Genomic DNA, 57,671 nt, shown 5'->3' on the forward strand with positions numbered 1-57,671 from the left:
CGACATGACGAGCGCTTCCTTGTTCGCGAGCAGGATGCGCTTGCCGGCGCGCGCGGCCGCGAGGCTCGGCGCGAGGCCGGCCGCACCGACGATGGCCGCGACCACGGTGTCGCAGCCGTCGCTCTTCGACACCTCGACGAGCGCCTCGGCACCGTGCGTCACCTCGGTCTTGCAGCCCGCGTCGCGCAGCTTGGCCGCGACGCGCGCCGCCGTGTCGGCGTCGCCGACTACCGCCACTTCCGGCCGGAAGCGCAGGCATTGCTCGACGAGCTTGTCGCCGTTGCGGTGCGCGGTGAGCGCATAAACCGAAAAGCGCTCCGGATGACGCGCGACGACGTCGAGCGTACTGTCTCCAATCGAGCCCGTGGAACCGAGCAATGTCAGACGTTTTTGCATATCTCTTTCTCTAGCCGAGCAGCAGCATGGCAAGCGGCAGCACCGGCAACAATGCGTCGATGCGGTCGAGCACGCCTCCGTGCCCCGGCAACAGGCCGCTCGAATCTTTCACGCCGGCCTGGCGTTTCATCATGGATTCAAAAAGGTCGCCCACCACGCTGAACGCCACCAGCAGCGTCAGGGCAAGCAGCGCGCGCGGGGCGCCCCAATGCGCCCACAGCTCAGAATACAGGGTCGGCTCGAACGCATGCGAAAGGACCGCCGCCACCGCGACGATCATCACCGCGAGCCAGCCGCCGATCGCGCCCTCCCACGTCTTGCCGGGACTGATGGCGGGCGCGAGCTTGTGCTTGCCGAACGCCTTACCCGAGAAGTATGCGCCGATATCCGCGAGCCATACCAATAGCAGCAGCGACAGCACGAACGGCACGCCTTGCATGCGCGCGGCGACGAGAGCATGCCAGCAGGCGACGAATATCACAATCCCGGCAAGCAGCAGAAAGCTGCGCCAGGCGCCTTGCGCGAGCGTCGGCTTGCGCAGCAGCACGAACGGGCCGGCGATCACCCAGAAAATGGCGGCCGCCTTGTAAAACGGCTGCGCACTGTCCACGCCGATGCCAAGACGCGTGCTGGCCACGAGCGCGACCGCCGCGACGAGCGCGTAGATGACCGGGCCGGCGCCGCCCAGCTTCAGCAGGCGGGCCCATTCCCATGCGGCGAACACGACGACGAAGGCGATCAGCGCGCCGAACGCGCCGACCGGCGCGAACAACGTGACGGGCAGGAACACCGCCAGAAGCACAATCGCCGTGATGACACGGGTTTTTAGCATGGAAGCGAATCGACGTTTTGCGATTGCGGCTCGAGCTGAGCGCTGGTGCGGCCGAAACGGCGCTCACGCTCGCCGTATGAGGCAATCGCGCGGCCGAGCGCGTCGGCGTCGAAATCCGGCCAGAAGGTGTCGGTGAAATAGAACTCGGTGTAGGCGAGTTGCCACAGCAGGAAATTGCTGACGCGCCGCTCGCCGCCCGTGCGGATGAAGAGGTCGGGCTCGGGCGCATAGGCCATGGACAGATGCTCGGCGAACGAATCCTCGTTCACCTCGACCGGCTTGCCGGCCAGCGCGGCCTGTTCCACGAGCTTGCGGGTCGCCTGCATGATGTCCCAGCGGCCGCCGTAATTGGCGGCGATGGTCAGCGTGAGGCGGGAATTGCGCGCGGTCTTGGTTTCCGCCCGTTTGATCAGGTCGCGGATGCGCGCATCGAAACGTTCGAGATCGCCGACCACGCGCAAACGGATGCCGTTTGCGTGCAGCTTGCCGATTTCGCGCTCCAGCGCCGTGACGAAAAGGCGCATCAGGAACGACACTTCGTCGTTCGGACGGCGCCAGTTTTCGGAGCTGAAAGCGAACAGCGTCAGATATTCGACGCCCTGGCGGGCGCACGCCTCGACGGCTGCGCGCACCGCGTCGACGCCGCGCGTATGACCGGCCACGCGCGGCAAGCGGCGCTGGGTGGCCCAACGGCCGTTGCCGTCCATGATGATCGCGATGTGTCGCGGCACCGCGGCGACATCAGGCACGCGCACGGTTGAACTGGTGTAGGTCATGGCCGTCGGGACAATAACTGCAAATGAAGAAGTAAAAATCCTGAAAGTGTGAGTGCTCCCAGACCTGGCGCTTCACGACTCGGACTTCGCGCGAGCTCCGCACAGACAGTAACGCCGAAGCGAGCCGGCGTTCTGTTCGGAGCCTCGCAGCCTCATACCGTCATGATCTCTGCTTCTTTGGTCACAACAAGCTTGTCGATTTCAGCAACGAATTTGTCCGTCAGCTTCTGAACGTCGTCACCGGCGCGGCGTTCGTCGTCTTCCGAAATTTCCTTGTCTTTAACGAGCTTCTTCAGTTGCTCGTTCGCGTCGCGGCGCAGATTGCGCACGGCGACCTTGGCCGTTTCGGCTTCGCTCTTGACGACTTTCGTCAGTTCGCGGCGGCGTTCTTCGGTCAGCGCGGGCATCGGCACGCGGATCACGTCGCCCTGGGTAGCCGGGTTCAGGCCGAGATCCGACTCGCGGATCGCCTTTTCGACGACCGGGACCATCTTCTTTTCCCACGGCTGCACGCCGATCGTGCGCGCGTCGATCAGCGTCAGGTTCGCGACCTGCGAGATAGGCACCGGCGAGCCGTAGTAATCGCACTGGATGTGATCGAGCAGGCCCGTGTGCGCACGGCCCGTACGGATTTTCGACAGATCGTTCTTGAACGCGTCGATGGAACGCTGCATCTTTTGTTCAGCGCCCTTCCTGATATCAGCCACAGACATTTTAAAACCTCCGAACCTTCAAAACGGTGCGAGCCGGCCAGCACGCGCGATATGCGGCGGCCCGGGCTCGCGTCAAAGCCCACGTTATGTGAACGAGAGTTTACACGTGGACGAGGGTGCCCTCGTCCTCGCCGAGCACGATGCGCTTCAATGCGCCCGGCTTGACGATCGAAAAAACGCGGATCGGCAGCTTCTGGTCGCGGCACAGCGCGAACGCCGTGGCGTCCATGACCTGCAGGTTGCGGCCGATTGCCTCGTCGAAGCTGATCGTGGTGTAGCGCGTCGCGCTCGGATCTTTCTTCGGGTCGGCTGAGTAGACGCCGTCCACCTTGGTGGCTTTCAACACGACTTCGGCGCCGATTTCCGAGCCGCGCAGCGCGGCGGCCGTGTCGGTCGTGAAGAACGGGTTGCCGGTGCCGGCCGCGAAAATCACGACTTTGCCTTCTTCGAGCTGGCGAATCGCGCGCGGACGGATGTACGGCTCGACGACCTGGTCCATGCGCAGCGCGGATTGCACACGCGCCTCGATGCCGGCGTGACGCATGGCGTCTTGCAGCGCCAGCGCGTTCATCATGGTGGCCAGCATGCCCATGTAGTCGGCCGTGGCGCGATCCATGCCGGCCGCGCCGCCCGCGACGCCACGGAAGATGTTGCCGCCGCCGATCACTACCGCCAACTGCGTTCCAAGACGGACCACTTCGGCCACGTCCGCCACCATTCGTTCGATGGTCGCGCGATTGATGCCGAAGGCATCGTCGCCCATCAGAGCTTCACCGGAGAGTTTGAGCAGGACGCGTTTGTAGGCAGTGGGCATAGGGGTATCCAGATCGCGCAGAACAGGGCAACAACAAGGGACTAATGTAGGGGTGAAACGCCGATTCGGGCAAGCGCCGCCAAATTGATGAGCCCGGAAGGTCCACCGGCGGCGGCCGCGCGGCGAGGATCAACCCGCGCGCAGCCTTGCGGCGCTGCCGACCGCGGCACAGTCTTGCTGCGCCGCGGGTACAACGGTACTAGCTAAGACTCGCGATGCTTATTGTTGCTTCGCAGCAGCCACTTGAGCGGCAACTTCAGCGGCGAAGTCGTCCTGCTTCTTCTCGATGCCTTCGCCGACCACGAAGAGCGCAAACTTCTGGACGCTCGCGTTGCCCGCCTTCAGCATCTGTTCGATCGTCTGCTTGTCGTTCTTAACGAACGTCTGGTTCAGCAGCGACACTTCCTTCAGGTACTTCTGCACGCTGCCTTCCACCATCTTCGCGACGATTTCAGCCGGCTTGCCCGATTCGGCGGCCTTCTGCTCGGCGATGCTGCGTTCCTTGGCGATCAGGTCCGCCGGCACGTCGTCCGACGACAGCGAGACCGGCTTCATCGCGGCGATGTGCATGGCCACGTCCTTGCCGACCTGCTCGTCGGCGCCGGTGTACTCGACCAGCACGCCGATGCGCGTGCCGTGCAGGTACGCTGCCAGCTTGTTCGACGTCTCGAAGCGCACGAAACGGCGGATCGACAGGTTTTCACCGATCTTGCCGACCAGCGCGAGGCGCACTGCGTCGACGGTCTGGCCGTCGAGCGGCAGAGCGGACAGCGCGGCGACGTCGGCCGGGTTTTGCGTGGCGACCAGTTCGGCGATCTTCTTCGAGAAAGCCAGGAAGTCGTCGTTCTTCGAAACGAAGTCGGTTTCGCAGTTCAGCTCGACCAGCGAACCTGCATTGCCGCCGATGAACGATGCGACCACGCCTTCAGCCGTGACGCGCGATGCCGCCTTGCTGGCCTTGTTGCCCAGCTTCACGCGCAGCAGCTCTTCGGCGCGCGCCATGTCGCCGTCGGCTTCCGTCAGCGCCTTCTTGCATTCCATCATCGGCGCGTCGGTCTTTGCGCGCAGTTCTGCAACCATGCTTGCGGTAATTGCCGCCATCATTTGCTCCTTGAGTTCCGTCTGTGTTCCGTGTCACACGCCGCCCGCACTTCGATACCGGCGGCAAGAATTCGTTTCAGCGTTATGCGAATTTTTTACGGATAACGCCTTGCTACAGCGTCGCGGCTTAAAAAAAGGGGGCCTGTAGAAAGCCCCCTTTTTTGCCGGACACGGGGCAGCTTTACGCTTCCGCGTTGACCTCGACGAACTCGTCGCCGTCGTCGCCGCGTGCAGCCTGCACCACTTCGTTGACCGCGTTGGCACGGCCTTCGAGGATCGCGTCAGCCACGCCGGCCGCGTACAGAGCGACGGCCTTGCTGGCGTCGTCGTTACCCGGGATCACGTAGTCGATGCCTTCCGGCGAGTGGTTCGTATCGACCACTGCGATGACCGGCACGCCGAGCTTGTTCGCTTCGGTGACGGCAATCTTGTGGTAGCCGACGTCGACCACGAAAATCGCGTCCGGAATGCCGCCCATGTCCTTCACGCCGCCGATCGACTTCTGCAGCTTGGCCATTTCGCGTTCGAACAGCAGAGCTTCCTTCTTGCTCATGCGTTCCGTTTCGCCTGCTTCCAGCGCCGCTTCCATGTCCTTCAGGCGCTTGATCGAAACCTTCAGCGTCTTGAAGTTGGTCAGCATGCCGCCGAGCCAGCGTGCGTTGACATAAGGCATGCCGGCGCGCTGCGCTTCCTGGGCGATCGTGTCACGCGACTGACGCTTCGTGCCGACGAACAGGATGGTGCCGCGATTGGCTGCCAGTTGACGCGCGTACTTCAGCGCGTCGTTGTACATCGGCAGCGTCTTTTCGAGGTTGATGATGTGAATCTTGTTGCGATGGCCGAAAATGAAGGGGGCCATCTTCGGGTTCCAGAAGCGCGTTTGGTGACCGAAGTGGACACCGGCTTCCAGCATTTGACGCATGGTAACTGCCATGAAAATCTCCGCGAGGGTTGGGTCTTAAGCCGGCTGCCGTATCCGCCGCGCCGCCATGTCTTGTCTGGCTGAGCGCCGCGAACACCCTGGGTGCGCCGGCTTGCGAGTCTGCCGCCTTGATACTGCTCTCACCCGTGGCTCGGGCGACAAGCGCCACGGGAAGCTTCACCTCTATCTGCCGTTGGTTGATTGGTTGCTGGCCCGCTGCCACCATAATCAGCCTAGAGTCGGTCTGAACGATGACAAGAAGCCACCAGGACAGGAAAAGGATCGACTTAGCCAAACATTATAGCATGCGACTATCGGCCGACTCAACCTGCCGGGTGGCTCCTTCGCGCGGGCTCCGGTTGCACCCGGCGCCTGGCTGGCCGCCTCGCGCGTCGTCTTCCAGCCGTGAACCGCAAAGCCCTCCGCTCTATCGTTACAGGCGCCGAAACCCCGCCAAAAGACTGCGGCACGGGGAATATGGTGCGATAATCCCGGAATAAATCGCATTTCAGGCCCGACTCATGGCTATCACGCTCAAAAACGAACACGACATCGCGCAAATGCGCGTCGCCTGCAAACTTGCGAGCGAAGTGCTCGACTACATCACGCCGTTCGTCACGGCCGGCGTCACGACCGGCGAACTCGACCGCCTGTGTCACGAATACATGCTGAAGGAACAGGGCACCGTGCCCGCGCCGCTGAATTATCAGCCGCCCGGCTATCCGCCCTACCCCAAGGCCACCTGCATCTCGGTGAACGACGTGATCTGCCACGGCATTCCCGGCGACAAGACGCTGAAGAACGGCGACGCGCTGAACATCGACATTACGGTGATCAAGGAAGGTTACTTCGGCGACACGAGCCGCATGTTCATCGTCGGCGAGGGCTCGATTCTCGCGAAGCGGCTGGTTCAGACCACCTTCGAGTGCATGTGGCTCGGCATTGACCAGGTCCGCCCCGGCGCGCATCTGGGCGACATCGGCTATGCGATCCAGAAGCACGCCGAGGCGCAAGGCTACAGCGTGGTGCGCGAATATTGCGGCCACGGCATCGGCACGGTGTTTCACGAAGACCCGCAGATTCTGCACTACGGCCGCCCCGGCACCGGGCTCGAACTGCAAGCCGGCATGATCTTCACGATCGAGCCGATGATCAACGCCGGCCGCCGCGACATCCGCACCATGCCGGACCAGTGGACCGTCAAGACGAAGGACCGCAGTCTGTCGGCGCAATGGGAACACACGGTGCTCGTGACGGAAACCGGCTACGACGTGCTGACCGTGTCCGCCGGCACGCCCGCGCGCCCGCCGGTGATCGCCGCCACGGCCTGATCGATCCCGCCTTTTCACCGCCAGCCGCCCATGAGTAGTGTTCCAGCCGTCGCCCGATCCCACGCCACGTCGCTCAAGGCGGACTACAAAGTGGCCAAAGCCCAGTTGCTGGAACGCTTCAGGACCGCCACCAACGTAGAAGGATTGATGGCGGCGCTCTCGCGCACCACCGACGACTCCCTGCGCGCCGCCTGGAACACCTGCGAACTGCCGGCCGAGCTGGCGCTCGTCGCCGTCGGCGGATTCGGTCGCGGCGAACTGGCTCCGCATTCCGACATCGACATTCTGGTGCTGCTGCCGGACGCGCCGCTCGAACATCTGGAAGCGCGCATCGAGCGCTTCATCAGCCTCGCGTGGGATCTGGGGCTCGAGCTGGGCAGCAGCGTACGCAGCGTCTCGCAGTGTCTGGAAGAAGCCGCTAACGACGTCACCGTGCGCACGTCGCTGCTCGAAGCGCGGCGCATTACCGGCAGCGCGGCCTTGTTCGACGACTTCGCGAAGCGCTATCGCGAGGCGCTCGATCCGAAAGCGTTTTTCCAGGCGAAAGTGCTGGAAATGCGCCAGCGTCACGCCAAGTTCCAGGACACGCCTTACGCGCTCGAGCCGAATATCAAGGAAAGCCCCGGCGGTCTGCGCGATCTTCAACTGATTCTGTGGGTGACCCAGGCGGCCGGCTTCGGCAGTAGCTGGCGCGAACTCGAGGCCCGCGGACTCATCACCGAGCGCGAAGCGCAGGAACTGCGGCGCAACGAGGGCTTCCTCAAGTCGCTGCGGGCGCGGGTCCACGTCACCGCGGGGCGTCGCCAGGACATTCTGGTGTTCGATCTGCAAACGCCGGTGGCCGAGAGTTTCGGCTACAAGCCGACCGCCACCAAGCGCGCGAGCGAACAGCTGATGCGCCGCTATTACTGGGCGGCGAAGGCGGTCACGCAACTCGCGACGATTCTGATCCAGAACATCGAGGCTCAGCTTTTTCCCAGCACGAGCGGCATTACGCGGGTGCTGTCCGATCGTTTCGTCGAAAAACAGGGCATGCTCGAAATCGCCAGCGACGACCTGTTCCAGCGCGAACCGAACGCCATTCTCGAAGCCTTCCTGCTGTACGAGCAGACGCCTGGCGTGAAAGGGCTTTCGGCGCGCACACTGCGCGCCATCTACAACGCGCGCGAAGTGATGGATCAGCATTGGCGCCGCGATCCGGAAAACCGGCGTCTTTTCATGGACATCCTGAAGCAGCCGGCCGGCATCACGCACGCGTTGCGCCTGATGAACCAGACCAGCGTGCTCGGGCGATATCTGCTGAATTTCCGGCGCATCGTCGGACAGATGCAGCACGACCTGTATCACGTCTACACGGTCGATCAGCACATTCTGATGGTGCTGCGCAATCTGCGGCGCTTCGCCGTGGCCGAACACGCGCATGAATATCCGTTCTGCAGCCAGTTGATCGTTAGCTTCGACCGGCCGTGGGTGCTGTACGTCGCGGCGCTGTTTCACGACATTGCGAAAGGCCGCGGCGGCGACCATTCCACGCTCGGCATGGCCGACGCGCGGCGCTTCTGCCGCAATCACGGCATCGAGGGCGACGACGGCGAACTCGTCGTCTGGCTCGTCCAGCAGCATCTGACCATGAGCCAGGTCGCGCAAAAGCAGGACACGAGCGACCCCGAGGTCATCAAGCGATTCGCGGAACTGGTCGGCACCGAGCGCCGCCTGACCGCGCTGTATTTGCTGACGGTGGCCGACATCCGCGGAACCAGCCCGAAGGTCTGGAATACGTGGAAGGGCAAGCTGCTCGAGGACCTGTATCGCGCGACGCTCGCCGTGCTTGGCGGCGCGCGGCCGGACGCGCATTCGGAACTGGAGTCGCGTCAGGAAGAGGCGCTTGCGCTCTTGCGTCTCGAAACGGTGCCCGAAGGCGCGCAGAAGGCGCTGTGGGACAAGCTCGACGTCGGCTATTTCCTGCGTCACGACGCGGCCGACATCGCTTGGCAAACGCGTGTGCTCTACCGTTACGTCGAGACGCCGACGCCGATCGTCCGGGCTCGCCCGTCGCCGATCGGCGAAGCGCTTCAGGTGCTCGTGTACGTGAAGGATCAGCCGGATCTGTTCGCCGGCATTTGCGCGTATTTCGACCGCAATGGCTTGTCGGTGCTGGATGCGCGCGTCAGCACGACGCGTCACGGCTACGCGCTCGATAATTTCCTCGTCGCGCATACCGAAGAAGACGTGCATTATCGCGACATTGCCAATCTCGTCGAACAGGAACTGACCGCGCGCCTCACCGGCGACGGCACCTGGCTTCCGGGCCCGTCGAAGGGCCGCTTGTCGCGGCTGTCGCGGACCTTCCCTGTTACGCCGCGCGTCGATCTTCGGGCCGACGATCGCGGCCAATACTACATCCTGTCCGTGTCGGCGAACGACCGGCCAGGCCTTCTTTATTCGATCGCGCGCGTGCTCGCCGAACATCGTGTCGGCGTCGCGTCGGCACGGATCAATACGCTCGGCGAACGCGTCGAGGACGTATTCCTGCTGGATGGGCACGGTCTGTCGGACAACCGCCTGCAAATTCAGGTCGAGACGGAACTGCTGCGCGCGATCGCAGTGTGAGATTTCATGCGAGTCAAATTAACAGCCAAGCACCCGCGGCCGGCTTCGTCCGAACGCGCCCCTGTCCGTAGCGGCAGCACGTCGGCGCGCAAGCCGACACGGCCGGCGGGACCCAAACCGTCGACGTCCGGCCCGGGCGAAGCGCGCAGGGAAGGCGCGGGCGCGTCGGCGGGCGGAAAACGTTCGGCTGGCGCTCGCGCGCCGCGTGCTCCTCGCGAGGAAGGTGGGTTCGCGCGTGAGCGTGGCGCTGGCGGCGCGCCTGGCGCGCGGCGGGGCGGGTCCGACCGGCCGCCGCGTCGTGAAGGTACGAGCGGTGCGCCTGCACGGCGTTTTGATGGAAGCAGTGAGCGCGGTGGCGAGCGAGCGCCGCGACGGTTTGAGGATCGGGCCGGTGGCGGCGAGCGCGCACCGCGTGCCCCAGCCGGCGACCGCGCTGAGCGTGGGCCGCGACGCTTTGAAGATCGCGCCGGTAGCAGCGAGCGCGCACCGCGACGCTTCGAGGATCGCGCAGGTGGTGGTGAGCGCGGGCCTCGTGCCCCGGCCGGCGAGCGCGCCGAACGCGCACCGCGACGTTTTGAAGACCGCACCGGTAGCAGCGACCGCCCACCGCGGCGCTTTGACGATCGCGCAGGCGGTGGCGACCGCGGGCCTCGTGCCCCGGCCGGCGACCGCGCCGAGCGTGGGCCGCGACGCTTTGAAGACCGCTCAGGTGGCGGCGAGCGAGCACCGCGACGGTTTGAAGACCGCGCCAGTGGCAGCGACCGCGGGCCTCGTGCCCCGGCCGGCGACCGCAGCGAGCGCGCACCGCGACGCTTCGAAGATCGTGCGGGTAGCAGTGACCGCCCACCGCGGCGCTTCGACGATCGCGCAGGCGGCGGCGAGCGCGGACCTCGCGCCCCGGCCGGCGAGCGCGCCGAACGCGCACCGCGACGTTTCGAAGACCGCGCCGGCAGCAGCGACCGCGCACCGCGACGCTTCGAAGACCGCACCGGCAGCAGCGACCGAGCGCCTCGCGGCGCAGGCGCGGAACGCGCCCCCCGTCGTTTCGGAGACAGCACCGAGCGCCCGCCCCGCCGCTTCGACGGCAACGCCGACGGCGGCGCCGCGCGCAAATTCGGTGGAGACCGTGCGCCGCGCGGCGACAGCGGCGAGCGCCGGCCATTTGCTGGACCACGCACCGGAGCAGGCCGTCCTGCGGAAGCCGGTGCGCGCGGCGAGCGCCCGACGGGCCGCGAGCGCGACGCATCCGATCGCCCGCGTTTCGGCAGCGAGCGCGGACCGCGTAGCGACAGCGCCCCGCGTCGCTTCGAAGGCGAGCGCGGAGAGCGTGGAGAACGAAGCTTTGCGAAGCCCGTGAAGAGCGGCTACGGCGACCGCCCGGACCGTGAAGCACGCGCGCCCCGTGACGAACGCGGCGAACGCACACCCGCCCGACGCGATTTCAGCAACGCCTCCGCCCCGCGCACAGAGCGCACGGACCGCGCCCCCCGCAGCTTCGATAAGCCATCCGCCACACGCCGCGGCCCCGACGACCGCCCCGCGCGCGCCGGCAAGCCGCGCGGCGCCGCATCGGCCGACCGTCACGCGCAAGCCGAGCAGGCCCCGCGCACACCGCGTCGCGACATCGAAGACGCGCCAGGCACGCTGCGTCTGTCCAAGCTCATGTCGGAGCTCGGCCTGTGTTCGCGCCGCGAGGCCGACGAATGGATCGAGAAAGGCTGGGTGCTCGTCGACGGCGAACGGATCGACACGCTGGGCACTAAAGTGCGTCCCGATCAGCGGATCGAGATCGACCCCGCCGCCGAAGCCGTGCAAGCGAGCCAGGTCACCGTGCTGATCCATAAGACAGTCGGCTACGTGTCGGGCCAGGCGGAAGACGGCTATCAGCCGGCCATCACGCTCGTGACGCCGGAAAACCGCTGGGAAGGCGACCATTCGGACATCCGTTTTTCCGTCGCGCATTTGCGTCAACTGGCGCCGGCCGGGCGTCTCGACATCGATTCAACGGGCTTGCTGGTGCTGACGCAGGACGGCCGCATCGCCAAGCAACTGATCGGCGGGCATTCGGAGATCGACAAGGAATATCTGGTGCGCGTCGCCTACGGCGAGCATACCGTCGACGTCGAAAGTCACTTCCCGGCGGAAAGCCTCGAATTGCTGCGCCACGGCCTCTCGCTCGACGACGTCCCGCTCAAGCCCGCGCAGGTCAGCTGGCAAAACGGCGAGCAGTTGCGCTTCGTGCTGCGCGAGGGCAAGAAGCGCCAGATTCGCCGGATGTGCGAACTGGTCGGCCTCGAAGTGATCGGCCTGAAGCGCGTGCGGATGGGTCGCGTGGTGCTCGGCGCGCTGCCGCCCGGACAGTGGCGCTACCTGGCCGCCGACGAGTCGTTCTGACAGACGTCCGAAAAAACAGCCCGATCAGCGTAAGCCGATCGGGCTGTCCCAGTCATCCAGCAATCTCATCGAACCCACGCATTTGCGTGGGTTTTTTCTTTCGCCTCGAACTTCCGCCTCAATCGTCGCTATTCGGGTCCAGGTCCGGAAACAGCACTTCCGTAAAGCCGAACTTCGCGAAATCGTTGATTCGCATCGGATACAGCTTGCCGATCAGGTGATCGCATTCGTGCTGCACGACGCGCGCATGGAACCCTTCGGCAACGCGGTCGATCGGTTTGCCGTACTGATCGAAGCCGTGATACTTGATCATCGAAAAACGGCTGACCGCGCCGCGCAAGCCCGGCACCGACAGGCAGCCCTCCCAGCCCTCTTCCATATCGAGCGAGACCGGCGTGATGGTCGGATTGATCAGCACGGTTTCCGGCACGGGCGGCGCGTCCGGATAACGCTCGTTACTGCCGAAACCGAAGATCACCACCTGCAGATTGACGCCGATTTGCGGCGCGGCAAGCCCTGCCCCGTTCGCGTCGTGCATGGTCTCGAACATGTCTTTAATGAGCTCATGCAATTCCGGCGTGTCGAAGTGATCGACCGGATCGGCAATACGCAACAGGCGCGGATCGCCCATCTTGAGAATTTCGCGGATCATGACTGCCCCTCCAGGAGCTTACGCATACCATCTTCGTCGAGTACGGGAATGCCGAGTTCCTCGGCCTTCACCAACTTGCTGCCAGCTTCGGCCCCTGCCACCACATAGTCTGTTTTCTTCGACACCGAGCCGGCCACTTTCGCGCCGGCCGCCTCCAGCATTTCCTTCGCTTCTTCGCGGGCAAGGCTCGGCAACGTGCCGGTCAGCACGACCGTCTTGCCGGCCAGCACGCCTTGCGGCGCCCTCGGCGCGGGCGGGCCCTCGGGCCACGTGACCTTGCCGTGCGCGCGCAGTTGCTCGATCACCGTGCGGTTGTGCTCTTCGGCGAAAAACTGGTGAATGGATTCGGCGACAACCGGCCCAACGTCGTTGACTTCGAGCAGCGACTCCACCGAAGCCTCCATGATCGGGTCCAGCGAGCCGAAGTGCTTCGCCAGATCCTTTGCCGTGGATTCGCCGACATGCCGAATCCCCAGTGCGTAGATGAAACGCGAGAGCGTGGTGTGCCTCGCCTTCTCGAGCGAGTCGAGCAGGTTCTGCGCGGACTTGTCGGCGAAACGGTCGAGTTGCGCGAGCGTCGAGAAGCCGAGGTTAAACAGATCGGCGGGCGTGCGCACCAGGTTCTGTTCGACGAGTTGATCGATAATTTTTTCGCCCAATCCGTCGATGTCCAGTGCGCGCCGCTGCGCGAAATGCCACAGCGCCTGCTTGCGCTGCGCCGGACAAAAAAGGCCGCCCGTGCAGCGCGCAATCGCCTCGTCCGGCAGCCGTTCGATGTTGGAGCCGCACACCGGGCAATGCGTCGGCATCACGAATTCGCGAGCGTCATCCGGACGACGGTCGATGAGCGCGCTCACCACTTCGGGAATCACGTCGCCGGCACGCCGCACGATCACCGTGTCGCCGATACGGATGTCCTTGCGGCGCACTTCGTCTTCGTTATGCAGTGTCGCATTGGTCACCGTGGCTCCGCCGACGAACACCGGCTCGAGCCGCGCAACGGGCGTGATTGCGCCGGTGCGCCCGACCTGCACGTCGATCGCGACGAGCTTCGTAAGGGCCTCTTGCGCCGGGAATTTATGCGCGAGCGCGAAACGCGGCGCGCGCGATACAAAGCCCAGCGCTTCCTGCTCGTCGCGCCGGTTGACCTTGTAGACCACGCCGTCGATGTCGTACGGCAGCTTGTCGCGCTTCCCGCCCACCGCGTGAAAAAACGCGAGCAAACCTTCGGCGCCCTTCACGACCGCGCGCTCCGAATTGACCGGCAGACCGAGCTCCTTGTACCAGTCGAGCAGTTCGCTGTGCGTGGCCGGCATCTCCATGCCGTCGAGCACGCCGATGCCATAGGCAAAGAACGACAGCGGCCGCTGCGCGGTGATCTTCGGATCGAGCTGACGCAAGCTGCCTGCGGCTGCATTGCGCGGATTGGCAAACTCCTTGTGTCCCGCCGCGCGCTGACGCTCGTTCAGACGCTCGAAGTCACGCTTGAACATCAGCACTTCGCCGCGCACGTCGAGTATGTGCGGCACGCGCTTGCCCTTGAGCCTGAGCGGAATCGAACGGACCGTGCGGATGTTTTCGGTGACGTTCTCGCCCGTCGCACCGTCGCCGCGAGTCGCGGCCTGCACGAACACGCCGTCGACGTAACGTAGCGAGATGGCCAGGCCGTCGAACTTGAGCTCCGTTGCGTAGTCGACGGGCACCGGCGGCTCTTTCGCATTGTTGCCGAGCGCGTCGCCGACGCGCTTGTCGAACGCGATGATGTCTTCGTCGGCGAAACCGTTGTTCAGCGACAGCATGGGCTGATCGTGGACGACCGGCTCGAAACCGCTCGCCGCTTCGCCGCCCACGCGCTGGGTGGGCGAATCCGGCACGATCAGATCCGGGTGCTCCGCCTCGATGCTTTCGAGCTCCTTGAACAGCTTGTCGTATTCGGCGTCGGGCAGATCAGGCTGGTCGAGCACGTAGTACGCGTAGTTGGCGCGTTCGAGTTCCGCGCGCAGCCACTCGGCGCGTGCAGCCGGATCGCGCTCGGCCGGAGCGCTCGTGGCTGAATGTGAGGCGGGAGTTCGAGCCATGCTGTGGGACGCTTCTTCAGTGAAATCGGACACTGGATTATCGCAGGAAAGCGTGCCCCTTTACATCGTCCGAATGGCCAGGTTTCGGGCCTCGTGCGATGGCGTTAAAGTGAGCGCAACCTCATTTGCAAACGACAACGGCCGCGCATCGCGCGGCCGTCGGCAACACTGGAAACCTTCGGTGAGTTACTGGCTGAAGAGGCGCCGCGTGGCCGGCGAGCCCGCCGGAATGCCGGCCTGCTCGAGCTTCGCGTAAAGCGTCATGAGCTGCTTTTCGATCGCGAGCAGCGCGGTCTCGGGCAACGGGCGGCGACCATCGTCGACCACTCGCCCGCCGATGCGCTCGGCCAGCGACTTCGCGTAGTCGCACATCAGCCGGAACGGCAGGATGTCTTCGTCGGCGACCGGCACGTCGAGCACCAGCGTGATCATCTGGCCGCCCTTGTACGTGAGGTCGTCGCGCAGGAAATTGGTGTCGCCGAACTGCAGCATGAACACCGGGCTCTGGCGCGCGTCGAGCTTCACGAAGCGCGTGCCGTCGCGCGACAGCAGCAAGCCGTCTTGCGAAGCGACCGCCTGCACATAGTTGGCCGACCACGGCGCGCCGTCCGACAGCACGTTGATCGACAACTGTGCGTCGCATTGTGCGGCGAAAGCGTCGAGCTCGCGCGCCATCGCCACGGTTTCGAGCATGTCGGGAAATTCCGGCGATGCGTCGAGCGCGTCGGCGAACTGCTGCACGCCCGTCACGAACTCGGAGAACTCGAGTTCGTTGAGTGCGCCGCTGCGGTTGGCCAACTGCGCGGCCGCGCGCAACTCTTCGTAACGCGCGCCGTTTTGCAGCAGTTCCCACGCGCCGCCTTCGAGCTTGCCTTCGATATGCACGGGCTTGCTGCCCGCGCGGCGCAAACGCTGCGCAAGCGGGATGACCTTGTCGCCCGCAACCGGTCCGTTCAGACGAATCGGCACAATGCAGTCGATGCGGCGATCGACGATAGCCGGCGGCGCCGACGAAATCGTAGTGGCCGCAGGCAGGATCGGTTCGATGTGCTCGTCGGGCTCGCGCGAAGCCTCGGCGGATTGTGCTGCCGCTGCGTCTTTGTCAGCACCGGCGCTCGCACGGCGTTCAGAATCGTCGTCATTGTCCGCTGGTGTAAAGCCGTTCGGCGTAGTCGTCTCAGCCTGAATATCGGCCGGCGTATCGAGCGGCGCAGCGCCCACCGGCGCGCCGAAAGTCGGCTCTACACGCGCCGACGCCGTATCGGCAGACGTATCCGCGCCGACCACCGGCTCGCGGCGCGTGGTCGGCCGGGCCGGTTCGATGAACGGGCTCTGCTCCTCGTGGTCGTCGCGCGCGAAACTCTCCGCGGCGTCCGCCGGCATCGGCCGCGGCATCTTGCGACGCACCTTGGCGCTCTGCCACGCGTTGTACACGACCACGCCCCCGACCACCACGGCGCCCGCGCCGATCAAACCGAGTGTCAACTCGTCCATGCATGCTCCATCAGCAATTCTTTATATGCGCGGCCCGATGCCCGCTCCACCTGTCGCGCAGCCGCGGCCGCAGCGCTGAACGCGGGCGGCCGCGCTTCCATGATTCAAACGAAATTCGAACCGAATTCGAACCTAAGCTCAAACGATATTCTGGGCGAAACCCGCAGCCGTTTCCATGTCGACGGCAACGATGCGCGACACGCCCTGTTCCTGCATCGTCACGCCGATCAGTTGCTGCGCCATTTCCATCGCGATCTTGTTGTGCGAGATGAAAAGGAACTGGGTCTTGTCGGACATCGCGCGCACGAGGTTCGCGAAACGTTCGGTGTTGGCGTCGTCGAGCGGCGCGTCCACTTCGTCCAGCAGACAGAACGGCGCGGGATTCAACTGGAACATCGCGAACACCAGCGCCGTCGCGGTCAGCGCTTTTTCGCCGCCGGACAGCAGGTGAATGGTCGAGTTCTTCTTGCCCGGCGGTTGCGCCATGACCTGCACGCCGGCGTCGAGAATTTCGTCGCCGGTCATGATCAGCTTCGCCTGGCCGCCGCCGAAAAGACGCGGGAACAGTTCGCCGAAATGACGGTTCACTTCGTCGAACGTGCCTTGCAGCAGCGTGCGCGTTTCCGCGTCGATCTTGCGGATCGCGTCTTCGAGCGTTTCGATCGCGCTCGTCAAATCGGCCGATTGCGCGTCGAGGAACGTCTTGCGCTCGGTCGCCGCCTTCAGTTCGTCGAGCGCGGCCATGTTGACCGGACCGAGCGCGGTGATCGCGTTGTTGATGCGCGTGACTTCGCCCTGCAGGTACGACGGCTTCATGTCCGGCGTGAGCTTGGCCTGCAGTTCCGCCTCGTCCACGCCGGCTGCCGCCAGTTGCTCGACGAACTGCTCGCCGTTCAGCCGCGCGGCCTGTTCCTTCAACTGCAATTCGTTGATGCGATCGCGCAGCGGTTGCAGCGCGCGCTCGGCGGTCAGACGCGTTTCGTCGGCGGCGCGCAGCTTGGCGGTCAGATCGTCCAGTTCGAGGCGAGCGGCGTGCAACGCCTCTTCCTTGACCGCGCGAATGTCGAGCGCGTCCTGCAAGCCGGTGTGCGCGGTCTGCTCGTTGATCGTTTCGAGCTCGGCGCGCGCGTCTTCCAGCGACGCCGCCACGCGCTCGCTTTGCTCATGCGCGACCTGAATGCTGCGCTTCAATTCGTCGATGCGAGCGGCCATGTTGCGCGCGGCGAAGCGCGCGTCGGTGGCGGCGCGGTCGAGATCGCGCGCCTGTCCGCGGGCCGTGGTCAGCTCTTCGTCGAGCGCCTCGAAAGCCAGTTGATGATCTTCGAAACGCGCCTGCAATTCTGCGAGTTCGCCGTCGTAACGCTCGAAGTTCGCTTCCGACTCGGCACGCAGCGCGCGCTGTTCGTCGATCTGCGCGTTGATCTCTTCGAGTTCCTCGCGAATCTGGGTGCTGCGCTGCGTGTAGCGCTCGTGCGCCTGCGTGAGCTTGAGCACGTCGAGCTGCAACGCATGCACACGCTGCGTGGCGCGCTCGGCTTGCTGGCGCACGTCGGTCAGCACCTGCGCGGCTTGCGTGTGCGCGGCTTCAGCGCGGATCGCGGCGGCCTTCGCTTCGTCGGCGAGCAAAGCCTGAGCGCGCACCTGGCGCGCGAGATTTTCGATTTCCTGCTGACGGGCCAGCATGCCGGCCTGCTCGGAATCGGCGGCATACAGCAGCACGCCGACTCGCGTCACCACGTGCCCCGCCTTCACGACGAACGCGCCGCCTTCGGGCAACTGCGCGCGCATGCTGAGCGCCTGCTGCAGATCGTCGGCGACGAAAGCGAGGCCGAGCCAGTCGTTGAGCACGGCGCGGATGCCGGCGTCGTCGATCCGCACCAGCGACAGCAACGGCCGCAGCCCAGCGGGCGCCGCAACCGGCTGCCCGGCGACGGGCGGTGCGTAGAACGCCAGCTTCGCGGGCGGCGCGTCGGTGGCGAACGCCTTGACCCAGTCGAGATTCGACACTTCGAGCGCGGCAAGCCGCTCGCGCAGCACCGATTCGAGCGCGGCTTCCCAGCCGGCTTCGACATGCAGCTTCTTCCACAGACGCGGCAACGCACCCAGTTCGTGCTTTTCGAGCCACGGCTGGATCTTGCCTTCGGTCTGCACGTTTTCCTGCAATTGCTTGAGCGCGGCGAGGCGCGCATCGAGCTGATGAATCTGCGCGCTTTCGGCCTGCACGCGCTCTTGCGCGGCGCGCCGTTCGGCGTCCAGACGCGGCAGCGTTTCCTGTGCATCCGCGAGACGCGCCTGCGCGTCGTGCAAAATTTCTTCGTGCTCGGCGAGCTGCATGCGCAGCTCTTCGAGTTGCGCTTCGTCGGGTGCATCGAGACCGCCGGCTTCCGCTTTCAGCCGCTCGTGACGCTGCTGCAACTGCTGCAATTGCTGGTCGGCGTTGCGCTGGTGCGCGGCTTCGAGCTTGAGCGCCTGTTCGGTCTGCGCGATGCCGCCGCGCTCCGCGTTCAGTTCCGCTTGCGCATCGCGCCAACGCGCTTCGAGCGCAGGCATCGCGTCGTGTTTCGCCGCGGCTTCTTCCTCGGCGACTACCGCTTTTTCTTCGGCGACGGCAAGCTGTTCCTCGGCGTCTTCCAGATCGCCTTGCGCCTTTTCGGCTTGCGCGAGCCATTGCTCGCGCTGCGCGGTGAGCGCGGCGATCTGCGCCTGCACGCGGTTGCGCGATTCGACGATGAACTTGATCTCGGCTTCGAGCTTGCTGACGTCGGCGTTCGCCTCGTAGAGCGCGCCTTGCGCGCCCTGCATCGCGTCGCTCGCCGAGTAGTGCGCGACGCGCAGCGTCTCGAGTTGCGCTTCGACTTCGCGCAGCTTGGCGGTTTGCGCTTCGAGATCGATCTGCGCCTGTTCGATGGCGCGCTGCTGACGTTCCTGCTCGCTGCCCGCCTCGTTCTTGCGCAACAGCCACAACAGACGCTGCTTTTCCTCGCCGTCGGTCTGCAGTTCCTTGTAGCGCGTGGCGACCACCGCCTGCGCTTCGAGCTTCTCCAGATTCGTGCTCAGTTCGCGGACGATGTCCTCGACCCGCGTCAGGTTTTCCCGCGTGTCATGCAGACGATTCTCGGTCTCGCGGCGGCGTTCCTTGTACTTGGAGACGCCCGCGGCTTCTTCGAGAAACACGCGCAATTCTTCGGGCTTCGCCTCGATCAGGCGCGCGATCATGCCCTGCCCGATGATCGCGTACGCACGCGGCCCGAGACCCGTGCCGAGGAAAATATCCTGGATGTCGCGGCGGCGCGCCGGCAGATTGTTGATGTAGTAGCTCGAGGTGCCGTCGCGCGTCAGCACGCGCTTGACGGCAATCTCCGCATATTGGCCCCACTGGCCGGCGGCGCGGCCGTCCGCGTTGTCGAACACGAGTTCGACGCTCGCGCGGCTGCCCGGCTTGCGCGCAGTCGAACCGTTGAAGATCACGTCCTGCATCGACTCGCCGCGCAGCTCGGAGGCGCGCGATTCGCCGAGCACCCAGCGCACGGCGTCGATGATGTTGGACTTGCCGCATCCATTCGGTCCGACCACGCCGACTAGCTGGCCCGGAACCTGGAAATGCGTGGGATCGACGAATGACTTGAATCCAGCGAGTTTGATCGAGGTCAGACGCACGGCGATTTCGCTGTTTGAGAAGGAAAAATAATAGGTGGCTCACGAAGACCGCACGAGCCGTTCGCGGCTGCGGCGAGACGGCCTACGGTCCTTGCCAGCCCTCGGGAATTGGGGCGCCGGTTGCACGCGGGTCGCGCATGCGCCGGCTAATGAGGGGCAATCATACCATCGCGCGTCGGCGGTTCTTGCGGTCGTTAGACTGTTCGCCCGCGCTGTCGTGCTTGTTGTCGTCCTTGTCGTCGCGGTCGTCCGCGGCGGCGTCGCCTGTGTCCTGATTGGCGGGATCGGGCGGCATGGCCTTCGGGCGATGCATCCAGCTCGACAGCGCCGACGCCAGCACGATGCACGCGCCGCCCGCCCATTCGCGCGGGCCGGGCGTTTCGCCGGCGAAGAGCCATGCGGAGAGCGCCGTCACCACGAGTTCGAACAGCATGATGATCGACGCCCGGTTGGCCGGCACGCGCGAGAGCCCGTACTGCACCAGCATGTTGTTCGACGCCAGCAGGAAACCGAGCCCCAGCACGAGCCACGCCGCGGTGCCGAGATGCGCGCCCGTCGGCGGCGAGGGCATCGCTTCGAACAGCGCCGCGCACGCGCCGAAAATCGCCGCGCCGCCGAAGATGGTCGCGGTGCGCATCTCCGGTTTCATCTGCGGCAACACGCGGCTTGTCTTGAGGATCAGCACGTTGCTCATCGCGAAGCCCATGCCGCCCGCGAGGCCCGCCCATTCGGCGAGGTTGCCCGGCAGCGGAATGCCGAGCTGCGGCGACCATAGCATCGTCATCGCGCCGACGAGCGACAGCGCGGCGAGACCCGCGCCCGGCCAGGTCAGGCGCTCATGCAGGATGAAATGCGCGAACAGCGCGGTCCACGCGGGCGTCAGATAGAAGAGCAGCAGCACGCGCATCACCTGGCCGTGGATCGAGCCCCACACGAAGCCGAGATTCGTGATGCCCGCGGCGAGCGCAAGCGCCGGCAGCAGCCAGTGCCAGCGCACGGTCCGGATGGCCCGATGACGCACGAGCAGCACGAACAGGCAACCCGCGCCGCTCGTCAGCGCGCTCGCCGCCGTGCCCGTAACGCCGAGCGACGCCAGCATCCGTAACGGATACCAGATCACGCCCCACACCGACGCGCCCAGCATGATCGCGAGCGTCGGCCAGCCTGTGCGCAGCCAGTTCGTCATGGCGACGGGCTCCGCGAGAGCGTGGCGGCGATTTGCCCCACGGCGTTGCTGGTGTTGCTCGCGTTACTGCTGTTGCTGGTGTGGTAAGCAGCGGTGTTTTCACGGCTGCATTGCCTGGATGTCTGCCCGGCTCCTGCGTACATTGCTGCTCCTGCGGTGTTGCTGTTCGTGTTGCTGCGTGTCTTGTTGCTTGCGTGTCTTGTTGCTTGTGTTGCTGCTTGTATTGCTGCTTGTATTGCTGCTTGTATTGCTGCTTGTATTGCTGCTCGTCGTTGTTTGCGTTGCTGCTCGCGTTACGGCCCGCGCCGTCCGCGCCGCGCCGGGCCCAAGCCCGCCCCACGCCACGCTATAATTCCCTGCTCGCCGCCGCCGTCCCGCCGCCACTTCGCGCGGCTCGACAGGACACCAGCGGAGGCGCATGCGCCGTCCCACCTCTTTCCGCGCTTTCTTCGATCAGGCCCGATCCGCCCAGTGAATCCGCTACTCGACTCCCTTCAGCCCTATCCGTTCGAAAAGCTGCGCGCGCTTTTCAAGGACGTCACGCCGGCCGCCAGCCTCGCGCATATCAGCTTCGGCATTGGCGAGCCCAAGCATCCGACGCCCGCGCTGATACGCGACGCGGTGATCGCCTCGCTCGGCGGCCTGTCCGCGTATCCGGCGACGCTCGGCTCGGCGCCGCTCCGCGAGTCGATCGCGACCTGGGTCACGCAGCGCTACAGCCTGCCGCCCGTCGATCCCGCGACTGAGGTGCTGCCGGTGTCGGGCTCGCGCGAGGCCCTGTTCGCGCTCGCGCAAACGGTCATCGACCCGAAGCGTAATGCAGAAGGCGAGCCTGCGATCGTACTCTGTCCGAACCCGTTCTACCAAATCTACGAAGGCGCCGCGATCCTCGCGGGCGCCGAGCCATACTTCGTGAATAGCGACCCGGCGCGCAACTTCGCGTGCGATTACTCGGCGGTGCCCGAAGCGATCTGGGCCCGCACGCAGCTGCTGTACGTGTGCTCGCCTGGCAATCCGACGGGCGCCGTGCTCACGCTCGAAGACTGGCGCGAACTCTTCGCGCTGTCGGACCGCCACGGCTTCGTGATCGCCTCCGACGAGTGCTACTCCGAAATCTACTTCGACGAAGCCAACCCACCGCTCGGCGGCCTCGAAGCCGCGCACAAACTGGGCCGCGGCTACGAGCGGCTCGTGATGCTGTCGAGCCTCTCGAAGCGCTCGAACGTGCCGGGCATGCGCTCGGGTTTCGTCGCGGGCGACGCCGCCATCCTCAAGGACTTCCTGCTGTACCGCACGTACCACGGCGCGGCGTTGTCGACCGTGTATCAGAGCGCGAGCATCGCGGCCTGGAACGACGAGGCGCATGTACGCGAGAACCGCGCGAAATACGTGCAGAAATTTTCGACGGTCACGCCGATGCTCGCCGAGGTGCTCGACGTGCGTCTGCCGGACGCCGCGTTCTATCTGTGGGCGGACGTCTCGCGCACGGGCCTCTCCGATACCGAGTTCGCCCAGCGTCTTTACGCCGACTATAATGTGACGGTTCTGCCGGGTTCGTTCCTCGCGCGCACCGCGCACGGCGTGAACCCAGGCCGCAGTTTCGTGCGCATGGCGCTCGTCGCCGACGTCGACGAATGCACGCAGGGCGCGCAACGAATCGTCGATTTTTGCCGCGGGCTCGCGGGCTGACTGTCGTGCTGCCGCGTTTGCGCTTGCCGGATTTGCGCTGCCGGCTTTGCGCGAACACTGCACACCGCCTCCCTTCTTCAGACTTCAACTCTTCATAAAGCACGCATATGTCGCAACAACTTCAGCAGATCATCGACACCGCCTGGGACAACCGCGCCGAGCTGTCGCCCAAGGCCGCTCCGGCCGACGTGCGCGAAGCCGTCGCCCACGCCATCGAGCAACTCGATAAGGGCGCGCTGCGCGTCGCCGAGAAGAAAGATGGCGACTGGGTCGTCAATCAATGGCTGAAGAAAGCCGTGCTGCTGTCGTTCCGCCTGGAAGACAATGCGCCGATGCCGGCCGGCGGCTACAGCCAGTTCTACGACAAGGTGCCGTCGAAGTTCGCGAACTACACCGCTGAAGACTTCGCGGCCGGCGGCTTTCGTGTCGTGCCGCCCGCCATCGCGCGCCGCGGCTCGTTCATCGCGAAAAACGTCGTGCTGATGCCGTCGTACACCAACATCGGCGCTTACGTCGACGAAGGCTCGATGGTCGATACGTGGGCCACCGTCGGTTCGTGCGCGCAGATCGGCAAGAACGTGCACCTGTCGGGCGGCGTGGGCATCGGCGGCGTGCTGGAGCCGCTGCAGGCGAACCCGGTCATCATCGAGGACAACTGCTTTATCGGCGCGCGCTCGGAAGTGGTGGAAGGCGTGATCGTCGAGGAAAACTCGGTCATTTCGATGGGCGTGTACCTCGGCCAGAGCACCAAGATTTACGACCGCGAAACCGGCGAAGTGTCGTATGGCCGCATTCCGGCGGGTTCGGTCGTGGTGGCGGGCAATCTGCCGTCGAAGGACGGTTCGCATAGCCTCTACTGCGCCGTGATCGTCAAGAAGGTCGACGCGAAGACACGCGCGAAGGTCGGCCTGAACGAGCTTCTGCGAGGCGACTGATGGCGCGCGGCACAAAAACTGTCGTCTACGGCATTCCGAATTGCGACACGGTGAAGAAAGCGCGCGTGTGGCTCGAGGAGCACGGCGTCGAGTTCGAGTTTCACGACTTCAAGAAGGCCGGCGTGACCGAGCCGCTCGTGCAGGACTGGCTGAAGGACGTGAAGCTCGACGCGCTGCTGAACCGTCGCGGCACCACATGGCGCGGCCTGTCCGACGACATGAAGGCCGCCGCGGACACGCAGCCGGGCGCGATCGCGTTGATGATCCACAAGCCGTCGGTGATCAAGCGGCCGGTGCTGGTGGTCAACGGCCGCGTCAAGTCACTCGGTTTTTCCGCCGACGAATACGCGGCGTTGTTTGCCTGAGCGCGGCGTTGTTTATCTAAAAACGCGGTCCGCCGCGTTGCGTCAAAGCTGTTGCCGGCTGCGGTGCTTCACCGCCAGCCGGCATTTTTTCATTTCCAAGTGGCTTGTACTGAATCCATGTCCGGCACCCTCGCCCTTACCGAACAACTGATCGCGCGCGCCTCCGTCACGCCCGACGACCAGCATTGCCAGCGCCTTCTGATCGAGCGCCTGTCCGCGCTCGGCTTCGAGCACGAAACCATCGAATCGAACGGCGTGACGAATCTGTGGGCCGTGAAACGCGGCGTCGACGGCCGGGCGGGCAAACTGCTCGCATTTGCCGGTCATACGGACGTGGTGCCCACCGGCCCGCTCGATCAATGGCAATCCGCGCCGTTCGAGCCGACGCATCGCGACGGCAAGCTGTACGGCCGGGGCGCAGCCGACATGAAAACGTCGATCGCCGGCTTCGTGGTGGCGAGCGAGGAATTCGTCGCGGCGCATCCTCAGCATCGCGGCTCGATCGCGTTCCTGATCACGAGCGACGAAGAAGGCCCCGCCACCGACGGCACGGTCAAGGTCGTCGAAGCGCTGCAGGCGCGCGGCGAACGCATGGACTACTGCATCGTCGGTGAACCGACTTCGAGCGCGCAGTTCGGCGACACGGTAAAGAACGGCCGGCGCGGCTCGATGTCGGGCAAACTCGTCGTCAAGGGCGTGCAAGGCCATATCGCGTATCCGCACCTGGCGAAAAACCCGGTGCATCTGCTCGCGCCCGCGCTGGCCGATCTCGTCGCCGAACGCTGGGATGACGGCAACCAGTACTTCCCGCCCACCACCTGGCAAGTGTCGAACATTCATAGCGGCACAGGCGCCACCAACGTGATTCCCGGCCACGCCGACATCATGTTCAACTTCCGCTTCTCGACGGCCAGCACGGTCGAAGGATTGCAGCAGCGCGTCCACGCGATCCTCGACCGGCACGGCCTCGAATACGATCTGCAATGGACGGTCAGCGGCCTGCCGTTTCTCACGCCGCACGGCGAACTGTCGAGCGCGCTGGCGAAAGCGATCAAGGACGAAACCGGCGTGAACACCGAACTATCGACCACGGGCGGCACGTCGGACGGCCGCTTCATCGCGCGCATCTGCCAACAGGTGGTCGAGTTCGGCCCGCTGAACGCCAGCATCCACAAGATCGACGAACATATCGAAGTTGCCCACATCGAGCCGCTCAAGAACGTGTACCGCCGCGTGCTCGAACAACTGATCGCTTAACCCTCGGCGCATACGAGGGACATTCAAGGACTATTGCGATGACGTTGCCCTTTTCCACCGTCCGCGACCTGCTGCGTTTCGCGGTGTCGCGCTTCAATCAGGCCGGGCTGTCGTTCGGCCACGGCTCGGCCAACGCCTACGACGAAGCCGCCTACCTGGTGCTGCACACGCTCCATCTGCCGCTCGACCTGCTCGAGCCGTTCATGGACGCGCGTCTCTCGGCGGCCGAAATCGACGCCGTGCTCAACGTGATCGAGCGCCGCGCCAGCGAGCGCGTGCCGGCCGCGTACATCACGCAGGAAGCGTGGATGCACGGCTTTCGCTTTTACGTCGACGAGCGCGTGATCGTGCCGCGTTCGTTTATCGGCGAGCTGCTGCAGGACGGCCTGCAACCGTATGTGGAAGATCCCGAGCAGGTGAGCGCCGTGCTCGAATTGTGTACGGGTTCCGGGTGTCTCGCGATTCTCGCGGCGCACGCGTTTCCGAATGCCGACATCGACGCGGTCGACCTGTCCGCGCCGGCCCTCGAAGTCGCCGCGCGCAACGTGGCCGACTACAAGCTCGACGACCGCATCGCGCTCTTCGAAGGCGATCTGTATGCGCCGCTCGCGCAGCGCCGCTACGACGTGATCATCAGCAATCCGCCGTATGTGAACGCGGCGTCGATGCAGGAGCTGCCCGCCGAGTACAAGCACGAGCCGGAAATGGCGCTTGCGGGCGGCGCGGACGGCATGGACATCGTGCGGCGAATCATTGCGGACGCACGCAACTGGCTGACCGAAGACGGCGTGCTCGTGATCGAGATCGGCAATGAGCGTCAGCATGTGGAAGCGGCGTTCGGCGGCCTGAACCTCGTCTGGCTGTCGACGAGCGCCGGCGACGACAACGTGTTCCTGATTCAGGCCGCGGATCTGCCCGTCTGATGTTGTGACGATGTTTTAGCGTCGAGCGGTGCGTGGGCGAGAGGCGCCTGCGCGCCGGTCGGCGTTGGCTTGCCGCTTTTGCTGGGCTGCGCGCCGAAGCCAGCCAGCACGCGCGCCGCCGCGCGCACGCGCACACGCAGTCCGCAGAAGCTCTAAGCCCGCCCCCGCCGTCGCCCCACGCAAACCCCGCCCTCACCCCAACCGCCTCGCGTTCGGTAAGATGAGCGCCGTTGCCCGCGTTCCTCCGACGCCCCGGCACGGCATTCCGCTCAACCCTTCGCTCGCCTATGCAATTCGACCTGCTTCACGTCGGCACGCTGGTGGCCCTCGCGCACATACTCGGCGCGGTCGCGGCGTGTCACGCGATTCTCAATACCCGCACGTCGCAAGGCGCGATCGCGTGGGCCGTGTCGCTGGTCGCGATGCCGTATCTGACGCTCGTCCCTTATCTGTTCCTCGGGCGCAGCAAGTTCGCCGGCTATGCCGACGCCCGCCGCGTCGAGAACGAACTGTTGCGCACGCACGCGCATCCTCCGCAGTGGGACAAGCTGGCTTCGTCGGTCGAACTGCCCGCGCATGCGCTGGGCGGCAGGCTCGTGCACTCGCTGACGCGCCTTGGCGGCATGCCGTTTCTGCCGGGCAATGCCGTGCGTACGCTGGTGAACGGCACGGCGACTTTCGAGGCCATTTTCGATGCCATCGAGCACGCGCGTCACTACATCATCGTGCAGTTCTTCATCGTCCGTGAAGACGCGCTCGGCGAGATGTTCAAGGAAGCGTTGATCGCGAAAGCGCGGCAAGGCGTGCGCGTCTATTTTCTGTACGACAGCATCGGCAGCTTCGATCTGCCTCATCGTTACGTCGCGTCGTTGCGCGCGGGCGGCGTGGACACGCATCCGTTCGCGACCAATCGCCTGTTCGTCAACCGGCTGCAACTGAACTTCCGCAATCACCGCAAAATCGTTTCCGTCGACGGCGAACGCGCGTTTGTCGGCGGACACAACGTCGGCGTCGAGTATCTGGGCGCGAAGCCGCCGCTTTCGCCGTGGCGCGACACGCATATCGAAGTGCGCGGGCCGGCGGTCGCGAGCATCCAGTTCGTGTTCACCGAGGACTGGTACTGGGCCACGCAGCAATTGCCGCAACTCGATGTGCCGCCGATGCCGGTGGACTCCACGAACGCGTCGCTCCCCGCAAGCTCAACGCCCGCTGCCAACCACGACATGCACTGCCTGGTTGTGCCGAGCGGCCCCGCCGACAAACAGGAAACCTGCTCGCTGTTTTTCGTCGAAGCGATCAACGCGGCGCGCGAGCGCATCTGGATCACGACGCCCTACCTCATTCCCGACGAAGCCGTGTTCTCCGCATTGCGGCTCGCCGCGCTGCGCGGCGTCGACGTGCGCATCATGATTCCGAGCCGGCGCGATCATGTCGTGGTGTTCGAAGCGTCGAAGCTGTACGCGTACGATTCGCTACGCGCGGGCATCCGCATCTTTCGTTATCAACCCGGCTTTCTGCACCAGAAGGTCGTGCTGATCGACACGGTGGCCGCCGCAGTGGGCAGCGCCAACCTCGACAACCGTTCGTTCCGGCTCAACTTCGAGATCATGGTCGTGACCGTCGATCAGTCATTTGCGAAAGAAGTCGAAGCCATGCTGCTCGACGACTTCGCGCAATCGCGTGAGATCGACCGCAACGAGTATCGCCAGGCGAGCGCGGTGCGGCGCGTACTCATGCACGTGGCCCGGCTGTTCTCGCCGATTCTCTAAAACCCCGCCACGTGCCGCCGGTTTCACAGCAGCTTTTCGATGTCCTCGGTAATCGTCTCCGGCTTGGTCAGCGGCGCATAGCGCTTGACCACGTTGCCGTCGCGGCCGATCAGAAATTTCGTGAAATTCCACTTGATGCCTTCGAGGCCGAGCAGCCCCGGCGCCTCGCCCGTCAGATAACGGAACAGCGGATGCGCATTCGCGCCGTTCACGTCGATCTTGTCGAACATCGGGAACGTCACGCCGTAGTTCTTCTCGCAAAAGCTACCGATCTGCGCGGCGTCGCCCGGTTCCTGCTTGCCGAACTGATTGCATGGAAAGCCCAGCACCGTGAGCCCGCGCGCCGCGTAGCCGTCATAGAGCTTCTGCAAGCCCGCGTATTGCGGCGTGAACCCGCATTCGCTCGCCGTATTGACGATCAGCAGCACCTTGCCTTCGTACTGCGCGAGGCTCACTTCCTCGCCGCCTAGCGTGCGGGCCGTAAAAGAATAAATCGATGTCATATGCTCTCCCCACGAAAGCCGTCAGTCTATGTCAAAAGCGCGGCCGATACAGTCGGCCGAATGGCCGATGCCGGCTAAGGTCCCGGTGTCATCCCCGGCAGTCTAAAATAGCGTTTTTCTTCAGCCGGCCTCTTCGTGATCCGCTTTAACCAGTTCAGCCTCGCGCGCGGCACCAAGCCGCTCTTCGACAACACCACGTTCACGCTCAATCCCGGCGAAAAGGCCGGCCTCGTGGGCGCAAACGGCGCGGGCAAGTCGACGCTGTTTGCCGTGCTGCTCGGCGAACTGCACGCGGACGGCGGCGATTTTTCGATCCCGCCCACGTGGCAGATCGCGCACGTCGCGCAGGAAACGCCCGCTGCCGACAAGACCGCACTCGCCTATACGCTCGACGGCGACGCCGCATTGCGCGCGATCGAAGCACGCATTGCCGCCGCCTCCGCCGCGCACGACGGCGCGGCCGAAGCCGAAGCCCACGCAGCCTTTGCGGACGCCGACGGCTACACGGCGCCCGCGCGCGCCGAAGCCTTGCTGCTCGGTCTCGGCTTCACGCTCGAGCAGACCCGCGAGCCGGTCAGCAGCTTCTCGGGTGGCTGGCGCATGCGCCTGAATCTCGCGCAGGCGCTGATGTGCCGGTCGGACTTGCTGCTGCTCGACGAACCGACCAACCACCTGGACCTCGACGCAATCGTCTGGCTCGAGGAGTGGCTGCATCGCTTTCCGGGCACGCTGATCGTGATCTCGCACGACCGCGAATTTCTCGACTCCGTCTGCAACGTCACGCTGCATCTCGAACAGCAGCAGATCAAACGTTACGGCGGCAACTACTCGCAATTCGAAGTGCTGCGCGCGCAGCAGATCGCGCTGCAACAGAATGCGTACGAGAAGCAGCAGCGCACGGTCGCGCATCTGCAGAGCTACATCAACCGTTTCAAGGCGCAGGCCACCAAGGCGCGTCAGGCGCAAAGCCGCGTGAAGGCGCTGGAAAAGATGGAACTGATCGCGCCGGCGCACGCCACGTCGCCGTTCACGTTCGAATTCCGCACGCCCGATTCCGCGCCGAATCCGATGATGGTGATGGAAGACGTGCGCTGCGGCTACCACAGCGAGGACGGCGCGGAGATTGCGATCGTCGAGCGTGTGATGCTGTCTATCCAGAACGGTCAGCGCATCGGCCTGCTCGGCGCGAACGGCCAGGGCAAGTCAACGCTGATCAAGACGCTGGCCGGCACGCTTGCGCCGCTCGGCGGGCATGTGCGCGAAGGCAAGGGTTTGCGCATCGGCTATTTCGCGCAGCATCAGTTGGAGACGCTGCGCGCGGACGACACGCCGTTGCAGCACCTCGCGCGTCTCGCGCCCGACACACGCGAACAGGAATTGCGCGACTTCCTCGGCAGCTTCAATTTTTCCGGCGAAATGGCGACGTCGAAGATCGCGCCCTTCTCCGGCGGCGAGAAGGCGCGGCTCGCGCTTGCGCTGATCATCTGGCAAAAGCCGAACCTGCTCCTGCTCGACGAGCCGACCAATCACCTGGATCTGGAGACGCGGCACGCTTTGACGATGGCGCTCGCGCAGTTCGAAGGCACGCTCATTCTCGTCTCGCACGACCGGCATTTGCTGCGCGCCACGACCGATCAGTTCATGCTGGTCGCGAAGCACCGTCTGCAGGAATTCGACGGCGATCTCGACGATTACCGCGACTGGCTGTTGCAGCACGCAGCGGAGCAGCGCGCTGCGTTGAAGGCGGGGAATGCGGCAAACGGCGCGGCGAATGGTGGCTCGAACGGCACCGACAACGGCGCGGACGGCGGCGTGAATCGCAAGGAGCAACGCAGGCTCGAAGCGGAAACGCGTCAGAAGCTCGCGCATCTGAAAAAGCCGCTGCAAAGCCGCATCACGAAGATCGAGAAGGAAATGGACGCGCTCAACGCGGAGAAGGCGACGCTCGACGCGTTCGTCGCCGATCCGGCCAGTTACGAGCCCGCTCAGAAGAGCAAGCTGACGGACGCGATCCGCCGTCAGGCAGATGTGAACGCACGCCTCGAGGCGCTCGAAGCCGAGTGGCTCGAGACACACGAGGAACTCGAACAAATCGGTTAGCGGGACGCTCGCTGCGATCCGCGCCGGCATCGACGAGAGGTTGGCTTTGTCATCTGCGACGTCTTCCGCTGCATCTGCTGCATCTGCTTCGTCTTTCGGCGAGTCCGCGCCGGCCGACGCCGCGCCACCGCCTCTAAAGGGCCTGCGCGTGCTCGACCTCACGCGCCTGCTCCCCGGCCCGGTTGCCGCTTTGCGGCTTGCGGAACTCGGCGCCGACGTGTTGAAGATCGAAGCGCCCGGCGCCGGCGACCCTACCCGCACGATGATGCAGTCGTCGAGCGACCGCGTAGCCGGGCGGCCCGGCGCGTTCTACCGGCTCGTCAATCGCGGCAAGCGCGAGACGCGTCTCGACCTCAAATCCGAAGCGGGACGCAATGTGCTGCGCGCGCTCGCGTCCGAGGCGGACGTGCTGATCGAAAGCTTCCGGCCGGGCGTGATGGACCGGCTCGGCGTCGGCTACGCGACCTTGCGCGCGGCCAATCCGCGGTTGGTGTACTGCGCGATTAGCGGCTACGGCGCGCGCGGACCATTCGCCGATCGCGCCGGGCACGACCTGAACTACATCGGCTACGCGGGTGTGCTGGATCAACTCCAGAGTCGCGACGGCACGCCTATCGTGCCCAACTTTCAGATCGCCGATCTGCTTGGCGGCGCGCTTAGCGCGGTCACGCAGATTCTCGCCGCGTTGTGGCAGGTGTCGCGCGGCGGCGAGGGCCGCTTTGTCGACGTTTCCATGACACACGCCACGCATGCGCATAACGTGGTCGCGCAAGTTGCGCTTGCCAATGAGAATGCCGCGGCAAACATAGCGGCAAGCGCAGCGGGAAACATGGCGGCAAGCGCAGCGCGACAGGCGCCGGAAGAAACACGCGCGGGTTCGGGTCTGCTGAACGGCGGCGTGCCCTGCTACAACCTCTACCGCACGCTGGACGGCCGCTGGCTCGCGGTCGGCGCGCTCGAACTGAAGTTCTGGGAGAGCTTGTGCATGGCGCTCGATCGCCCCGAGTGGGCCACGCGTCACTGGAGCCTGGGTCAGGCGATTGGCGGACCGGACGCCGCCGCGCTCACGCAGGAGCTTGCCGACGTGTTCGGCTCGCGCGCACTCGATGAATGGGTCGCGCTGCTCGAGCCGCTGGATTGCTGCGTCTCGCCTGTACTGACGGCGGCGGAAGCGGCGCGGCATGTGCTGTTTGATCCGCGGGCGTATGAAACGCAGGAAGCGGATCAAGCGCATGAGCCGAACCACGAGCTCGACGCGTTCGGTCAGCGCAACAAGGAAAGCGAAGGCTAAAGCGCCCTTCGCTCCTCATCCCAACCCGAGGACGCCGCCGACAACTACCGCCGCGCCACCGTCTGCCGCGGCAACGTCTGACGCGGCGTCTTTTCATCGTCGTAAAGCAGATGCTTGCGGCCTTCCACGTGGCGATTGATGGTGGCGCGCACGTCGGCGGCGGTGGCGTCGCCCGCTACCACGCGGCGTGAAATCTGTCCGGTCCGGTCGATCCACTCGACAATCCGGCAAGCGCCGCCCCACGGTTGCTGAATGGGCGCGGAGACCCGGCAACCGCGCACCTGTATCGGCCGCTCGGCTACGGTTTCATGTGACTGTTTCAAGGCGCGATCCTTTTTCCGGCATCGAAGGGATGCAATACCCTGGCAGCTTAAGGAAAAAGGAAGGGCTTGTTGGTTACAGCCAACCTGGAGATATTTACCGCGCATTACGGCAAGCGCCGCGCGCGCCCCGGTCGCGGCAGCGGCGAAAGGCCCGTCTACTCGAGCGTACGAACCCGGTCGATTGCCTGTTCGATACGCTCGACCGCAACGACCTGTAAGCCTTCTATCGGCTGCTTGGGCGCATTGGCCTTCGGAATCACGGCCACCGAAAAGCCGAGCTTGGCCGCTTCCTTCAGACGTTCCTGACCACGCGGCGACGGCCGGATTTCGCCGGCGAGGCCGACTTCGCCGAACACCACGAGGCCTTTGGGCAACGGCTTGTTACGCATCGACGAATGAATCGCGAGCAGCACCGCGAGGTCAGCGGCGGGCTCCGTGATCTTCACGCCGCCCACCGCGTTCAGGAACACGTCCTGATCGAAACAGGCAATGCCTGCATGCCGATGCAGCACCGCGAGCAGCATCGCGAGACGATTCTGTTCGAGGCCGACCGCAAGGCGCCGCGGATTCGGCGCATTGGCGGAATCGACCAGCGCCTGCACTTCCACCAGCAGCGGCCGCGTGCCTTCCTGCGTCACCAGCACGCACGAGCCCGGCACCGACTGTTCATGCTGCGACAGAAAAAGCGCCGACGGATTGGCGACGCCGCGCAAACCGCGCTCGGTCATCGCGAACACGCCAAGCTCGTTGACCGCGCCGAAGCGGTTCTTGATCGCGCGCACGAGGCGAAACGACGAATGCGTGTCGCCCTCGAAGTACAGCACCGTATCGACGATATGTTCCAGCACGCGCGGCCCCGCGAGCGCGCCCTCTTTCGTGACGTGGCCGACCATGATGATCGTGGTGCCCGACTGCTTCGCGATGCGCGTCAATTGCGCCGCGCACTCGCGCACCTGGGCGACGGAACCGGGCGCGGACGTGAGCGCGTCCGAGTACACGGTCTGGATCGAATCGATGACGGCGACATCGGGCCGCTGGTCGGCAATCGTCGCCTGAATTTTTTCCAGTTGGATTTCGGCGAGCAATTGCAGCTCGCTTGCCTTCGACCCCGGTTCGAGCAGCGACAATCGTTGCGCGCGCAACGCAATTTGCGCAGCCGATTCCTCGCCGCTGATGTAGAGCGCGCGCTTGTCGGCGGCAATTTCAGCGAGCGACTGCAGCAACAGCGTCGATTTGCCGATGCCCGGATCGCCGCCGATCAACACCACGCCGCCCGGCACCAGACCGCCGCCGAGCACGCGGTCGAATTCGCCGACGCCGGTGGTGAAACGCGGCACGTCGGACGCTTCGATGTCGGCCAGACGCCGCACCGGCGCGCTCTTCGCGAGCGACTGGAAACGATGTGTGGAAGGTGCTTCCGCAACCGATTCGACCAGTGTGTTCCAGGCCTGGCATGACGGGCATTGTCCTGCCCATTTCGGCGATTGACCGCCGCATTCACTGCATACGTACAACGTTTTTGCTTTTGCCACGCGTTCCTGCCCGAGTTGCGGTTGTTCTAATGTTGCTTGGTTGTTGTTTGCCGTTGCCTACGTCATTCCGCGCGCACCGGAACGCGTGGCGCGACCGCGCACATCAGCTCATAACCGATCGTGCCGCACGCGCGCGCCACATCGTCGATGGGCAACGACGCGCCCCACAATTCGACGCGCGAGCCGACGTTCGCCGTGGGAACCGGCGTGAGGTCGACGGTCAGCATGTCCATCGAAACGCGTCCGACGATCCGCGTGCGCACGCCGTCCACGATCACCGGCGTGCCTTCGGGCGCGACCCGCGGATAGCCGTCCGCATAGCCGCACGCGACCACGCCAATGCGCATTGGCCCGCGCGCCTTGAAGAGCGAGCCGTAGCCGACGGTCTGACCTTCCGCGATGTTTTGCACGGCGATCAGTTCCGACGCGAGCGTCATGGCCGGCTGCAAGCCCGTGCCCTGGATCGCCGCGGACACGCCCGAAGGCGACGCGCCGTACAGAATGATGCCCGGCCGCACCCAGTCGAAATGCGATTGCGGATGCCAGAGCGTCGCAGCGGAATTAGCGAGGCTGCGCGCGCCGGCGATGCCTTGCGCGCCGCGCTCGAACGCTTCCATCTGGTGAGCCACGCCGCGCTCGCTGTCGGCGTCGGAGAAATGGGTCATTAGCGTGATCTGGCCGACGCCCTGGCAGGCGCGCGCCCGCTCCCACGCCGCGCGGAATTTTTCCGGCGTGTAGCCGAGCCGGTTCATGCCGCTGTTCATCTTCAACTGGATGTTGACGGGCTTGGAGAGCCGCGCCATTTCCAGCATGCGCAACTGCTCGTCCGAATGCAGCGCCGTGGTGAGGCTATAGCGGTCGATGACGTCGATGTCCGTCGGACGAAAAAAGCCTTCGAGCAAAAGAATCGGGCCGGCCCAGCCCAATTCACGCAACTTCACGGCTTCTTCGAGGTCCAGCAACCCAAAGCCGTCGGTTGCCCGCAAACCTGGAAAAGCGCGCGCGAGGCCGTGCCCGTAGGCGTTGGCCTTGACGACCGCCCAGATCTTCGATTTAGGCGCATAGCGGCGCGCGACGGCAAGGTTATTGGCAAGGGCGGACGTGTGAATCGTGGCTGAGAGGGGGCGCGGCATGGAATATTTTCGTAAAGACGCTTGCGAATCAGCGGCTTACAGGGCGTTTTCAACGCGCGGCAGCCCGCTGGGCGGTGCGATCAAGGATTCTGCTAGTCTGAATGCAGCTATTTTCATGATATAAAGCCGTGCGCACAACCCATTTCGAACGGCATAAGCCCGGACGCATAACAAACGGCCGGGGCGGACAGACCGCAGCGAGGACAGCATCGCATCAGATGAAAAAAGGTTTTTACACCATCATGGCCGCGCAGTTTTTTTCGTCGCTGGCCGACAATGCGCTTCTGATCGCCGCTATCGCACTGCTGAAAGATCTTCACGCTCCGAACTGGATGACGCCGCTGCTCAAGCTGTTCTTTGTGCTGTCGTACGTCGTTCTTGCCGCCTTCGTGGGCGCCTTCGCCGATTCCCGTCCGAAAGGACGCGTGATGTTCATCACGAACACGATCAAGGTGCTCGGCTGCATCACGATGCTGGTCGGCGCGCATCCGCTTATTGCCTACGGTATTGTCGGTTTCGGCGCGGCGGCGTATTCGCCGGCCAAATACGGCATTCTCACGGAACTGCTGCCGCCTGACCGCCTTGTTGCCGCCAATGGCTGGATCGAAGGCACCACGGTCGGCTCGATCATTCTCGGCACCGTGCTCGGCGGCGCGCTGATCAGTCCGCATATCGCGGCGCCCATTCTGCGGCACCACATTCCCACAGTGAACACGCCCGCCGAAGCGGCGATGCTCGTGATCATGGTGATCTATGTGATCGCGGCGCTCTTCAATCTGCGCATTCCCGATACCGGCGCGCGCTATCCGAAGCAGCAGCACGGTCCGATCAAGCTCGTGACCGATTTCGCCGACTGCTTCGTCGTGCTGTGGCGCGACAAGCTCGGGCAGATTTCGCTGGCCGTCACCACGCTTTTCTGGGGCGCGGGCGCGACGCTGCAATTCATCGTGCTGAAGTGGGCGGAAGTGTCGCTCGGCATGTCGCTTTCCGAAGCCGCGATTCTGCAGGCGGTAGTGGCCGTCGGCGTCGCGGCCGGCGCGATCTTCGCGGCTTCGCGCGTGCCGCTCAAAAAGTCGCTGTCGGTGCTGCCGGTCGGCATCATGATGGGCATTGCCGTGATGCTGATGGCGTTCTACACGCGCCACCTGTTCCCCGCTCACTGGGGGCTGTACTTCGGCCGCATGCATGTGCCCGGCTATCTGATCTTCGCGTACATTTTCCTGATGATCGTGGGCGGCCTGTCGGGCTTCTTCGTGGTGCCGATGAATGCGCTGCTCCAGCATCGCGGCCACGTGCTGCTGTCGGCCGGTCATTCCATCGCCGTGCAGAACTTCAACGAAAATCTCTCCGTGCTTGTCATGCTGTGCCTGTACGCGGTGCTCGTCTGGCTCGACGTGCCGGTCGCGGCGGTGATCGTGCTGTTCGGCACCTTCGTCTGCGTGATGATGTGGCTCGTCATGCGACGTCACCAGGCGAATCAGCGCGCGTTCGATTCCGTCGCGCTGATCGGCGAAGTCAAGCACTGAACCACGCGCGCGGCCCGGTTGTCGGGCCGCCCACCGTCAACCGTCCTCGCGGCTTTACGCTGCTGTGCCAGTCCGCTTTGCCATGACCCAATCGATTCCCAATGTGCTGACGATCGCCGGTTCCGACTCGGGCGGCGGCGCCGGCATTCAGGCCGATCTGAAGGCCTTCTCCGCGCTCGGCGCTTACGGCGCGAGCGTGATCACCGCGCTGACCGCGCAGAACACGCGCGGCGTCACCGCGATTCACGCGCCGGACGCGGGCTTCGTCAGCGCGCAACTCGACGCGGTGTTCGACGACATCCGTATCGACGCGGTGAAGATCGGCATGCTGGCCAATGCGTCGATCGTGCGCGCCGTCGCCGACGCGTTGCGCCGGCACAAGCCCGCGCACATCGTGCTCGATACCGTGATGATCTCGAAGAGCAACCATGCGCTGCTGCTGCCCGACGCGGTCGCGGCCTTGCGCGACGAACTGCTGCCGCTTGCCGATCTGCTGACGCCCAATCTGCCCGAAGCGGCCGCGCTGCTCGGCGGCGCGCAAGCCGCTGCCGACGAAGCCGCGATGCTCGAACAAGGCGAAGCGCTGCGCGCGCTCGGCGCCCGCGCGGTGCTGATGAAGGGCGGCCATTTGAACGCCGCCGACAGTCCCGACTGGCTGGTGCAGGAGAGCGGCACGCTGCGGCTGGGCGGTCCGCGCGTGCCGGTGAAGAACACGCACGGCACGGGCTGCACGTTGTCGTCGGCGATTGCAGCGCTGATCCCGCAACGCGGCGATCTGGCGAGCGCGGTCGCGGATGCGAAGGAATATCTGACCGGCGCATTGCAGGCGAGCGATCGCCTCGACGTCGGCAGCGGCGTCGGCCCGGTGCATCATTTCTATCGATGGTGGTAACGCAGCGCGCGTACCGCTACTGCTGCCGTGCGTAGTCCCTTGCCCGCTGCGGCCAATCGTCGGGCACGATGAAACCGCGACTGCGTTCGAGCAGATCGCCGGTGGCGTCTTCGTCGAATGCGGCGACCATCGTCGGAACGTGTTGCTGCGAGGTTTGAGCCGCGAGCGTTTGTGCATCGACGAAGGGCGTGCCGGCCGTGTGTTGTTCGTCCACACGATAGCGGCGCGGCGCCAGCCATTCGAGACGCGGCAGCGTGCGCCAATGCCGGCCATGCGCCGACGCGAACCGCAGCCACTCGCCATGCGTCACCCACCAGCCGCGGCCATGCGCGGGATCGAGTTCGACGGGATCGGCCGGCGTCTCGCCGTGTCCGTGCCGATAGAACAGCCAGCCCTTGATGAACATTTGCGGCGTCCACAAGCCCGGATAACCGGCCGACGCAAAGTCTTCACGCGCGCTCAACAGCAATTGATGGCCGAGCAGATGGGCGAGCTTCAGATCGAAGCGGTCTTTCAGATTTGGGCCGACATAGTCCGATAGCTCTGACGCGTGGTGCGTGCCGGAATGGCCCGCATGCAGATAGCACTTCACCGCGAGTTCCCAGTGAAGCCGCGCGCCTTCTTGCGTTTCGAGCAGAAAATCGCATTCGCCAAGCGTGACGCCCGCGCGCCGCAACGGCACACCGGCCGCGACGAGCCGCGCCGCCGGTCCGTGCTGCAGAAACCAGCCCAGCAGACGTTCGGCGTAGCGGCCAAGCCGCGTGATGCGCGTCGCCGCGAGATCGCGATGCAAAGGTTCGGGCGCAGCGTCGAGCGAGCGCAGAAAGTCGAGCGTTTCGGCGAGTTCCTGCGGCGTATGAAAAAGCGTGGCCAACTCGCCTGCCGGCGGTTGCGGACGCAACAAATCGGCGCTCAGAAGCAGCCACGCGAGATCGCGCACCGCGGGGTCATGCAACGTGTCGAGCAAGGCGCGAAGCATCGCCGCGTCGGCGCGCGGCGCGTCAGGCCGGGCCGCGTCAGGTCGGGCCGCGTCAGGCCGGGGCGCCGACGGTGGGTCGACCGTCACTGGCTCGCCGCATTCGACGACTCGCCGCCCGCCTCGCGCCACGTATCGCGCGCGAGGCACAGATCGGCCCACGCCTTGGCTTTGTCGGGCAGGCTGCGCAGCAGATAGGCCGGGTGATACGTGACGATCACCGGCACGCCCTCGTATTCGTGGACGCGGCCGCGCAGCGACGAAATGCTCGCATCCGTCTTGAGCAGGCTTTGCGCGGCGAAGCGGCCGAGCGCGACGATCAGCTTCGGCTTGACGAGCGCGACCTGGCGTTGCAGATACGGCTCGCAGCGCGCGACTTCGTCGGGCTCGGGATTGCGGTTGCCAGGCGGGCGGCACTTGATGACGTTCGCGATATAGACGTTGCTGTCGCGCGCGAGCGTCAGCGAACGCAGCATGTTGTCGAGCAGCTTGCCGGCCTGGCCGACGAACGGTTCGCCCACGCGGTCCTCGTTTTCGCCTGGCGCTTCGCCGATCAGCATCCAGTCCGCGTTCCGGTCGCCGACGCCGAATACGGTCTTCGTGCGTTTCTCGCACAGCCGGCAGCGCTCGCAAGTCGAGACGCGCTCGCTCAGTGCGTCCCAGTCGAGCGTGTCGATTGCGGGCAGCGCCGGCATGGCGGCGTCGGCGTCGCCCTCGCCCGGCGGATGTAGCGGCAAATCGTCGAACCACGCGAAGCCGTCGTCGGGCGGGGCGTCGAAAGAAGACGGCTCCGATGTGCGCGGCGGCTGCGCCACGGCCGGCTCATCGCTTGCGGCGATGGAAGGCCGGCGCTCCGGCTCAGGCGTGCGCGACGGTTGCGCCGTTCGCGGATCGCTGCCGTCGGCTGCCGGTTGCACGCGCTGCTGCTGCCGCGCTTGCGACACGGGCGGCGCCCCAAGGCCGTCCTGCTGCGCGCCTTGCTGCGCGCTCCCGGCGAAGCGCGTGGACTCGGCGGCGCGCCCGGCCGGCTCCCCGCTCTGCGACCGCTCACGCGGCAGCGCTGCCGCTCGTGGCGTCTGAACGCCGTCAGCACGCGGTCCGGTTTCAACCGACGTTCGCGCGTGGACCGCATCGTCGGCCCGTGTGCCCTGCGGCTCGTCGCTCAGCCCGGCAGCCGCTTCCTGCACCGCGCCCATGCCGCGACGCACCCAGCGCGGCGCGAGTCCGAATTCTTCCAATACCGATTCATGCAGCGCCATCCGCGCCCTCCCTGACAAACGATAAACGCATCACGATGGCGTCCTCCCGGCTGCGATGCCGCGCCGGATAATAGTTTTTGCGCCGGCCAATCGACGTAAAGCCGAAGCGCTCATAAAGCCGGATCGCGCGATGGTTCGACGGCCGCACTTCGAGCAGCAGTCCGTCGAGCTTTTCGGCGCGCGTGATGCGCACCGCTTCGCGCAGCAGCGTGAGCCCGGCGCCCGCGCCTTGCGCGTCGGGCGCGACGCACAGATTGAGCAAATGCATTTCGTCGACGACGGGCATCAGCACGCAATAGCCAATCAACGTGCCGGTGACATGCCGCAGACAGATGCCGAAATAGCCGTTGCGCAGCGAGTCGCCGAAGTTACCGCGGCTCCACGGAAATTCATAGGCGAGCTTTTCGATGGCGGCCACTTCGTCCAGATCGCCTTCGGTCATCGGCGACATGTAGCGATCCGCCAGCAGCACGCCGCTCATGGCCGGCCCTCGCGCAACGGGGGGTCCTCCGCACCGTTCGGGCGCTCTGCGAGCGCCGCCGCCTGCTCCGCTTTCGCGGCTTTTTCGGCGATGCGCTCGGCCGTGGTCTGCGCGACCTTGTTGCGCACGTACTCGGGCGCGGCCTGGTCGGCGGGCACCGTGCGTCCCGCGTGGAACGCCCGCAGCGCGGCGTAGGCGAGCGGCAACGCATGCGGCAGCGCGTCGTGATCGACGGTTCGGGCGGCGGACGCGGCCGGCAGACGCGCGCCGAAAGCCGCGGCGGCGTTGCCCGCGAGCGTGAACGGCTCGGCCGGCACGACAAGCTGCTGAGGCGTGTCGAGCGACGCTTGCTGCAGCACGCGCCACTCGCCTTGCGCGTCGTCCCACGTGTAATCGGCCCAGTAAATTTCGTCCATGCGGGCGTCGAGCGCGGCCAGCACGCGCGTCGCGGCCGGATCGCGGCGCCGGGCGCTTTCCGCGCAAACGAGCAACGTGCTGATCGGCACGACCGGCAGATCGAGGCCGAACGCGAGTCCCTGTGCGACGCCCGTCGCGGTGCGAAGTCCGGTGAAAGAGCCGGGGCCGGAGCCGAATGCGATCGCGTTGCAATCGGCGAGCGCCAAGCCGGCTTCGTCGAAAAGTTCGCGGATCGCGGGCAGAAGCCGCGTGCTGGAGACGGCGCCGGTCTGCTCGTGGCGGACCCACGCGCGCGGCTCGGTTTGCACGTGGCCGGCGGCGTCGACGGCGGCGGACAACAGCGCGACCGAGCAGAATTCGGTGGAGGTATCGAGGGCAAGAAGCACGGTCTGAGTCATGGACGGTATTGTAATCGGCACGGCGCGCGCGGATGCGGTTTGGGCCCGCATCCGGGTGCCGGTTTGCCGATCAGCGATCACCGGCGTTTGGAATAAGCCCTCGGCCACGCCACGGCATGCAATTGTTATGATCGTCGGCCACCCGATCACCGCGCCGGAGCGCATCAAGATGACGAACCTCGACATGCAGTTCACCCAGGCCCAGGAAGACGTCAAGCAACTGCCCGAACGCCCGGGCAACCTCACGCTGCTGCGCCTCTATGCGCTCTTCAAGCAGGCGAGCGAAGGCGACGTGCAGGGCGACAAGCCGGGCTTTACCGACATCGTCGGCAAATACAAGTACGACGCGTGGGCCGCGCTCAAGGGCACCGCGCAGGACGCAGCCAAGCAGCAATACGTGGAACTCGTGGAATCGCTGAAGAGCGGCGCCTCGGCCTGACACGCGTGCGGGCGGGAATCCGGCTGGAAGTTCGGCCATAAGCGCAGCCATAAAGCGGCCGAAACACGCGCCCCAACGCGCCGCAGCGTCGGCCCGCGGCGCAAGTTTCGCGCTAGGAAATATCCTAACAGTGGCGCAGTGCAACAAATACCTATACAATGCTGCCTGCGCTTCACTGCTTTGCCCGGCTTTCTCAAGCGGCCTTTGCGGCGCAGCGCCTCGTAGCGTTTAGCTCCAATCCAGTTTAGAACCTGTCCCCTCCTGCCTAGCCCCCTACGGGCGATCATGTCCCAGGCTGGCGGCAAGCCAATGTTGGCGTGTCGCATCCGATACAGCTTCTAACGAAAAACTCGCCCTCCATTGGTGCGAGTTGCCCCCGTTTTTCGATTTGCTCGCTGCTTCTTTGCTCGCTGAATCCGACGACTTGGGTATGCCGATTGGCGCCGACGTTTTAATTCCCTGTGTTTTAAGGATTCTCATGACTTCGAGCAATACCCCCAGCAGCCCGTTGAACGCCATCGCCGACCAGGCCCTCGGTTTCGCCGACGCACCCGCGCAAGCCGCAGCACCCGCTGTTGCCGCTGCCGCGCCTGCCGTCGCCGCTGAAGCCGCCGCCCCCGCCGGCCCGTCGTTCGCGTCGCTCGGCCTGTCCGCGGATGTCGTCTCCGCGCTGACCGCCGCTGGCTATCAGAACCCGACGCCGGTTCAGCAACGCGCAGTGCCCGCCGCCATCGCCGGCCGCGACCTGATGGTCTCGAGCCCGACCGGTTCGGGCAAGACCGCCGCGTTCATGCTGCCCGCCATCGAACGTTTCTCGCAATTGCAAAAGGCGCAAGCCAGCCAGCCGCGCGAGCCGCGTCCGGCCGACGGCGCCCGCAACACGCGCCGTCCGCAACCGGTTGCACGTCCGACCATGCTGGTTCTGACGCCGACCCGCGAACTCGCGATGCAGGTCACCACCGCCGCCGCCACGTACGGCAAGCACCTCAAGCGCCTGCGCACCGTCAGCATTCTCGGCGGCGTCGCTTATGGTCAGCAATTGATGCTGCTGGCAAAGAACCCGGAAATCCTGGTTGCCACGCCGGGTCGTCTGATCGACCACCTGGAACGCGGCCGTATCGACCTGTCGCAACTGCAGATTCTCGTGCTCGACGAAGCTGACCGCATGCTTGACATGGGCTTCATCGAAGACATCGAAACGATCGTCGCCGCTACGCCGGCTACGCGTCAGACGATGCTGTTCTCGGCCACGCTCGACGGCAAGATCGGTTCGCTGACGGGCCGTCTGTTGAAAGATCCGGAGCGTATCGAGATCGTTCAGCGCCTGGAACAACGCACGAACATCGCGCAAACCGTCCATTACGTGGACGACCGCGATCACAAGGACCGTCTGCTCGACCATCTGCTGCGTGACGAAGGCCTCGATCAGGCCATCGTCTTCACGGCAACCAAGATGGACGCCGATCAACTGGCCGGACGTCTCGCCGACGCCGGTTTCGAATCGGCCGCACTGCACGGCGACCTGCCGCAAGGCGCGCGTAACCGCACGATCAAGGCATTGCGCGAGCGTCGCGTGCGCGTGCTGGTGGCAACGGACGTCGCCGCTCGCGGCATCGACATTCCGGGCATCACGCACGTGTTCAACTACGACTTGCCGAAGTTCGCCGAAGACTACGTGCATCGTATCGGCCGTACTGGCCGCGCCGGTCGCTCGGGCATCGCGGTGAGCCTCGTGCATCATGCCGAACAGGGCGCGCTCAAGCGCATCGAGCGCTTCGTGCGCACGCCGCTGCCGGTGAACGTTGTCGTAGGCTTCGAGCCGCGCAAGTCGGCTCCGTCGGGTAACGGCCGTCCTGGCTTTGGCGGCCGCGGCCGTCCGGGCGGCGGCAATAGCGGCGGCCGTCGCTTCGGCAGCGGCTCGGGCAAGCCGGCCGGCAGCGCAGGCAGCTCGCGCAGCGGCAGCGGCAATGGCAGCGGTTGGGCCGGCAAGCCGGCAGGCAGCGGTTCGCGCGAAGGCTACGGCGGCTCGCGTGACGGCGGCTACGGCGCACGCCGCAGCGACGGTCCGCGTACCGCGCGTCGCGGCAGCTAACGTACGCAGCGCTACGCTCTGCGTAGCAATGAGTTGAATGACCCCGACAGCGCTTCATCGTCGGCTGGTCGACAGAAAAACCGGTGCCCAGGCACCGGTTTTTTTTCGCCTGCGACGCATCGCCGCCTAAATTTCACAATGTGGAAAAATTTTTTGCGTCGTAAAAAATCGTGCTGCACAGCACAACGACGGGCATTGCAGCAGGGAAAATAACGTTTCTTAATGCGGAACGTCGAAGATAACCCACTGATTATCCGAACAAAGATTTATTGGAAAATCGCGCCCGCCCGGCTATTGCGCGTCTGTCGATTTGCCTAGACTCTTATATAAGACTTCACGAAACGAAACGCTTAGGCGCTGAGCGCCGGCCGGCCCGCTTCGACGAAGACAGAGTCCACCATCTGTTCATTAGGCAACCAAGGAGAAAATCATGACGACGCGCGAAGAACAAGCCCGCCAACTTCAACAGCAATGGGAAACCGATCCGCGCTGGAAAGGCGTGAAGCGCAGCTATACCGCCGAAGACGTGATCCGCCTGCGCGGCTCCGTGCAGGTCGAGCACACGCTCGCCAAGCGTGGCGCCGAAAAGCTCTGGCATAGCGTGAACACCGAGCCGTTCGTCAACTCGCTCGGCGCGCTGACCGGCAATCAGGCGATGCAGCAGGTCAAGGCAGGTCTGAAGGCGATCTATCTGTCGGGCTGGCAGGTCGCGGGCGACGCGAACGTGGCCGGCGAAATGTACCCGGACCAGTCGCTCTACCCGGCGAATTCGGTGCCGCTCGTCGTCAAGCGCATCAATAACACGCTGACGCGCGCCGACCAGATCCAGTGGTCGGAAGGCAAGAATCCGGGCGACGAAGGCTATATCGACTACTTCGCGCCGATCGTCGCGGACGCAGAGGCCGGTTTTGGCGGCGTGCTGAACGCGTTCGAACTGATGAAGGCGATGATCGAAGCCGGCGCCGCGGGCGTGCACTTCGAAGACCAGCTCGCTTCGGTGAAGAAATGCGGTCACATGGGCGGCAAGGTGCTCGTGCCGACGCGCGAAAACATCGCCAAGCTGACCGCCGCGCGTCTCGCCGCCGATGTCTCCGGCGTGCCGACCGTGCTGCTCGCCCGCACCGATGCGGAAGCCGCCGACCTGATCACGTCGGACGTCGACGAAAACGACAAGCCGTTCCTGACCGGGGAGCGCACCGTCGAAGGTTTCTATCGCACGAAGCCGGGTCTCGAACAGGCGATCTCGCGCGGCCTCGCCTACGCGCCCTACGCCGACATGATCTGGTGCGAAACGGGCAAGCCGGACCTCGAGTTCGCGAAGAAATTCGCCGACGCGATCCACAAGGAGTACCCGGATCAACTGCTGTCGTACAACTGCTCGCCGTCGTTCAACTGGAAGAAGAATCTGGACGACGCGACCATCGCCAAGTTCCAGCGCGAACTCGGCGCCATGGGCTACAAGTTCCAGTTCATCACGCTGGCCGGCTTCCACGCGCTGAACTACTCGATGTTCAACCTCGCGCACGGCTACGCGCGCAATCAGATGACGGCGTTCGTCGAGATGCAGCAGGCCGAATTTGCGGCAGCGGAAAAGGGCTTCACCGCCGTCAAGCATCAGCGCGAAGTGGGCACCGGCTATTTCGACGCGGTCACGCAGACGGTCGAGCGCGAAGCATCGACGACGGCGCTGCACGGCTCGACGGAAGACGAGCAGTTCTTCGACAAGAAAGTCGCGTAACGGTCTCGCGACCTGATCGCAAAGACGAAAGGCAGATAGACAGCGGACGGGCGGCGCAGCGGTTGCGCCGGCTGGCCGCCGTCGGCAGGGAGGAGCTTCGGAGGCGCATCGGCGGTTCTTGTGCGCAGCGCCGGAGGGAGTTGACGGTAAGGCGGGGGCTGCATAAAGCCAGCACAGCCAGGCATCACCGGATTGTGCGGCGAATGGACGACGCGCCGGCCCAGGCGCCGGCGCGTTCTCCACTATCAGCGATCACCACGGCGATAACGACGGCGATAGCGACGACGATAAGCGCCGGTATCCGCGATTTCAGCGATACACCAGCACGGGAATTTTCGTGTGCGTGAGCACGCGCTGCGTTTCGCTGCCGATCAGCAGGCTGCCGAGACCGCGCCGCCCGTGTGACGCCATGAAGATCACATCGCAGCCACCACGCTCCGCGGCTTCGATGATCCCGAGATACGGCGCGGGATGCACGCTGGTGCGTCGATCGACGACCACGCCGACGCGGCTCGCCGCAAACTCGACTTCGCGCAGATGCTCTTGCGCTTCGCGCTCGCTGCGGTTGAGAAACTCCGACGGCGGTTCGACCGCGATCTCGGAGAACGGCGCGTACGGATATTGCGGCAGGCACGCGTACGCGGTGATGCGCGCGCCGACCGCCTGTGCGAGATCGATGGCGCCGGCGATCGCTTTGCGCGAGAGGTCCGAACCGTCGGTCGGGACGAGAATGTGCCTGAACATGTGCCCTCCGTTTGCGTGCCCGCTTGGGTTGCTGCTGCGGTTGCGGGTCGGGTTTAAGCGCAATCCCCGCGGCGCTTTTCATCCACGCCTTAAAACCGATTGTAGGCCGCAGAAACCGGCGCCCAGGTCTTATTGCGGGTCTGTCCGAATATCGAAAACCCGTTGCGCGGCGTCATCCCCAGTAGTCTGGAAGGCCATACGTATGCTTGAGAAAATCCAGGAAGAGCCGCACGCGCAGCGGCAAATGGCGGCGCTGCGGAAACACCGCATGAATGCCGATGGGCGGCGCGGCGAACTCGTCGAGCACGCTGACGAGCCGGCCCGCCGCGATGTCCGCGCCGACTTCCCACCACGAGCGCCACGCGAGGCCGTGGCCTTCGAGGCACCACTCGTGCAGCACCGCGCCGTCCGAGCATTCCATCGTGCCCGATACCTTGATCGACACCACCTTGCCGTCGTGCTGGAACATCCAGCCGCGCTGCTGATTGGCGCTCGCGCCGAGCGCGAGACAGTTGTGCTGGGCGAGATCGGCGAGGCTGTGCGGCGCGCCGCGCCGGCTCAGATACGCGGGCGACGCCACGCACACGCGCCGGTTTTCGCCCAACTTGAGCGACACGAGCGAGGAATCAGGCAGTTCGCCGAGCCGCACCGCGCAATCGAAACCTTCGTTGACCAGATCGACGAGCCGGTCCGACAGATCGAGCGTGATCGACACATCGGGATGCGCGACGGTGAACGCCGGCACCAGCGGCGCGACGTGCCGGCGTCCGAAGCCGGCCGGCGCGGAAACGCGCAAATGCCCGCTCGCCTTCACGCCGCCCGCCGACACGCTCGCCTCGGCGTTCTGCATGTCGTGAATGATGCGCTGACAGTCCTCGAGAAACGCCGAGCCTTCGAAGGTCAGTGTGATCTTGCGGGTCGTGCGCACCAGCAGCTTGACGCCGAGGCGCTCTTCGAGCGCGTCGATACGGCGGCCGATGATCGCCGGCGCCACCCCTTCGGCAAGCGCCGCGGCGGACAGGCTGCCTTTGGCCGCGACGGTGACGAAAGTCTCGATCTGCTTGAAACGGTCCATGGAAGAAGCGACGCTCGCGCGGCAAGGTTGGCCGATGCGCGCCAGATTAGGCGGATGAAAGTAAAAGATCAAGTGATCTTTAGCCTCTTTTTTAGCGCGCAGTACCCCTAATACAATCGTCCCGACCTCTGACAGGAGCGCACGGCAATGTCGGCCACAACGACACTCTCCCCAAAAGCCATCATTTTCGACGCCTACGGCACGCTGTTCGACGTGCACTCGGTGGTCGCCGCGGCGGAGCAGATCTTCCCCGGGCGCGGCGACGCGCTCTCCCAGTTGTGGCGCCAGAAACAGATCGAATACACGCAGTTGCGCACGCTCGCCGATGCCGGCGAAGGCGCCGCGCACTATCGTCCGTTCTGGGACATTACACTCGACGCTCTGCGCTTTTCCGCGAAAAAACTCCAGCTCACGCTCGGCCGTACCGCGGAAAAACGTCTGATGGACGAATACGCGTGTCTGTCGGCGTTTCCCGATGCGGTGCCGGCGCTGCGGCTTTTGCGCGATGGGCTTTCGTCGTCAGCGGCGACTAGCGCGCGCCCCGGCCTGGCGATTCTCTCCAACGGCAATCCGCAAATGCTCGACGTCGCCGTGAAAAGCGCGGGCATGAGCGGCCTGTTCGACCACGTGCTTTCCGTCGACGCCGTGCGCGCCTACAAACCCGCGCCCGTCGCGTACGCGCTCGGCACCCAGGCTTTCGGCGCGGAGCCGCGCGAGATCGTCTTCGTTTCGTCGAATGGCTGGGACGTGGCGGGCGCGACGTGGTTCGGCTTCACGACGTTCTGGCTCAACCGCCAGAACGCGCCGCTCGAGGAACTGGGCGTGACGCCGCACGGCACGGGCGCGGGCATGAACGATCTGCTGGCTTTCGTGAAGACGCTCGCATCTGCCGGCGATGCGCCGCGCCCAAGCCGCGCCACCGCCGCGAGCCGCACGCGCCGTCCGCGCAGCAGCGGGGGCGCATAGCCGCGCCTCCCTTAGCCGACTCATCAAGCCCACTCAAACGATTACAACCGCACCTCAACTTTGCATCTTCGCAATCTGACCGACCAAGGAGAAAACATGGCGAATTCGCTGCCATCGCTGTCATCGTTAGACCTGCCGCAAGGCATGGAAATCACCGGCGAAATCAAGCCCGGCTATGAAGCGATTCTCACGCGCGAGGCGCTCGAGCTCGTCGCCGCGCTGCATCGCACGTTCGAGCCGCGCCGTCAGCAGTTGCTGCAGGCACGCGCCGAACGGACCAAGCGCCTCGACGCCGGCGAGCGCCCCGACTTCCTCGCCGAGACGAAGAGCGTGCGCGAAGGCGACTGGACCATCGCGCCGCTGCCGCGCGACCTGCAATGCCGCCGCGTGGAAATCACCGGGCCGGTCGAGCGCAAGATGATCATCAACGCGCTGAACTCGGGCGCGGATTCGTACATGACCGACTTCGAGGATTCGAACGCCCCGAGCTGGGATAACCAGATCACCGGCCATATCAACCTGAAGGACGCGGTGCGCCGCACGATTTCGCTTGAGCAGAACGGCAAGAGCTACAGGCTGAACGACAAGGTCGCCACGCTGATCGTGCGTCCGCGCGGCTGGCATCTCGACGAAAAGCACGTGAAGGTGGACGGCAAGCGCGTGTCCGGCGGCATCTTCGATTTCGCGCTCTTCATGGTGCACAACGCGAAGGAACTGGTCGCGCGCGGCTCGGGCCCCTACTTCTATCTGCCGAAGATGGAGAGCCATCTCGAAGCGCGTCTGTGGAACGACATCTTCGTCGCCGCGCAGGAAGCGGTCGGCGTGCCGCGCGGCACGATTCGCGCGACGGTGCTGATCGAAACCATTCTCGCCGCGTTCGAAATGGACGAGATCCTGTACGAGCTGCGCGAACATAGCTCGGGCCTGAACGCCGGCCGCTGGGACTACATCTTTTCCGCGATCAAGAAGTTCAAGTCCGACCGCGACTTCTGCCTCGCGGACCGCTCGCAGATCACGATGACGTCGCCCTTCATGCGCGCCTATGCGCTGTTGCTGCTGAAGACTTGCCATCGCCGCAATGCGCCGGCTATCGGCGGAATGAGCGCGCTGATTCCGATCAAGAACGATCCGGCCGCGAACGACAAGGCCATGGCCGGCGTGCGCTCGGACAAGGCGCGCGATGCCGGCGACGGCTACGACGGCGGCTGGGTCGCGCATCCTGGCCTCGTGCCGATCGCGATGGAAGAGTTCGTGAAGGTGCTCGGCGACAAGCCGAACCAGATCGGCAAGCAACGCGACGACGTGCTCGTGACCGCGACGGATCTCACGGACTTCCGTCCCGAAGCGCCGATCACCGAAGCGGGTCTGCGCAACAACATCAACGTCGGCATTCACTACCTGGGCTCATGGCTCGCGGGCAACGGCTGCGTGCCGATTCATAACCTGATGGAAGATGCCGCGACCGCCGAGATCTCGCGCTCGCAAGTGTGGCAGTGGATTCGCTCGCCGAAGGGCACGCTCGACGACGGCCGCAAGGTCACGGCGGAACTGGTGCGCGAACTCGCCGTGCAGGAACTCGACAAGGTGAAGCAGGCTGTCGGCGGCGATACGAAGCCGTACGAGCGCGCGGCGCAGATCTTCGAGCAGATGTCGACGTCGGAGCAGTTCACGGACTTCCTGACGCTGCCGCTCTACGAGGAAATCTGAGCAAGGGCGCCCGCGTCGCAATGCAGTGGCGAGCGGGCGCACGGCGGGCGCAAAGAATGACCGGCCTTACGGCCCGCGAGGCTTGCTGTCTCGCGGGCTGTTTTTTTTGCGGCGTGCCAACGCTTTTGCGGGCTATCTATCAGCGCGTCGCGCGATACTTGACCCAATCGCCGGATTTGATTTCCGGCAGTCCCTTCACCGTGTTCGGCGCGACCGGATAGAAGCGGCAGTTCACCACGTTGCCGTCCACTTTCACCATCACGTCGCGAGCCAGAAAACGATCTTCGACGCCGGGATACACGGCCTCGATTTCGTCGAGTACGGCGACGAGTTCATCGTCGATTTCGTACACATCGCCGATCACGTCCACACCCTGATCGTCGACCACCAGGCCCGGATACGAGCCGAAGTCGAACAGATGGCCGCGAACCGTGGCCGTGCCGAGCAGCGTCGGCTCGGCGATCTCGTTGCGCGCCGCAGCTTCGCGGATGTCGTTTACTTCGCCCGCTCGCAGCGTGCCGTAGACAAAGACGGTTTGCATCGTCGTTCGTGCTCCTCGAGTATGTGGTCGGTCAGACTGGCCATTATGCAACGTCGCAAAGCGCGCACGCTCTACAATAGGAAACCGCCCGCCCGCGATCGCGCTTCGTTCAGTGGCGTTTCGTTTTATGGATCGACCTTTGCCCATGACTCCGTACGCCGGCTCGGACCGCTCGAGCTTCGTCAGCCTGACCGACACGCCGCCAGAATTTCAGCCGAACGAAGCGCACCCGATTCGCGTGCGCTCGCGTCCCATGCCGATGGGTTCGCACTTCGCGCGTCACCAGCATGCGTGGGCGCAGGTCGCGTATGCGTCGCGCGGCGTGTTGCGCGTGGCCACGACCGGCACGACGTGGATGGTGCCGCCCTCGCGCGCCATCTGGGTGCCGCCGCATGTGACGCACGAAGTCGTGGCCGTCGAAGACGCGTTTCTGCGCACTTTGTACATCACCGAAAGCACGGTGCCCGCGGGGCTCGACGCGCCCCGTGTCGTCGAAGTGTCGAATCTGCTGCGCGAAGTCATTGCCGCGCTGGATACGCCCGGCCTCTCGCCCGCGCGCGAGCGCCTGCTTGGCGCACTCGCGCTCGACGAGCTGACGCGTTCCGAGCCGCTGCCCCTTTCGGTGCCGATGCCCAACGAAAAGCGCCTGCGCGCGCTCTGCGAAGCGGTGATCGCCGACCCGACGCCCGGTGAATCGCTCGAGCAATGGGCGGCGAGCGTGGGCGCGAGCACGCGCACCATCGCGCGGCTTTTTCGTCAGGAACTCGGCGTGAGCTTTTCGCAATGGCGCCAGCAGGCGATTCTGGCGCGCGCGATTCCGCTGCTGAGCCAGGGACGGCCGCTGTCGCACGTCGCACAAGAGTTGGGCTATCAAAGCCAGAGCGCTTTTTCCGCGATGTTTCGCCGTGCCTTTGGCGAAAGCCCGCGCGCGTTTATCGAACGCGGCTCGGAACATCGGCTGGAAAATGGCGAAAGCGCTGACGCCGCCGATCAAGACGAAATTTCTCTTGAACAGACTTTGCCGACGGGCGCCGACCCTATCGCGCCGGGCGCGGACCGCCGCTAAGCGCCGCTCGGCGAACTCAAACCCGCCGCGCCAGATGACGAATCGCGCCGAGTTGCGCGAGGCGCGGCCCCGCGAGCTTGTAGCCCTTGCGCTGATAGAGACGTGCGGCGGGATTGTCGACGAACACGCGCAGCTGCAGCTCGCGTAGTCCACGTTCGCGCGCCCATTGGTGCGACATGTCGAGCAGGTAGGTGCCGGCGCCGAGCCGCCGGTAGCCCTCGGCGATTTGCACGTCGCGAATATGCAGCGAATCGCCCTCCTGCGTGATGCGCAGCACGCCGATCGGCTTGCCGTCCATTTCGAGGATGAAGTTTTCGGACTCGCGCCAACTGCCGAGAAAAAGATCGCCGCGCCAGACGAGATGATGCCGCTGATAGTAGCCGCCCATGTTGCCGTGAGTCAGCGCCTCGGCGAACTCGAAGTCGTCCATGCTGGCTTTGCGCAGATGGAACGGTGACGGAGCTTCGGTTGGATCGAACATGGCGGCACGACGAAGAGAAGTCGGATAAACGGTAAAACAGGCCGCGCGCGCTGGCAATGGCTGTTTGTCCCGAGCATAGCCAGGCGGAAAGGCAGCGGAAATAAAAAAAGCCCACTTCTTTCGAAGTGGGCTTTTCAAAATCTGGCGGAGCGGACGGGACTCGAACCCGCGACCCCCGGCGTGACAGGCCGGTATTCTAACCAACTGAACTACCGCTCCAGATTTTTACAACTGACCGGCAAGTGAGAAGCAAGGCTTTGCTCGCTCGCCAACCGCACCGTTCAACTTCTTACCGAACGACGCCGATGTTCTGGCGTCCCCTAGGGGATTCGAACCCCTGTACTCACCGTGAAAGGGTGATGTCCTAGGCCTCTAGACGAAGGGGACAACGTACTGCTTACACCTTTAATGAAAAAGCCCGTTCAAGTTTGCATGAACGGGCTTTGTCTGGCGGAGTGGACGGGACTCGAACCCGCGACCCCCGGCGTGACAGGCCGGTATTCTAACCGACTGAACTACCACTCCAGTCTTTACACCCTGGCTTGCGAGCGTCGGTTATGTCTCTGCAAGCTGCGCCGCTTTACTGCTAAAGCGACGCTGATGTTTGGCGTCCCCTAGGGGATTCGAACCCCTGTACTCACCGTGAAAGGGTGATGTCCTAGGCCTCTAGACGAAGGGGACATGATCTTTTCAGACTCTGTCTTTAACTCGCTGCTGACTCGAATCAACTGAGATACTAACCGCACTTACTGGTCAGATATTCGTTTCGTCAACTGCGAAGACCGCTATTTTAACTACGATACAGCGGCTTGTGAAGTCTTTTTTGCTACAAGCTCCAGACTTCGGAACGACTTCACTCTGCTCTGATGGTGGAGGTAAGCGGGATCGAACCGCTGACCTCTTGCATGCCATGCAAGCGCTCTCCCAGCTGAGCTATACCCCCCTTGCAGAACAGAAACGAGATTCTAGAGGCCGTTTTGCGCTTTGTAAATACCCTTTGAGCAACTGCGTGCGACTTTTTTCCGAACTCGCACGCAAACCATCTCAATGCACGGACGAATGCGCTTGCGCCCTTCCGCGTCTTAAGCCAGCGCCTTCTCGATACGGCTCACGACAACCTCGCGGCCGAACAGCATCAGCACCGTATCGATCGACGGCGTATGCGTCGTGCCCGCCACCAGCAAACGAACCGGCATCGCCAGTTGCGGCATCTTCAGCTTGTGCGCGGAAAGCGTTGCCTTGAGCGCGGCGGCGATGGCTTCCTTGGTCCACTCGACCGTTTTCAGCGCGGCGGCCAGTTCGCCGAGCGCCGGGCGCACCGCATCGGTCACGTGCTGCGCGAGGGCTTCGGCATCCGGCGCCGGCGTGCGATAGAACATCGCCGCGTTCTCGGCGATCTCCTTGACCGTGGACGCGCGATCTTTCAGCAAGCCAACCACCGCGGTCAGATCGGCGCCTTGCGCGATCGTCGCTTCGTCGATACCCAGGTCGGCGAGGAATGGACGCGCGAGGCCGGCGAGGCGCGCGTTATCCGCTTCCTTGATGTAGTGCGCGTTGAGCCAGTTGAGTTTGTCGTGGTCGTACTGCGCCGGCGACTTGCCCAGATGCTCGAGATCGAACCATTCGACGAACTGCTCGCGCGAGAAAATCTCGGCGTCGCCATGCGACCAGCCAAGGCGCGCGAGATAGTTCACCACCGCTTCCGGCAGATAGCCGGCGTCGCGATAACCCATCACGCTCATTGCGCCGTGACGCTTGCTCATCTTTTCGCCCTGCTCGTTGAGCACGGTCGGCAGATGCGCGTAGACGGGCGGCTCGGCGCCGAGCGCACGCAGAATGTTGATCTGCCGCGGCGTGTTGTTCACGTGGTCGTCGCCGCGAATGACGTGCGTGATGCGCATGTCCAGGTCGTCCACCACCACGCAGAAGTTGTAGGTCGGCGTGCCGTCCGGCCGCGCGATCACGAGGTCGTCGAGTTCCTCGTTCGAAATCTCGATGCGCCCTTTCACCGCATCGTCCCAGGCGACCACGCCGGTCAGCGGATTGCGAAAGCGCAGCACGGGCTGCACGCCCGCCGGCGGCTCGGGCAGCACTTTGCCCGGCTCGGGACGCCATGTGCCGTCATAACGCGGCTTTTCGCCGGCTTCGCGTTGACGCTCGCGCAGCGCGTCGAGTTCTTCCGTCGACATGTAGCACGGGTACACGAGCCCGGCGCTCTGCATCTGCGCGAGCACTTCGCGATAACGGTCCATGCGCTGCATCTGGTAGAACGGGCCTTCGTCGAAATCGAGGCCGAGCCATTCCATGCCTTCCAGAATGGCGTCGACGGATTCAGTCGTGGACCGCTCGACGTCGGTGTCCTCGATCCGCAGCACGAAGGTCCCTTTCATCTTGCGCGCGAACGCCCACGGATAAAGCGCGGAGCGGATGTTGCCGAGGTGAATGAAGCCGGTGGGACTCGGTGCGAAGCGGGTGCGAACGGAGGTGGTCATTAGCGGTTACTCGAAGACGGGCGCCGGAGCCGGACAGACATCGCCCGTCAGGCGCGGCAGCGAAGCGCGCCCGGACGGCACAAAGGCTGCCGCGCGCGGACACGAAGGAATCAAAGCAAGAGCCGAATTATACCTTTCACGGACGGCCCGGCCGCCCTCGTCCGAATGGCCTGGCGAGGCGCCAGGGAAGCGTCCATGCAACGTTTCATTACGCGCCGCCGCGAGCGCGCCGCTTTGCTTTATGATGTGCGCGCGCTGGGGCGCGGACCCGTCAGCGCGCTGGAGGCGCTTTGTTTGCGGCCGCGTGGACTTTGTCCCTGGCGCTGTCTTCGGTGTTGTCCCCGGTTTGTCCCTGACCCTTGCCTGATCGCGGCAGTTGGCGGCGCCCATTTCGCCGCTTACGCCGTTGCTGGAGAACTCGTTGAAACCTTCGTCGCCTCGTTACGGCCGCCGCCATTTTTCGCTCGCGGCCGCCTCAGCGGTGCTCGCCGCCTGCACCACGGCCGGCAGCAAAATCGACGGCGTGTCGTCGAACGCCGCCACGCCCACCACGAACGCGCCGCCGCTCGACAAGCCGCAGCGGCCGCTGCGCGTCGCGCTCGCGCTGGGCGGCGGCGCGGCGCGCGGCTTCGCGCACATCGGCGTGATCAAGGCGCTCGAGGCGCGCAACATTCAGGTGGATCTGGTGGCCGGCACGAGCGCCGGGTCGGTGGTCGGCGCGCTCTACGCGTCGGGCATGAACGGCTTTGCGCTCAACAAGCTCGCGCTCACCATGGACGAAGCGTCGATCAGCGACTGGGCCATGCCGTTTCGCACGCGCGGCTTTCTGCAAGGCATCGCGCTGCAGAATTATCTGAACACCACGCTCAACAATCGGCCGATCGAGAAGATGGTCAAGCCGCTTGGTGTCGTCGCCACCGACCTGAAAACCGGCCAGCCGATTCTTTTTCAGCGCGGCAATACCGGCGTTGCGGTGCGCGCGTCGTGCAGCGTGCCGTCGATCTTCGAGCCGGTGAAAATCGGCGGACATGAATATGTGGACGGCGGCCTCGTGAGTCCGGTGCCGGCCTCGTTCGCGCGCAAGATGGGCGCGGACTTCGTGATCGCGGTCGACATCTCGCAGCGCCCGGAAAGCGGCCTCACGGCCAGTTCGTTCGACGTGCTGATGCAAACCTTCACGATCATGGGCCAGACGATCAAGGCGTACGAACTCGACAAATACGCCGACATCGTGATCCGGCCGAATCTGGCGGCCATGAGCGGCAGCGACTTCTCGCAACGCAACGCCGCGATTCTCGCCGGCGAGGAAGCCGTCGCGAAGATCATGCCGGAGTTGCAGCGCAAGCTGGCCGCGAGCCGGGTGGCGGCTTAAGGGCTTAAGGGCTTAGTGGCGAAGGACCTAAGGGCTTAGCGGCAACACGCAAAAAAGCCTGCTTCTTTACGAAGCAGGCTTTTTTCGCTGGATCAGCACAACAACCGCCGGCGAACCGGAATCAGTTATTTCCGCCGATCGTCGCATTCACGCGCTTGCGCAGATCTTCGCCTTCCTGATACGACGTCTCGATCCGGCGTGCGCCCGTGAAGCGCTTTTCCCAGTAGCCGCTATCCATGTCGTCGACGCGGATCGTGCTGCCCGTGGAAGGCGAATGCACGAACTTGTTGTCGCCGATGTAGATGCCGACGTGCGAGAACGTGCGGCGCATCGTGTTGAAGAACACCAGGTCGCCCGGCTTCAGATCGCTCACGCGAACCTTTTCGCCGACGCGGCTCATTTCCTCGGCGCGGCGCGGCAGCGCCATGCCCAGCGTGTCCTGGAACACGTAGCGGACGAACCCGCTGCAATCGAGCCCGGAGTCCGGCGTGTTGCCGCCCCAGCGGTAGCGTACGCCGATCATGTTCAGCGCGCCGACGACCACGTCGCCCGCCTTGCCGGCCATGCCGGAAAGAAACGATTTGGCGCCGCTGTCGGTGTTGCCGAGCGATTGCGAACTGGAGGAAGACGAGGAATTCGCCGGGTTAGTCGGCAAAAAGGTGGCATTCTGATTGAAACTGCTTACTTCGTCGGCGAAAGCGCCGGGAGCTGCTGCGATCAAGACGCCAATGAACATCCCGGCGACGGCGCGCGTGCAAGCCTGGGTCAGATTTCTGTGCTGCATTGGTCGGTATTTTTTGCTAAAGAATCAGGGGTCTACGGAAAAAAGTTTGGTCGATACTAGCCAGTAAGTATTCACGTGTCAAAACAAATAGAAAAATACAATCGAGACACGCACCCAATTGGTGAAAGGGTGAAAAATCAGCGGTCCAACGCGGCTTTCAGGAGTTTTCGAGTGTACGGGTGCGAAGGCGTCGCAAAGATCTTCTCAACGTCTCCACTTTCGACGATAGAACCGTTTTGCATGACCGCCACGCGGTGTGCCATCGCCCCGATCACGGCCAGGTCGTGGCTGATGAAAACGAAGCCGAGGTTGTACTTCTGCTGCAGTCCGGCGAGGAGTTTCAGCACTTGCTGCTGGATGGAAACGTCCAGTGCGCTGGTCGGTTCGTCGAGGATCAGAATGCGCGGCTCGACCACGAGCGCCCGCGCAATCGCGATGCGCTGACGCTGCCCGCCGGAAAACTCGTGCGGATACCGGAAAAGCGCGGTCCGGTCGATCCCGACCTCGCGCAGCACGGCAAGCACCTTATCGCGCCGCGCTTGCGGCGACATCTGCGGCCGGTGCAGCGCGAGCCCTTCGCCAACAATGCGTTCGATCGTCTGACGCGGCGAAAGCGAGCTGAACGGGTCCTGAAACACGACCTGCATGTTGGAGCGCAACGTCGTCTGCTCCGTGCCGCGGTAACTGCCGAGCGCCCTGCCCTGAAATTCGATGTCGCCATGCGCGGTGCGCTGCAGGCCGAGCAGCGCCATTGCCAGGGTCGACTTGCCCGAGCCCGATTCGCCGACAATGCCGAGCGTCTCGCCCTGCCGCACGGCAATCGTCGCGTCGGCGACCGCGCGAAACCGCCCCGAGCGGAACCAGCCGGCGAGTCCCGGCAGCTTCGTTTTGAAATCGACGGATACGCCGCGCGCTTCCAGCAGCACGGGCGAAATGGGCAGCACCGGCACGACCGTGCGCTGCGGCCGGCTCGCGAGTAGCCGCTGCGTGTACGGATGCTGCGGCGACTCGAACACCTGCTCCACCGATCCGCTTTCGACGAGCACGCCGTTTTCCATCACCGCGATGCGCTGGGCGAAGTGGCGCACGAGGTTCAGGTCGTGCGTGATCAGCAGCACGGCCATGCCGCGCTTTTCGGCCTCGTCGCGCTGCAGTTCGAGCAGCAAGTCGACGATTTGCGCGCGAATCGTCACGTCGAGCGCGGTGGTCGGTTCGTCTGCGAGCAACAGACGCGGACGGCACGCGAGCGCCATCGCGATCATCGCGCGTTGCCGTTGTCCGCCGGAAAGCTCGTGCGGGTAGCTGTTCACGCGCTTGCCCGGCTCGGGAATGCCCGTGCGTCCAAGCAGCGCGACCGCGCGCTTGCGCGCTTCGGCTGCCGGCACGCCGTCGTGCACGACGATCGTTTCCGCGATCTGCTCGCCGATCGTGTAGAGCGGGTTGAGCGCC

General features: G+C 64.7%; 48 protein-coding genes and 5 tRNA genes (2 of these 53 only partly in view). 21 read left to right on the top strand and 32 right to left on the bottom strand.

Features of this window, described 5'->3' with window-relative positions:
• The 7 genes from P0D87_RS06750 to rpsB all read right to left on the bottom strand — a co-directional run.
• Positions 1–396: the 5' portion of a 1-deoxy-D-xylulose-5-phosphate reductoisomerase gene (locus P0D87_RS06750; RefSeq protein ID WP_053858268.1), read on the bottom strand. It extends 810 nt beyond the left edge of the window; only the first 396 of its 1,206 coding nucleotides appear in the window; the start codon lies at positions 394–396; its stop codon lies beyond the left edge, outside the window.
• A 10-nt stretch (positions 397–406) separates the two neighbouring features.
• Complete coding sequence (locus P0D87_RS06755; RefSeq protein WP_029970849.1) at positions 407–1,228, bottom strand: phosphatidate cytidylyltransferase; 822 nt, start codon at positions 1,226–1,228, stop codon at positions 407–409.
• Positions 1,222–2,004, bottom strand: a complete 783-nt coding sequence (gene uppS, locus P0D87_RS06760) for a polyprenyl diphosphate synthase (protein ID WP_006048676.1) — start codon at positions 2,002–2,004, stop codon at positions 1,222–1,224. Before uppS ends, P0D87_RS06755 begins: the two co-directional genes overlap by 7 nt.
• A gap of 152 nt (positions 2,005–2,156) precedes the next feature.
• Positions 2,157–2,717 carry a ribosome recycling factor gene (gene frr, locus P0D87_RS06765; protein WP_006048675.1) on the bottom strand — a complete coding sequence of 187 codons (561 nt, stop codon included), beginning with the start codon at positions 2,715–2,717 and terminating at the stop codon, positions 2,157–2,159.
• Between the two features lie 100 nt (positions 2,718–2,817).
• On the bottom strand, positions 2,818–3,531 hold the full coding sequence (gene pyrH / locus P0D87_RS06770; protein ID WP_006048674.1) for a UMP kinase: 714 nt from the start codon (positions 3,529–3,531) through the stop codon (positions 2,818–2,820).
• Positions 3,532–3,750: 219 nt separating this feature from the next.
• Positions 3,751–4,632, bottom strand: coding sequence for a translation elongation factor Ts (tsf, locus tag P0D87_RS06775; protein ID WP_006048673.1), 882 nt, complete (start codon positions 4,630–4,632; stop codon positions 3,751–3,753).
• A 181-nt stretch (positions 4,633–4,813) separates the two neighbouring features.
• Entirely contained in the window at positions 4,814–5,566 is a 753-nt protein-coding gene (rpsB, locus tag P0D87_RS06780) for a 30S ribosomal protein S2 (RefSeq protein ID WP_006048672.1), read from the bottom strand.
• A 509-nt stretch (positions 5,567–6,075) separates the two neighbouring features.
• On the opposite strand from rpsB, the gene map reads away from it, so the two are divergent.
• The 4 genes from map to P0D87_RS06800 all read left to right on the top strand — a co-directional run bounded on the left by map (position 6,076) and on the right by P0D87_RS06800 (position 11,889).
• Entirely contained in the window at positions 6,076–6,885 is an 810-nt protein-coding gene (map, locus tag P0D87_RS06785) for a type I methionyl aminopeptidase (RefSeq protein WP_006048671.1), read from the top strand.
• A 30-nt stretch (positions 6,886–6,915) separates the two neighbouring features.
• The gene (locus P0D87_RS06790; protein WP_006048670.1) at positions 6,916–9,495 is read left to right on the top strand and encodes a [protein-PII] uridylyltransferase; all 2,580 of its coding nucleotides are present in this window, start codon (positions 6,916–6,918) and stop codon (positions 9,493–9,495) included.
• A gap of 235 nt (positions 9,496–9,730) precedes the next feature.
• Entirely contained in the window at positions 9,731–10,852 is a 1,122-nt protein-coding gene (locus tag P0D87_RS06795; protein WP_171799856.1) for a hypothetical protein, read from the top strand.
• On the top strand, positions 10,849–11,889 hold the full coding sequence (locus P0D87_RS06800) for a pseudouridine synthase (RefSeq protein WP_006048668.1): 1,041 nt from the start codon (positions 10,849–10,851) through the stop codon (positions 11,887–11,889). Before P0D87_RS06795 ends, P0D87_RS06800 begins: the two co-directional genes overlap by 4 nt.
• A 118-nt stretch (positions 11,890–12,007) precedes the next feature.
• Here the strand turns inward: P0D87_RS06800 and def are convergent, their stop codons facing one another.
• From def to P0D87_RS06825, 5 genes are all read right to left on the bottom strand, one after another.
• Positions 12,008–12,541 carry a peptide deformylase gene (gene def / locus P0D87_RS06805; protein ID WP_006048667.1) on the bottom strand — a complete coding sequence of 178 codons (534 nt, stop codon included), beginning with the start codon at positions 12,539–12,541 and terminating at the stop codon, positions 12,008–12,010.
• Complete coding sequence (ligA, locus tag P0D87_RS06810; protein ID WP_053858270.1) at positions 12,538–14,619, bottom strand: NAD-dependent DNA ligase LigA; 2,082 nt, start codon at positions 14,617–14,619, stop codon at positions 12,538–12,540. Before ligA ends, def begins: the two co-directional genes overlap by 4 nt.
• Positions 14,620–14,805: 186 nt before the next feature.
• The gene (locus tag P0D87_RS06815) at positions 14,806–16,113 is read right to left on the bottom strand and encodes a cell division protein ZipA C-terminal FtsZ-binding domain-containing protein (RefSeq protein WP_029970845.1); all 1,308 of its coding nucleotides are present in this window, start codon (positions 16,111–16,113) and stop codon (positions 14,806–14,808) included.
• A 138-nt stretch (positions 16,114–16,251) separates the two neighbouring features.
• Positions 16,252–19,770 carry a chromosome segregation protein SMC gene (smc, locus tag P0D87_RS06820; RefSeq protein ID WP_053858271.1) on the bottom strand — a complete coding sequence of 1,173 codons (3,519 nt, stop codon included), beginning with the start codon at positions 19,768–19,770 and terminating at the stop codon, positions 16,252–16,254.
• Between the two features lie 160 nt (positions 19,771–19,930).
• On the bottom strand, positions 19,931–20,956 hold the full coding sequence (locus tag P0D87_RS06825; protein ID WP_053858272.1) for a DMT family transporter: 1,026 nt from the start codon (positions 20,954–20,956) through the stop codon (positions 19,931–19,933).
• 471 nt (positions 20,957–21,427) lie between these two features.
• Between P0D87_RS06825 and dapC the strand changes: the two genes are divergently transcribed.
• The 6 genes from dapC to cls all read left to right on the top strand — a co-directional run bounded on the left by dapC (position 21,428) and on the right by cls (position 27,894).
• Positions 21,428–22,645 (top strand): succinyldiaminopimelate transaminase, encoded by a 1,218-nt coding sequence (gene dapC / locus P0D87_RS06830; RefSeq protein ID WP_053858273.1) that lies wholly within the window; start codon positions 21,428–21,430, stop codon positions 22,643–22,645.
• Positions 22,646–22,752: 107 nt separating this feature from the next.
• Positions 22,753–23,580: a 2,3,4,5-tetrahydropyridine-2,6-dicarboxylate N-succinyltransferase gene (gene dapD, locus P0D87_RS06835; RefSeq protein WP_053858274.1), complete on the top strand. Its 828-nt coding sequence runs from the start codon at positions 22,753–22,755 to the stop codon at positions 23,578–23,580.
• Complete coding sequence (locus tag P0D87_RS06840; protein WP_006053008.1) at positions 23,580–23,945, top strand: ArsC family reductase; 366 nt, start codon at positions 23,580–23,582, stop codon at positions 23,943–23,945. The genes dapD and P0D87_RS06840 overlap by 1 nt, the downstream gene beginning before the upstream one ends.
• A gap of 117 nt (positions 23,946–24,062) precedes the next feature.
• Positions 24,063–25,202 carry a succinyl-diaminopimelate desuccinylase gene (gene dapE, locus P0D87_RS06845; protein WP_006053007.1) on the top strand — a complete coding sequence of 380 codons (1,140 nt, stop codon included), beginning with the start codon at positions 24,063–24,065 and terminating at the stop codon, positions 25,200–25,202.
• 38 nt (positions 25,203–25,240) lie between these two features.
• A complete protein-coding gene (gene prmB, locus P0D87_RS06850) occupies positions 25,241–26,125 on the top strand; it encodes a 50S ribosomal protein L3 N(5)-glutamine methyltransferase (RefSeq protein WP_053858275.1) in 885 nt (294 codons plus the stop codon).
• 287 nt (positions 26,126–26,412) lie between these two features.
• Positions 26,413–27,894, top strand: coding sequence for a cardiolipin synthase (gene cls, locus P0D87_RS06855; protein ID WP_006053005.1), 1,482 nt, complete (start codon positions 26,413–26,415; stop codon positions 27,892–27,894).
• A gap of 23 nt (positions 27,895–27,917) precedes the next feature.
• Here the strand turns inward: cls and P0D87_RS06860 are convergent, their stop codons facing one another.
• Positions 27,918–28,397, bottom strand: coding sequence for a glutathione peroxidase (locus tag P0D87_RS06860; RefSeq protein WP_029970836.1), 480 nt, complete (start codon positions 28,395–28,397; stop codon positions 27,918–27,920).
• 135 nt (positions 28,398–28,532) lie between these two features.
• Between P0D87_RS06860 and P0D87_RS06865 the strand changes: the two genes are divergently transcribed.
• Positions 28,533–30,497: an ATP-binding cassette domain-containing protein gene (locus P0D87_RS06865; protein WP_053858276.1), complete on the top strand. Its 1,965-nt coding sequence runs from the start codon at positions 28,533–28,535 to the stop codon at positions 30,495–30,497.
• A 148-nt stretch (positions 30,498–30,645) separates the two neighbouring features.
• Positions 30,646–31,788 carry a CaiB/BaiF CoA transferase family protein gene (locus P0D87_RS06870; RefSeq protein WP_053858277.1) on the top strand — a complete coding sequence of 381 codons (1,143 nt, stop codon included), beginning with the start codon at positions 30,646–30,648 and terminating at the stop codon, positions 31,786–31,788.
• Positions 31,789–31,832: 44 nt separating this feature from the next.
• On the opposite strand, the gene P0D87_RS06875 is transcribed toward P0D87_RS06870, so the two are convergent.
• The 3 genes from P0D87_RS06875 to alr form a co-directional block, all read right to left on the bottom strand.
• Positions 31,833–32,111 (bottom strand): DUF2866 domain-containing protein, encoded by a 279-nt coding sequence (locus P0D87_RS06875; RefSeq protein WP_006053001.1) that lies wholly within the window; start codon positions 32,109–32,111, stop codon positions 31,833–31,835.
• Between the two features lie 155 nt (positions 32,112–32,266).
• A complete protein-coding gene (gene radA, locus P0D87_RS06880) occupies positions 32,267–33,643 on the bottom strand; it encodes a DNA repair protein RadA (protein WP_006053000.1) in 1,377 nt (458 codons plus the stop codon).
• 62 nt (positions 33,644–33,705) lie between these two features.
• On the bottom strand, positions 33,706–34,776 hold the full coding sequence (gene alr, locus P0D87_RS06885) for an alanine racemase (RefSeq protein ID WP_006052999.1): 1,071 nt from the start codon (positions 34,774–34,776) through the stop codon (positions 33,706–33,708).
• 218 nt (positions 34,777–34,994) lie between these two features.
• On the opposite strand from alr, the gene lplT reads away from it, so the two are divergent.
• Together lplT and thiD are read left to right on the top strand one after the other, a co-directional pair.
• Positions 34,995–36,302 carry a lysophospholipid transporter LplT gene (gene lplT, locus P0D87_RS06890; RefSeq protein WP_006052998.1) on the top strand — a complete coding sequence of 436 codons (1,308 nt, stop codon included), beginning with the start codon at positions 34,995–34,997 and terminating at the stop codon, positions 36,300–36,302.
• An 82-nt stretch (positions 36,303–36,384) separates the two neighbouring features.
• Entirely contained in the window at positions 36,385–37,194 is an 810-nt protein-coding gene (thiD, locus tag P0D87_RS06895) for a bifunctional hydroxymethylpyrimidine kinase/phosphomethylpyrimidine kinase (protein ID WP_006052997.1), read from the top strand.
• A 16-nt stretch (positions 37,195–37,210) separates the two neighbouring features.
• On the opposite strand, the gene P0D87_RS06900 is transcribed toward thiD, so the two are convergent.
• The 4 genes from P0D87_RS06900 to tsaB all read right to left on the bottom strand — a co-directional run bounded on the left by P0D87_RS06900 (position 37,211) and on the right by tsaB (position 40,725).
• Complete coding sequence (locus P0D87_RS06900) at positions 37,211–38,173, bottom strand: DUF1853 family protein (protein WP_053858278.1); 963 nt, start codon at positions 38,171–38,173, stop codon at positions 37,211–37,213.
• Between the two features lie 83 nt (positions 38,174–38,256).
• On the bottom strand, positions 38,257–39,429 hold the full coding sequence (locus P0D87_RS06905; protein ID WP_053858279.1) for a uracil-DNA glycosylase: 1,173 nt from the start codon (positions 39,427–39,429) through the stop codon (positions 38,257–38,259).
• Positions 39,416–39,910 carry a ribosomal protein S18-alanine N-acetyltransferase gene (rimI, locus tag P0D87_RS06910; protein ID WP_006052994.1) on the bottom strand — a complete coding sequence of 165 codons (495 nt, stop codon included), beginning with the start codon at positions 39,908–39,910 and terminating at the stop codon, positions 39,416–39,418. Before rimI ends, P0D87_RS06905 begins: the two co-directional genes overlap by 14 nt.
• Positions 39,907–40,725 carry a tRNA (adenosine(37)-N6)-threonylcarbamoyltransferase complex dimerization subunit type 1 TsaB gene (gene tsaB, locus P0D87_RS06915; RefSeq protein ID WP_053858280.1) on the bottom strand — a complete coding sequence of 273 codons (819 nt, stop codon included), beginning with the start codon at positions 40,723–40,725 and terminating at the stop codon, positions 39,907–39,909. The genes rimI and tsaB overlap by 4 nt, the downstream gene beginning before the upstream one ends.
• Before the next feature lie 169 nt (positions 40,726–40,894).
• Between tsaB and P0D87_RS06920 the strand changes: the two genes are divergently transcribed.
• The 3 genes from P0D87_RS06920 (at position 40,895) to aceA (ending at position 44,994) form a co-directional block, all read left to right on the top strand.
• On the top strand, positions 40,895–41,164 hold the full coding sequence (locus P0D87_RS06920; protein ID WP_053859049.1) for an acyl-CoA-binding protein: 270 nt from the start codon (positions 40,895–40,897) through the stop codon (positions 41,162–41,164).
• A 478-nt stretch (positions 41,165–41,642) separates the two neighbouring features.
• A complete protein-coding gene (locus tag P0D87_RS06925; RefSeq protein WP_006052991.1) occupies positions 41,643–43,256 on the top strand; it encodes a DEAD/DEAH box helicase in 1,614 nt (537 codons plus the stop codon).
• Positions 43,257–43,686: 430 nt separating this feature from the next.
• The gene (gene aceA, locus P0D87_RS06930) at positions 43,687–44,994 is read left to right on the top strand and encodes an isocitrate lyase (RefSeq protein WP_006052990.1); all 1,308 of its coding nucleotides are present in this window, start codon (positions 43,687–43,689) and stop codon (positions 44,992–44,994) included.
• Positions 44,995–45,303: 309 nt separating this feature from the next.
• Here aceA and P0D87_RS06935 read toward each other — a convergent pair whose 3' ends face one another.
• Together P0D87_RS06935 and P0D87_RS06940 are read right to left on the bottom strand one after the other, a co-directional pair.
• Complete coding sequence (locus P0D87_RS06935; RefSeq protein WP_006052989.1) at positions 45,304–45,738, bottom strand: universal stress protein; 435 nt, start codon at positions 45,736–45,738, stop codon at positions 45,304–45,306.
• 172 nt (positions 45,739–45,910) lie between these two features.
• A complete protein-coding gene (locus P0D87_RS06940; protein ID WP_029970826.1) occupies positions 45,911–46,813 on the bottom strand; it encodes a LysR family transcriptional regulator in 903 nt (300 codons plus the stop codon).
• Positions 46,814–46,960: 147 nt separating this feature from the next.
• Here P0D87_RS06940 and P0D87_RS06945 point away from each other — a divergent pair, with 147 nt between their 5' ends.
• Together P0D87_RS06945 and aceB are read left to right on the top strand one after the other, a co-directional pair.
• Positions 46,961–47,779, top strand: a complete 819-nt coding sequence (locus tag P0D87_RS06945) for a haloacid dehalogenase type II (protein ID WP_053858281.1) — start codon at positions 46,961–46,963, stop codon at positions 47,777–47,779.
• Between the two features lie 96 nt (positions 47,780–47,875).
• Positions 47,876–49,486 (top strand): malate synthase A, encoded by a 1,611-nt coding sequence (gene aceB / locus P0D87_RS06950; protein ID WP_029970825.1) that lies wholly within the window; start codon positions 47,876–47,878, stop codon positions 49,484–49,486.
• A 139-nt stretch (positions 49,487–49,625) separates the two neighbouring features.
• Here aceB and P0D87_RS06955 read toward each other — a convergent pair whose 3' ends face one another.
• Positions 49,626–50,027: a gamma-glutamylcyclotransferase family protein gene (locus tag P0D87_RS06955; protein ID WP_006052985.1), complete on the bottom strand. Its 402-nt coding sequence runs from the start codon at positions 50,025–50,027 to the stop codon at positions 49,626–49,628.
• Positions 50,028–50,172: 145 nt separating this feature from the next.
• On the opposite strand from P0D87_RS06955, the gene P0D87_RS06960 reads away from it, so the two are divergent.
• Positions 50,173–51,093, top strand: a complete 921-nt coding sequence (locus P0D87_RS06960) for an AraC family transcriptional regulator (protein ID WP_029970823.1) — start codon at positions 50,173–50,175, stop codon at positions 51,091–51,093.
• 16 nt (positions 51,094–51,109) lie between these two features.
• Here P0D87_RS06960 and P0D87_RS06965 read toward each other — a convergent pair whose 3' ends face one another.
• The 7 genes from P0D87_RS06965 to gltX form a co-directional block, all read right to left on the bottom strand.
• Positions 51,110–51,574 (bottom strand): GNAT family N-acetyltransferase, encoded by a 465-nt coding sequence (locus tag P0D87_RS06965; protein WP_013338845.1) that lies wholly within the window; start codon positions 51,572–51,574, stop codon positions 51,110–51,112.
• A 142-nt stretch (positions 51,575–51,716) separates the two neighbouring features.
• Positions 51,717–51,793: transfer RNA gene (locus P0D87_RS06970), tRNA-Asp, on the bottom strand.
• Between the two features lie 92 nt (positions 51,794–51,885).
• A tRNA-Glu gene (locus P0D87_RS06975) sits at positions 51,886–51,961 on the bottom strand.
• A 61-nt stretch (positions 51,962–52,022) separates the two neighbouring features.
• Positions 52,023–52,099 (bottom strand) — tRNA-Asp (locus P0D87_RS06980).
• Positions 52,100–52,179: 80 nt separating this feature from the next.
• Positions 52,180–52,255 (bottom strand) — tRNA-Glu (locus P0D87_RS06985).
• Positions 52,256–52,441: 186 nt separating this feature from the next.
• A tRNA-Ala gene (locus P0D87_RS06990) sits at positions 52,442–52,517 on the bottom strand.
• Between the two features lie 139 nt (positions 52,518–52,656).
• Positions 52,657–54,066: a glutamate--tRNA ligase gene (gltX, locus tag P0D87_RS06995; RefSeq protein WP_029970822.1), complete on the bottom strand. Its 1,410-nt coding sequence runs from the start codon at positions 54,064–54,066 to the stop codon at positions 52,657–52,659.
• A gap of 421 nt (positions 54,067–54,487) precedes the next feature.
• Here gltX and P0D87_RS07000 point away from each other — a divergent pair, with 421 nt between their 5' ends.
• Positions 54,488–55,438 carry a patatin-like phospholipase family protein gene (locus P0D87_RS07000; protein ID WP_006053094.1) on the top strand — a complete coding sequence of 317 codons (951 nt, stop codon included), beginning with the start codon at positions 54,488–54,490 and terminating at the stop codon, positions 55,436–55,438.
• Positions 55,439–55,559: 121 nt separating this feature from the next.
• Here the strand turns inward: P0D87_RS07000 and P0D87_RS07005 are convergent, their stop codons facing one another.
• On the bottom strand, positions 55,560–56,222 hold the full coding sequence (locus P0D87_RS07005; protein WP_053858282.1) for a C40 family peptidase: 663 nt from the start codon (positions 56,220–56,222) through the stop codon (positions 55,560–55,562).
• Between the two features lie 137 nt (positions 56,223–56,359).
• Positions 56,360–57,671 carry the 3' portion of an ABC transporter ATP-binding protein gene (locus P0D87_RS07010; RefSeq protein WP_053858283.1) on the bottom strand. The gene runs 335 nt beyond the window's last position, so the window shows 1,312 of its 1,647 coding nt (coding positions 336–1,647); its start codon lies off the right edge, out of view; the stop codon is at positions 56,360–56,362.

Source organism: Paraburkholderia sp. RL17-368-BIF-A (assembly GCF_046054045.1).
GTDB lineage: Bacteria > Pseudomonadota > Gammaproteobacteria > Burkholderiales > Burkholderiaceae > Paraburkholderia > Paraburkholderia graminis.

What these genes read in the sequence shown, in the direction of transcription:
- P0D87_RS06755 (WP_029970849.1), bottom strand. Translation starts at nt 1,228, where the DNA reads ATGCTAAAAACCCGTGTCATCACGGCGATTGTGCTTCTGGCGGTGTTC.
- uppS (WP_006048676.1), bottom strand. Translation starts at nt 2,004, where the DNA reads ATGACCTACACCAGTTCAACCGTGCGCGTGCCTGATGTCGCCGCGGTG.
- frr (WP_006048675.1), bottom strand. Translation starts at nt 2,717, where the DNA reads ATGTCTGTGGCTGATATCAGGAAGGGCGCTGAACAAAAGATGCAGCGT.
- pyrH (WP_006048674.1), bottom strand. Translation starts at nt 3,531, where the DNA reads ATGCCCACTGCCTACAAACGCGTCCTGCTCAAACTCTCCGGTGAAGCT.
- tsf (WP_006048673.1), bottom strand. Translation starts at nt 4,632, where the DNA reads ATGGCGGCAATTACCGCAAGCATGGTTGCAGAACTGCGCGCAAAGACC.
- rpsB (WP_006048672.1), bottom strand. Translation starts at nt 5,566, where the DNA reads ATGGCAGTTACCATGCGTCAAATGCTGGAAGCCGGTGTCCACTTCGGT.
- map (WP_006048671.1), top strand. Translation starts at nt 6,076, where the DNA reads ATGGCTATCACGCTCAAAAACGAACACGACATCGCGCAAATGCGCGTC.
- P0D87_RS06790 (WP_006048670.1), top strand. Translation starts at nt 6,916, where the DNA reads ATGAGTAGTGTTCCAGCCGTCGCCCGATCCCACGCCACGTCGCTCAAG.
- def (WP_006048667.1), bottom strand. Translation starts at nt 12,541, where the DNA reads ATGATCCGCGAAATTCTCAAGATGGGCGATCCGCGCCTGTTGCGTATT.
- ligA (WP_053858270.1), bottom strand. Translation starts at nt 14,619, where the DNA reads ATGGCTCGAACTCCCGCCTCACATTCAGCCACGAGCGCTCCGGCCGAG.
- P0D87_RS06815 (WP_029970845.1), bottom strand. Translation starts at nt 16,113, where the DNA reads ATGGACGAGTTGACACTCGGTTTGATCGGCGCGGGCGCCGTGGTGGTC.
- P0D87_RS06825 (WP_053858272.1), bottom strand. Translation starts at nt 20,956, where the DNA reads ATGACGAACTGGCTGCGCACAGGCTGGCCGACGCTCGCGATCATGCTG.
- dapD (WP_053858274.1), top strand. Translation starts at nt 22,753, where the DNA reads ATGTCGCAACAACTTCAGCAGATCATCGACACCGCCTGGGACAACCGC.
- P0D87_RS06840 (WP_006053008.1), top strand. Translation starts at nt 23,580, where the DNA reads ATGGCGCGCGGCACAAAAACTGTCGTCTACGGCATTCCGAATTGCGAC.
- dapE (WP_006053007.1), top strand. Translation starts at nt 24,063, where the DNA reads ATGTCCGGCACCCTCGCCCTTACCGAACAACTGATCGCGCGCGCCTCC.
- prmB (WP_053858275.1), top strand. Translation starts at nt 25,241, where the DNA reads ATGACGTTGCCCTTTTCCACCGTCCGCGACCTGCTGCGTTTCGCGGTG.
- cls (WP_006053005.1), top strand. Translation starts at nt 26,413, where the DNA reads ATGCAATTCGACCTGCTTCACGTCGGCACGCTGGTGGCCCTCGCGCAC.
- P0D87_RS06860 (WP_029970836.1), bottom strand. Translation starts at nt 28,397, where the DNA reads ATGACATCGATTTATTCTTTTACGGCCCGCACGCTAGGCGGCGAGGAA.
- alr (WP_006052999.1), bottom strand. Translation starts at nt 34,776, where the DNA reads ATGCCGCGCCCCCTCTCAGCCACGATTCACACGTCCGCCCTTGCCAAT.
- lplT (WP_006052998.1), top strand. Translation starts at nt 34,995, where the DNA reads ATGAAAAAAGGTTTTTACACCATCATGGCCGCGCAGTTTTTTTCGTCG.
- thiD (WP_006052997.1), top strand. Translation starts at nt 36,385, where the DNA reads ATGACCCAATCGATTCCCAATGTGCTGACGATCGCCGGTTCCGACTCG.
- P0D87_RS06900 (WP_053858278.1), bottom strand. Translation starts at nt 38,173, where the DNA reads ATGCTTCGCGCCTTGCTCGACACGTTGCATGACCCCGCGGTGCGCGAT.
- P0D87_RS06905 (WP_053858279.1), bottom strand. Translation starts at nt 39,429, where the DNA reads ATGGCGCTGCATGAATCGGTATTGGAAGAATTCGGACTCGCGCCGCGC.
- rimI (WP_006052994.1), bottom strand. Translation starts at nt 39,910, where the DNA reads ATGAGCGGCGTGCTGCTGGCGGATCGCTACATGTCGCCGATGACCGAA.
- tsaB (WP_053858280.1), bottom strand. Translation starts at nt 40,725, where the DNA reads ATGACTCAGACCGTGCTTCTTGCCCTCGATACCTCCACCGAATTCTGC.
- P0D87_RS06920 (WP_053859049.1), top strand. Translation starts at nt 40,895, where the DNA reads ATGACGAACCTCGACATGCAGTTCACCCAGGCCCAGGAAGACGTCAAG.
- P0D87_RS06925 (WP_006052991.1), top strand. Translation starts at nt 41,643, where the DNA reads ATGACTTCGAGCAATACCCCCAGCAGCCCGTTGAACGCCATCGCCGAC.
- aceA (WP_006052990.1), top strand. Translation starts at nt 43,687, where the DNA reads ATGACGACGCGCGAAGAACAAGCCCGCCAACTTCAACAGCAATGGGAA.
- P0D87_RS06935 (WP_006052989.1), bottom strand. Translation starts at nt 45,738, where the DNA reads ATGTTCAGGCACATTCTCGTCCCGACCGACGGTTCGGACCTCTCGCGC.
- P0D87_RS06940 (WP_029970826.1), bottom strand. Translation starts at nt 46,813, where the DNA reads ATGGACCGTTTCAAGCAGATCGAGACTTTCGTCACCGTCGCGGCCAAA.
- P0D87_RS06945 (WP_053858281.1), top strand. Translation starts at nt 46,961, where the DNA reads ATGTCGGCCACAACGACACTCTCCCCAAAAGCCATCATTTTCGACGCC.
- aceB (WP_029970825.1), top strand. Translation starts at nt 47,876, where the DNA reads ATGGCGAATTCGCTGCCATCGCTGTCATCGTTAGACCTGCCGCAAGGC.
- P0D87_RS06955 (WP_006052985.1), bottom strand. Translation starts at nt 50,027, where the DNA reads ATGCAAACCGTCTTTGTCTACGGCACGCTGCGAGCGGGCGAAGTAAAC.
- P0D87_RS06960 (WP_029970823.1), top strand. Translation starts at nt 50,173, where the DNA reads ATGACTCCGTACGCCGGCTCGGACCGCTCGAGCTTCGTCAGCCTGACC.
- P0D87_RS06965 (WP_013338845.1), bottom strand. Translation starts at nt 51,574, where the DNA reads ATGTTCGATCCAACCGAAGCTCCGTCACCGTTCCATCTGCGCAAAGCC.
- gltX (WP_029970822.1), bottom strand. Translation starts at nt 54,066, where the DNA reads ATGACCACCTCCGTTCGCACCCGCTTCGCACCGAGTCCCACCGGCTTC.
- P0D87_RS07005 (WP_053858282.1), bottom strand. Translation starts at nt 56,222, where the DNA reads ATGCAGCACAGAAATCTGACCCAGGCTTGCACGCGCGCCGTCGCCGGG.